42 protein-coding genes are annotated in these 44,346 nt (G+C 39.7%); 16 read left to right on the top strand and 26 right to left on the bottom strand.

Annotation, left to right across the window (positions count from 1 at the left end; all coding sequences use genetic code 11):
• Positions 1-31 precede the first annotated feature (31 nt).
• The 4 genes from DTK66_RS06580 to DTK66_RS06565 form a co-directional block, all read right to left on the bottom strand.
• On the bottom strand, positions 32-949 hold the full coding sequence (locus DTK66_RS06580) for a DMT family transporter (RefSeq protein WP_153931419.1): 918 nt from the start codon (positions 947-949) through the stop codon (positions 32-34).
• Positions 950-974: 25 nt separating this feature from the next.
• On the bottom strand, positions 975-1,682 hold the full coding sequence (locus DTK66_RS06575; RefSeq protein WP_191668153.1) for a DnaD domain-containing protein: 708 nt from the start codon (positions 1,680-1,682) through the stop codon (positions 975-977).
• 134 nt (positions 1,683-1,816) lie between these two features.
• A complete protein-coding gene (locus DTK66_RS06570; RefSeq protein WP_153931417.1) occupies positions 1,817-2,335 on the bottom strand; it encodes a cell wall elongation regulator TseB-like domain-containing protein in 519 nt (172 codons plus the stop codon).
• Between the two features lie 91 nt (positions 2,336-2,426).
• Complete coding sequence (locus DTK66_RS06565; protein WP_191668152.1) at positions 2,427-5,291, bottom strand: helicase C-terminal domain-containing protein; 2,865 nt, start codon at positions 5,289-5,291, stop codon at positions 2,427-2,429.
• A gap of 214 nt (positions 5,292-5,505) precedes the next feature.
• Between DTK66_RS06565 and mvk the strand changes: the two genes are divergently transcribed.
• Genes mvk through DTK66_RS06540 form a run of 5 tightly spaced genes read left to right on the top strand, consistent with a single transcriptional unit; the run spans position 5,506 to position 10,189 of the window.
• On the top strand, positions 5,506-6,456 hold the full coding sequence (gene mvk, locus DTK66_RS06560; protein ID WP_153931416.1) for a mevalonate kinase: 951 nt from the start codon (positions 5,506-5,508) through the stop codon (positions 6,454-6,456).
• The gene (gene mvaD, locus DTK66_RS06555; RefSeq protein WP_191668151.1) at positions 6,456-7,427 is read left to right on the top strand and encodes a diphosphomevalonate decarboxylase; all 972 of its coding nucleotides are present in this window, start codon (positions 6,456-6,458) and stop codon (positions 7,425-7,427) included. Before mvk ends, mvaD begins: the two co-directional genes overlap by 1 nt.
• Positions 7,428-7,456: 29 nt before the next feature.
• Entirely contained in the window at positions 7,457-8,581 is a 1,125-nt protein-coding gene (locus tag DTK66_RS06550) for a phosphomevalonate kinase (RefSeq protein ID WP_153931414.1), read from the top strand.
• Between the two features lie 16 nt (positions 8,582-8,597).
• Positions 8,598-9,641 carry a type 2 isopentenyl-diphosphate Delta-isomerase gene (gene fni / locus DTK66_RS06545; RefSeq protein ID WP_191668154.1) on the top strand — a complete coding sequence of 348 codons (1,044 nt, stop codon included), beginning with the start codon at positions 8,598-8,600 and terminating at the stop codon, positions 9,639-9,641.
• A 59-nt stretch (positions 9,642-9,700) separates the two neighbouring features.
• Positions 9,701-10,189: a DUF1440 domain-containing protein gene (locus DTK66_RS06540; RefSeq protein WP_153931412.1), complete on the top strand. Its 489-nt coding sequence runs from the start codon at positions 9,701-9,703 to the stop codon at positions 10,187-10,189.
• Between the two features lie 53 nt (positions 10,190-10,242).
• Here DTK66_RS06540 and DTK66_RS06535 read toward each other — a convergent pair whose 3' ends face one another.
• Positions 10,243-12,432: an alpha-galactosidase gene (locus DTK66_RS06535; protein WP_191668150.1), complete on the bottom strand. Its 2,190-nt coding sequence runs from the start codon at positions 12,430-12,432 to the stop codon at positions 10,243-10,245.
• Positions 12,433-12,596: 164 nt separating this feature from the next.
• Between DTK66_RS06535 and DTK66_RS06530 the strand changes: the two genes are divergently transcribed.
• Together DTK66_RS06530 and scrK are read left to right on the top strand one after the other, a co-directional pair.
• Positions 12,597-13,619, top strand: a complete 1,023-nt coding sequence (locus DTK66_RS06530) for a LacI family DNA-binding transcriptional regulator (RefSeq protein ID WP_191668149.1) — start codon at positions 12,597-12,599, stop codon at positions 13,617-13,619.
• A 118-nt stretch (positions 13,620-13,737) separates the two neighbouring features.
• Positions 13,738-14,616 (top strand): fructokinase ScrK, encoded by an 879-nt coding sequence (gene scrK / locus DTK66_RS06525; protein ID WP_153930256.1) that lies wholly within the window; start codon positions 13,738-13,740, stop codon positions 14,614-14,616.
• 52 nt (positions 14,617-14,668) lie between these two features.
• Here the strand turns inward: scrK and DTK66_RS06520 are convergent, their stop codons facing one another.
• The 7 genes from DTK66_RS06520 to DTK66_RS06490 form a co-directional block, all read right to left on the bottom strand.
• Entirely contained in the window at positions 14,669-15,643 is a 975-nt protein-coding gene (locus DTK66_RS06520; protein ID WP_191668148.1) for an L-lactate dehydrogenase, read from the bottom strand.
• Between the two features lie 23 nt (positions 15,644-15,666).
• Positions 15,667-16,407, bottom strand: a complete 741-nt coding sequence (locus DTK66_RS06515; RefSeq protein WP_191668147.1) for an LrgB family protein — start codon at positions 16,405-16,407, stop codon at positions 15,667-15,669.
• A gap of 2 nt (positions 16,408-16,409) precedes the next feature.
• Positions 16,410-16,820 carry a CidA/LrgA family protein gene (locus tag DTK66_RS06510; protein WP_153930259.1) on the bottom strand — a complete coding sequence of 137 codons (411 nt, stop codon included), beginning with the start codon at positions 16,818-16,820 and terminating at the stop codon, positions 16,410-16,412.
• A gap of 200 nt (positions 16,821-17,020) precedes the next feature.
• The gene (locus DTK66_RS06505; RefSeq protein WP_191668146.1) at positions 17,021-17,749 is read right to left on the bottom strand and encodes a LytR/AlgR family response regulator transcription factor; all 729 of its coding nucleotides are present in this window, start codon (positions 17,747-17,749) and stop codon (positions 17,021-17,023) included.
• Entirely contained in the window at positions 17,730-19,496 is a 1,767-nt protein-coding gene (locus DTK66_RS06500; RefSeq protein ID WP_153930261.1) for a sensor histidine kinase, read from the bottom strand. Before DTK66_RS06500 ends, DTK66_RS06505 begins: the two co-directional genes overlap by 20 nt.
• Before the next feature lies 1 nt (position 19,497).
• Positions 19,498-20,364, bottom strand: a complete 867-nt coding sequence (locus DTK66_RS06495) for an SPFH domain-containing protein (protein ID WP_153930262.1) — start codon at positions 20,362-20,364, stop codon at positions 19,498-19,500.
• Between the two features lie 19 nt (positions 20,365-20,383).
• Positions 20,384-21,760: an RsmB/NOP family class I SAM-dependent RNA methyltransferase gene (locus DTK66_RS06490; protein WP_191668145.1), complete on the bottom strand. Its 1,377-nt coding sequence runs from the start codon at positions 21,758-21,760 to the stop codon at positions 20,384-20,386.
• Between the two features lie 145 nt (positions 21,761-21,905).
• Here DTK66_RS06490 and DTK66_RS06485 point away from each other — a divergent pair, with 145 nt between their 5' ends.
• Positions 21,906-22,718 carry a Cof-type HAD-IIB family hydrolase gene (locus tag DTK66_RS06485; protein WP_153930263.1) on the top strand — a complete coding sequence of 271 codons (813 nt, stop codon included), beginning with the start codon at positions 21,906-21,908 and terminating at the stop codon, positions 22,716-22,718.
• Between the two features lie 51 nt (positions 22,719-22,769).
• On the opposite strand, the gene DTK66_RS06480 is transcribed toward DTK66_RS06485, so the two are convergent.
• The gene (locus tag DTK66_RS06480) at positions 22,770-23,006 is read right to left on the bottom strand and encodes a cytochrome b5 domain-containing protein (RefSeq protein WP_153930264.1); all 237 of its coding nucleotides are present in this window, start codon (positions 23,004-23,006) and stop codon (positions 22,770-22,772) included.
• A gap of 614 nt (positions 23,007-23,620) precedes the next feature.
• Between DTK66_RS06480 and DTK66_RS06475 the strand changes: the two genes are divergently transcribed.
• Positions 23,621-24,274, top strand: coding sequence for a response regulator transcription factor (locus DTK66_RS06475; RefSeq protein WP_172971251.1), 654 nt, complete (start codon positions 23,621-23,623; stop codon positions 24,272-24,274).
• A gap of 59 nt (positions 24,275-24,333) precedes the next feature.
• Here the strand turns inward: DTK66_RS06475 and DTK66_RS06470 are convergent, their stop codons facing one another.
• The 7 genes from DTK66_RS06470 to sufC all read right to left on the bottom strand — a co-directional run bounded on the left by DTK66_RS06470 (position 24,334) and on the right by sufC (position 30,806).
• Positions 24,334-25,224, bottom strand: a complete 891-nt coding sequence (locus DTK66_RS06470) for a helix-turn-helix domain-containing protein (RefSeq protein ID WP_153930266.1) — start codon at positions 25,222-25,224, stop codon at positions 24,334-24,336.
• A gap of 17 nt (positions 25,225-25,241) precedes the next feature.
• Complete coding sequence (locus tag DTK66_RS06465; protein ID WP_153930267.1) at positions 25,242-25,574, bottom strand: metal-sulfur cluster assembly factor; 333 nt, start codon at positions 25,572-25,574, stop codon at positions 25,242-25,244.
• 64 nt (positions 25,575-25,638) lie between these two features.
• Positions 25,639-27,048: a Fe-S cluster assembly protein SufB gene (gene sufB / locus DTK66_RS06460; protein ID WP_153930268.1), complete on the bottom strand. Its 1,410-nt coding sequence runs from the start codon at positions 27,046-27,048 to the stop codon at positions 25,639-25,641.
• Positions 27,041-27,502 carry a Fe-S cluster assembly sulfur transfer protein SufU gene (gene sufU / locus DTK66_RS06455; protein WP_153930269.1) on the bottom strand — a complete coding sequence of 154 codons (462 nt, stop codon included), beginning with the start codon at positions 27,500-27,502 and terminating at the stop codon, positions 27,041-27,043. The genes sufB and sufU overlap by 8 nt, the downstream gene beginning before the upstream one ends.
• Complete coding sequence (locus DTK66_RS06450; RefSeq protein WP_191668144.1) at positions 27,489-28,727, bottom strand: aminotransferase class V-fold PLP-dependent enzyme; 1,239 nt, start codon at positions 28,725-28,727, stop codon at positions 27,489-27,491. Before DTK66_RS06450 ends, sufU begins: the two co-directional genes overlap by 14 nt.
• Positions 28,708-29,997 (bottom strand): Fe-S cluster assembly protein SufD, encoded by a 1,290-nt coding sequence (gene sufD, locus DTK66_RS06445; protein WP_191668143.1) that lies wholly within the window; start codon positions 29,995-29,997, stop codon positions 28,708-28,710. Before sufD ends, DTK66_RS06450 begins: the two co-directional genes overlap by 20 nt.
• Before the next feature lie 11 nt (positions 29,998-30,008).
• Positions 30,009-30,806 carry a Fe-S cluster assembly ATPase SufC gene (gene sufC / locus DTK66_RS06440; RefSeq protein WP_153930272.1) on the bottom strand — a complete coding sequence of 266 codons (798 nt, stop codon included), beginning with the start codon at positions 30,804-30,806 and terminating at the stop codon, positions 30,009-30,011.
• A 224-nt stretch (positions 30,807-31,030) separates the two neighbouring features.
• On the opposite strand from sufC, the gene DTK66_RS06435 reads away from it, so the two are divergent.
• From DTK66_RS06435 to DTK66_RS06425, 3 genes are read left to right on the top strand one after another with little or no spacing between them, the layout of a single operon-like run.
• Positions 31,031-31,243 (top strand): FeoA family protein, encoded by a 213-nt coding sequence (locus DTK66_RS06435; RefSeq protein WP_191668142.1) that lies wholly within the window; start codon positions 31,031-31,033, stop codon positions 31,241-31,243.
• The gene (feoB, locus tag DTK66_RS06430) at positions 31,240-33,231 is read left to right on the top strand and encodes a ferrous iron transport protein B (protein ID WP_191668141.1); all 1,992 of its coding nucleotides are present in this window, start codon (positions 31,240-31,242) and stop codon (positions 33,229-33,231) included. Before DTK66_RS06435 ends, feoB begins: the two co-directional genes overlap by 4 nt.
• A 6-nt stretch (positions 33,232-33,237) precedes the next feature.
• On the top strand, positions 33,238-33,387 hold the full coding sequence (locus tag DTK66_RS06425) for a FeoB-associated Cys-rich membrane protein (protein WP_191668140.1): 150 nt from the start codon (positions 33,238-33,240) through the stop codon (positions 33,385-33,387).
• A 132-nt stretch (positions 33,388-33,519) separates the two neighbouring features.
• Here DTK66_RS06425 and DTK66_RS06420 read toward each other — a convergent pair whose 3' ends face one another.
• Together DTK66_RS06420 and menB are read right to left on the bottom strand one after the other, a co-directional pair.
• Complete coding sequence (locus tag DTK66_RS06420; protein WP_191668139.1) at positions 33,520-34,941, bottom strand: o-succinylbenzoate--CoA ligase; 1,422 nt, start codon at positions 34,939-34,941, stop codon at positions 33,520-33,522.
• A gap of 11 nt (positions 34,942-34,952) precedes the next feature.
• Positions 34,953-35,774, bottom strand: a complete 822-nt coding sequence (gene menB, locus DTK66_RS06415) for a 1,4-dihydroxy-2-naphthoyl-CoA synthase (RefSeq protein ID WP_153930276.1) — start codon at positions 35,772-35,774, stop codon at positions 34,953-34,955.
• Positions 35,775-35,809: 35 nt separating this feature from the next.
• Between menB and DTK66_RS06410 the strand changes: the two genes are divergently transcribed.
• The 4 genes from DTK66_RS06410 to DTK66_RS06395 all read left to right on the top strand — a co-directional run bounded on the left by DTK66_RS06410 (position 35,810) and on the right by DTK66_RS06395 (position 40,927).
• Positions 35,810-36,184, top strand: coding sequence for a PaaI family thioesterase (locus DTK66_RS06410; RefSeq protein WP_153930277.1), 375 nt, complete (start codon positions 35,810-35,812; stop codon positions 36,182-36,184).
• 368 nt (positions 36,185-36,552) lie between these two features.
• Complete coding sequence (locus tag DTK66_RS06405; RefSeq protein ID WP_191668138.1) at positions 36,553-37,131, top strand: RNA polymerase sigma factor; 579 nt, start codon at positions 36,553-36,555, stop codon at positions 37,129-37,131.
• 106 nt (positions 37,132-37,237) lie between these two features.
• The gene (locus DTK66_RS06400) at positions 37,238-40,126 is read left to right on the top strand and encodes a YfhO family protein (protein WP_191668137.1); all 2,889 of its coding nucleotides are present in this window, start codon (positions 37,238-37,240) and stop codon (positions 40,124-40,126) included.
• A 75-nt stretch (positions 40,127-40,201) separates the two neighbouring features.
• On the top strand, positions 40,202-40,927 hold the full coding sequence (locus DTK66_RS06395) for a potassium channel family protein (protein WP_191668136.1): 726 nt from the start codon (positions 40,202-40,204) through the stop codon (positions 40,925-40,927).
• Positions 40,928-40,972: 45 nt separating this feature from the next.
• Here the strand turns inward: DTK66_RS06395 and ribH are convergent, their stop codons facing one another.
• The 4 genes from ribH to ribD are packed head-to-tail and all read right to left on the bottom strand — an operon-like array spanning position 40,973 to position 44,268.
• Positions 40,973-41,431 (bottom strand): 6,7-dimethyl-8-ribityllumazine synthase, encoded by a 459-nt coding sequence (ribH, locus tag DTK66_RS06390; protein WP_153930280.1) that lies wholly within the window; start codon positions 41,429-41,431, stop codon positions 40,973-40,975.
• A 2-nt stretch (positions 41,432-41,433) separates the two neighbouring features.
• A complete protein-coding gene (ribA, locus tag DTK66_RS06385) occupies positions 41,434-42,615 on the bottom strand; it encodes a GTP cyclohydrolase II (RefSeq protein WP_191668135.1) in 1,182 nt (393 codons plus the stop codon).
• On the bottom strand, positions 42,615-43,217 hold the full coding sequence (locus DTK66_RS06380) for a riboflavin synthase (RefSeq protein WP_191668134.1): 603 nt from the start codon (positions 43,215-43,217) through the stop codon (positions 42,615-42,617). Before DTK66_RS06380 ends, ribA begins: the two co-directional genes overlap by 1 nt.
• On the bottom strand, positions 43,210-44,268 hold the full coding sequence (gene ribD / locus DTK66_RS06375) for a bifunctional diaminohydroxyphosphoribosylaminopyrimidine deaminase/5-amino-6-(5-phosphoribosylamino)uracil reductase RibD (protein WP_191668133.1): 1,059 nt from the start codon (positions 44,266-44,268) through the stop codon (positions 43,210-43,212). The genes DTK66_RS06380 and ribD overlap by 8 nt, the downstream gene beginning before the upstream one ends.
• Between the last annotated feature and the right edge of the window lie 78 nt (positions 44,269-44,346).

Below are 44,346 nucleotides of genomic sequence, written 5' to 3'. Positions count from 1 at the left end.
ACTTCTTGACGAAGAGCCGTTTTTTCTGTAATTAATAATGAATTGTATGTTTTCGTCGTCCATTTTGCAAAATGTAAACGGCAATTATTACGAGGATAATCCCGGCAATTTCTGCCCAGTTTAAATTCAAATGGAAAAAAATAACACTTAAAATCGAAGTTGTAATGGGTTGAACAGCATCCATGATACTAACAACATCTGATGGAGCATACCTTGTTGCATGAAGCAAAATCCCAAAGGGTAAAATCGTACCAAATAAAACAACTGTAGCGACTGATGCAACTAAGGTCGTTGATATATGAGGCGGATTAACCCAAAACGGTCGATACAGGTTAAATAGGATTCCAGCGATCATTGTTCCCCAACCTAATACAACAATTGGCGGATTCTCATCAGCAGCCCGTTGTGGTAAAACAACATAAAATGCTGCTGTAACACCTGATCCTAAGCCCCATAACAAAGAGACAAGCGGTAAAGCTAGCTGAGTAAAATTACCACGTGTAATACATAGCGCTACCCCGACTAAAGCAACTATAAAGGCAATAATATCACTGCGAAATGGTTTCCTATGCTTGAACATAATTCCACCTAAAACAATAAATAATGGCGAAAGATATTGTAAAATAGTCGCCGCAGATGCATTCCCTGTCTGAATTGCGTAGTAGAAAGTTAACAAGTTGGCCATCAATCCCAAGATAGCATAACTAATAACTGAAATTGCAGTCGCCCTTGTCTTAAATACATTAAAAATTTTTTTACCATATAAAAATACACTAATAACTAATAAAATAACTCCCGCAGCGAATGTTCGCATTGATAGCATCCACGTTGCAGGAATTGCTAAATTCTGTGAAATCAGTTGAAGTACTGTTCCCGAAATTCCCCACATGGCCGATGCTATCGCAGCCCAAACAATTCCCTTCATCACTAAATGAGAAGATTTTTCCATATCAATCACCCTTAAATTTTATTTTTTATTCACCTAGTTTATAAATTGGAATTTTCGACTTAGTCAACGTTTTTTTGATTGGTTTCTGTGACTCACTAATCTTACGTTGTTCAAAGTGACGTTCATTTTCATTAATATCTTTTTCCGTCCGCAAGCCTTTACGATCCCAGTTCTGCAAGATCCGATCCATATATTGCAGATTTAGCGCACTATTCATTACTGCTTGCCGTAATGCTAGTTTTATCATTATCGCTGAATAGTTATCCTTATCTAACCAATCATTAACAATCTGTAGTTCCATTGATGAAAGCGGTCGGCCAAACTCAGCTTCAAGATGATTAAATGTGTCTTCACGCGCATTTGTATTATCAATCTTGATTGTATTCGCCCTGTCTGTTTCATTTAAGAGCGCTAATTTATTTATCAGTAATGAAAAATCATAGATTGCATCCTCTTTACCATCATCAAGTTTTCGCATTTTTTGATCTACCAAGTGATTCGTCATCATTTGGTGCAACTGGGTAAAAACTTGTCGTTCATTAGTACCTAAGTTCTTAGCAATTGTCCGGATATCCGGGTTCATTATTCCGCGATCATGATACGATTTAAATTGGAGATAAAGGACAAACTGCGAAGTCGTCATTCCTAATTCTTTATAATGGTGAAGCAAAAGATTACTAATAGTTGTCTCACCGGCTTGAAGATAATGCTGTAAAATTTCTGCATCCGCCATTTAACCACTCCTTTACGTAAAACTAAGCGGGAGTGAAAAAGCAACCAACTCTCTCACTCCCACAAGGTATTTTTGCAAAACTAAAGAGACTGAGTTACCCCCAGCCCCGTTTAAACTAACCATCTTGCATTATATTAAAGGTTGTTAATATTTTGAACATATTGGCCAGTTTTAAAATTAATCAAATCATAGCATAAATTTCCCTTTTGGTTGCGATACGTAACTTCCCAAACCGTCTTATCATTAAATATTCCGGGAGCAACCTTTAGTATTTCTCGTGGATTACGGTTTTCTTTTGTCATTGCTCGTGCCCGCGCTGCAGTAATACCGCTTGATTGCTTTAAGACCCTAATCTTACCGCCATGTTGGGGAACAATAACAAGAATAGATTGATTTTGCTGATTTTTTCCACTAATTGCATAATAAGTACTCTCCCGATTATAAATATAAAACTGTCCAGGAGAATGCAAATGTGCATACTTTTCCGCAAGCGAAATTGTTTGCTTACGTGCAGAATTGCGCGGCTGATTACTAACCGCAAAAACACTCCATACAATTAGCAAGATAAGTAAAATCGCAATTAGCAAGTTACGAATTGTCCGTATTGAAGAGCCACGACTTTGTTCACGCTGAACTTCGCGCCGACTTTGCATATACTTTCCCTTCTTACTCTCTTCACTTTCTTAAGGATTAATGTTAATCGTTATGATTATACCAGAAATATTAAAGAAAAGCTGATAAAGTTTATTTAACTTTTCCTAGCGTGCTTTCTGATAAGAATTTTTTTGTTACAGAAATTAAGTTATCCGTTTTAAGGGCCTTTACAGGTAAATTAGCTGGCAAACTATGCAGAATCGTTTTACCGTACCGCCGAGTCTGCAATCTGGGATCAAGGACAATTGCCACGCCACGATCATCCTCTGTTCGTAATAGGCGCCCAATTCCTTGGCGCAATCTCATTGTTGCTTTAGGAAGCTCCGAATGATAAAACGGATTTTTCCCTTGTTGCTGCAAGAAATTATTATGGGCTCGGTTCATAATTTCATCTGGTGAATCAAATGGCAATCTGGTAATTATTAACAACTCCAGTGCCGATTTAGGGAGATCAATCCCTTCCCAGAAACTAGATGCTCCTAATAAAATTGAATTTGTCCCACTACTAAACTGTTTTAAAATTTTATCCCGATTACCAGTTATCCCTTGTGCCAATATATCCCGCTGGTCAAATAAATCAGTTTCACGGAGCTGACTATAAACTTGTTCGATCATTACTAGCGAATTAAATAAGATCATCGTCTGATAATCCGCATTTTTCGTTAAGCGATAGATTGTATCACTAAGATAATTAATGTATTCACTATTATTTTGGGCACTGGGGACCGGTGCGTCTTCAGCAATTAGGAGCTTAGCATTATGTTGATAATCAAATGGTGATGAAAAACGTTTTGTTAAGGTATTTTCTCGTTCTAAATCTAATTGATTGTATAAGTATTGAGATCGGGTTGAGGTAAAAAGCGTGGCACCCACAAATAACGGTTGAGCAAAATAAGGATATACATTTTTAGTTAAGTAATGGGTAGCCTCAAGCAACCCACCACTAAGCTGTAGAGTGCTTTGCTCAGCCGATTGCCGAATTGTTACCCAAAACGCTGCTGCATCTCCCTGTTGTTGAAGCGTTTCGCCAAATTTATTTAGGGTCTGGTCTGCTTCGGTTAATTTTGCTAATTGACTTTGAAATTGACTCATCAAGTATCGATCACTTAACAGCCAACGGTCGGGTTGGCTGTTGAATAAATGATTCAACGCCGAAAAATGCAGTTGAACACTGCTTAATGCTTGTTCCAATTTCATCATTATTGGACCGCTAATATCTAAAACCTTCACAACTTGATCATTCTTTAGCGGCTGCTCAATTAATTCATTGTCAGGGTTACCGGTGGAAGCCGCCATAAATTGCCGATATAAAGCCTGCTGGAAAAGATCAACTGCTTCTTCAACCGCATTTAAATCGCCCCTAAGCAATTCAACATTATAGCTTCCCAGCGCTTGATCAGCAAAAATATCTGTTAGATTCCGATCATTGCCATTATTAACTAATCCAGCCATTATATGGACAGCAGTTCTTAATTGTTGAAAATTAAATTTTCTTCGTGAACGTTTTAAAATGCTCTCACTCAAATGCTGTGCCTCGTCAATCACCAGATATGGTCGGCGCGTTCCATCACCGAGTTCTTGCGCATGAGCAACTAAATAAGCATGATTAGTAATAATAATATCTGCTTGGTGAAGTCGTTTTTCGCGTCGAATCAAAAAATCATCATGGTAGTAAGCATTTGACGGATTCAAACTCCTGATACCTTGATGTCGAATCTCAGTAAAATAAGGAGATTGTTGGGAATTGAGGTTAAGTTCATCCAAATCGCCGCTCTGTGTTGATAGTAGCCACACCAATATCTTTGCCTTTAGGAGTTGAACGAGTTTTGAATCTTCGATAATACTAAGGGAGTGAACAAATTTTGCAAGATCGAGATAGTGATGATTACCCTTAATAACCACACTATTCATCTTAAACGGCAAAACTTTATTTAATTTATCAACCGCCGTATCAATAATTTGTTGTTGAAGAACATTAGTCGCGGTACTAACAACGATTTTTTTATTTGGATAAGCAACATAACTTAAAGGAAAAAGATAACCAAGTGTTTTTCCTACCCCTGTTCCCGCTTCGATAATCATCGGTTTGGGTTCATCGTGCGTATAGTTATTATAGACACTGTTCATCAATTTGGCCTGGACAGGGCGGAATTTCAAAACATCCCGATATAGTTTTTCTTTAGCTCTCTTAGTTGCTGGATACTTATACTTTTCCCGTGCCCCGACGGCAGTTAATGGGCGTGATTTATGAAGGACGATTCCATGCGAAACATATAGTTCTTCACTTAATGGGTGAGGATTATTGCGTCGTTGCTGCAATTCAGCATCAAAAACACTTGCTGTTTGTTGCGGTAAATTAAGTTTTAATTGCACAATCTTTTCAAGGGTTAAGGTCGGTAATTCCTTAATTCGCTTTAACAAATCATTTAGCAAGTCCGCCGTTGCCTCTGCATCGGACACTGCACTATGAGGATGATTATGTTCAATATGTAATGAGCTCGTTAAATCGCGCAAACGAAAACTTTTTGCAGTTGGAAAAAGGATCTGACTAAGGGTTACCGTATCAATGGCCGGAATCGATAGCGCAGGATAACCTGCCCTTTCCAGTTCTGCATTTAAAAAAGGAAAATCAAAGTTTACGTTATGCGCTACAAAAGTTGTATTGGCAAGCAAGCTATAAACTGTTCCTGCAACATCTTCAAATAAGGGTGCTGATCGGACATCTTTATCCTCAATACCTGTTAATTGCACAATCGAGCGCGGGATTCGCTCACGTGGGTTTAGTTTTGTCTCAAAATGATTGATAATCTTACCATCTTGAACGAGGACACAACCGATTTGAATAATTCGATCACCATGATTGACATTTGTACCGGTTGTTTCCAAATCAACAACTGAGTAGATTGGCGCTTTTTTATCACGCTTTTTTATGCGCTGACTACTACGCTGTGCCACAATATCACCATATTTCTCCGAAGTTATAATAAAAAGTAACTAATATACTAAGTTAAATGATACACCATTCTACTATAAATTTCTTATTTTTACCCGAATCCCACGATTTCATCACAAAATATTTAGATTTGGTAATGTCCGTAATGGTTTTTAGCTAGATGCGCGGTTTTATGCTATGATTAGATTTGAATTTTTAAGTAGAAAGTAGGTTACGATGGTGAAACAACAAGGGATTGGTACTAGCCATGCGAAAATCATTTTAATGGGAGAACATAGCGTAGTATACGGTCAACCAGCGATTGCCCTGCCATTACCTAACGTCCGCCTAGACGTTACACTAACGGGCCGCCAAGATAACCAGCAAATTATCAAAAGCCGTTACTACAATGGTAGTTTAATCGACCTTCCTGCCTCCATGGTGGGAATAAAGAAATTAATTAATGAATTAATAAAAAGGTTTAACGGTCAAAATGACGGTTGGGATTTAGCGATTCAAAGTCAATTACCCGCTGAACGTGGGATGGGATCATCAGCAGCAAGTGCAATTGCAATTATCCGTGCATTTTTTAACTATTATCATAAGCCGCTTGATCGGTCCCTCCTCCTCCAACTTGCAGATATTGAAGAACAGGTTACCCACCGTAGTCCATCAGGCTTAGATGCTGCTACTGTCAGCTCAGATAAGCCGCTTTTTTACGTTAAAGGGCGCATTGGCGTGCCGATTGAAATGAATCTTGAGGCAACGCTTGTGATTGCTGATACGGGAATTAAAGGAGCGACCAAAGAGGCCATTGTTGCTGTTCAAAATGAACTTGCAACCGATAACGCCCGTGCACAAAAGCACATTAATCACCTTGGACAATTAGTCCAACAAACTAAAGACTATTTAGCTCATAATAACGTTGAAAGTCTTGGCGATGCGCTTAATTTTGCACAAACTGATCTCGCGGCCCTTGATGTATCAGACCCGTCATTAGATAATCTTATTCATGTCGCACGCGACAATGGAGCCCTTGGAGCAAAACTTACTGGTGGCGGACGGGGCGGATGCATGATTGCCTTAATGAAAACAGCAATGGGCGCCCGGCGACTTGCAAGTATTTTAAAAGATAGCGGCGCCCGGCAGACTTGGCTTCAACCACTTGATAAGCGAGGTAATAACTAATGGCTACTGCGAAGGCACATACAAATATCGCCCTTGTTAAATATTGGGGAAAAAAAGATCCAAAACTGATTCTTCCGCAAACCGACAGTCTATCATTGACGCTTAATGAATTTTACACTACTACAACCGTTAACTTTAAGTCAGAACTCGACGCTGACCATGTTAGCATTGACGGTCAGCTTATTGATAAGGCTGACGCTAAAAAAGTTATTCATGTACTAGAGCTTGTGCGTTCGATGAGCGGGATTAATTCATTTGCGGAAGTCACTTCAACAAATCACGTTCCTACAGCAGCGGGATTAGCTTCATCAGCATCTGCATTTGCTGCATTAGCTGGAGCTGCTAGTGTTGCGGCAGGCTTGCATTTATCACGGCGCGATTTATCCAAACTTGCTCGGCGCGGCTCTGGTTCAGCCACAAGGTCAATCTATGGCGGACTAGTTGAATGGCAAAAAGGTGTTGATGATGCCTCGTCATTTGCAAAGCCGATTGCTGAAGATGTTGCTTTTCCTATTGAGATGCTCGCTGTCTTAATCAATACAAAAAAGAAAAAAGTTTCTAGTCGTTCAGGAATGCAGCTAAGCGTTTCTACTTCACCATATTACGAAGCATGGAAAAAAGTGGTTGCCCGTGATATGACTGCCATTAAAGCAGCAATTAAAGCAAAAGACATCGACAAAATCGGTCATATTGCTGAAGAAAATGCCCTGCGTATGCATGCATTGACCCTGTCAGCTGATCCAGGATTTACTTACTTTAATGGTGAAACTCTAGCAATCATTAAAACAGTAGAAGACTTGCGCAGCCATGGGATAAACTGCTATTATACGATGGATGCTGGTCCAAATGTAAAAGTCATTTACGATCGGGCTAATCGTGATAAAATAGTGGCCAGACTTGCTGATATTATTGGTTATGACCGGTTGGTGGTTTCACAACCGGGACCAGGTATAAAAATTTGGAATGAATAAAAATTTATTGAGTAAGGGGACTTTAAATTTTGATTACTGAAAAAGCTCCCGGCAAATTATATATTGCCGGTGAATACGCTGTTGTTGAGAATGGTTATCCTGCAATTTTAGTTGCATTAGATCAATTTGTAACCTGTACTATTGAGGAAAGCACGGCAGAAGTCGGCCAGATCATTAGTCGACAATATAATAATGACCAACTTTCTTGGCGAAGATTAGGAGATCAAATGGTGGTCGACAAGCGTGATAATCCTTTCTCCTATATTCTTTCTGCCATTAAAGTAACAGAAGAATACGCACGGACATTTAGTCGGGATTTACGAATTTTTAACATTCATATTGATAGTCAACTAGATAGTGCAAATGGGCGAAAATATGGATTAGGTTCATCTGCTGCAGTGACTGTCGCCACCGTTAAAGCCTTATGCCATTTTTATAATTTGCCTGTTGATAAGGATCAAATTTTTAAATTAGCGGCAATTGCGCATTTTGAAGTTCAAGGAAATGGTTCTTTAGGAGATGTAGCCGCATCTGTGTACGGCGGTTGGATTTCATATCATTCATTTGATCGTCAATGGCTTGCTCAACAACGAAAGTATCTTGATTTAAAGACCATTATTGACTTGCCATGGCCTGATCTCAATATTGAATCACTAAAAGCACCACAAAATCTTGAACTATTAATTGGTTGGACAGGCAAACCAGCCTCAACATCCCAGTTAGTGGATAAAATTTCTCTTTTTAAGGCACGGCGACAAAATGAATATCACCTTTTCCTCGAAAAAAGTAAGGCCTGTATCCAACGGATGGTTGATGGTTTTCACCGTCAAGACCTTGAAACGATTAAAAATGAGATTCGTTACAATCGTAACCTATTAAAGCAACTTGGCACCAATTCTGGCGTTAACATTGAAACGACTGCCCTTGAAAAGCTTTGTCAAATTGCCGAATCATTTGGCGGCGCAGCTAAAACTTCTGGTGCTGGCGGCGGTGATTGTGGAATCGTTGCGATTGATAGTAATACAAATTTCGGGAATGTTCTAAAAAGTTGGGCAAAAAATCATATTGAACAACTTCCCTTATCTGTTCATTTTATTGATAGCGCAAAAAGCTTAAAGTCATCGGTTAAAAACCACCTTACCTATCTTAAATAAATCAGAAGGAGGCTCTATAATGGAATCACGTCATGCACAACGCAAAAATGAGCATCTTTCTTTAGCCGCTAAATACTATGATCAAGTTCACCGTCATTATTTTGATCAGGTGCGGCTAATTCACGACAGTCTACCTGAAATGTCTACTGATGATGTTGATCTTCATGTTCAGCTAGCTGATAACCTCAAAATTGAAAATCCTTTTTACATTGAAGCAATGACTGGCGGGAGTGAGCAAGCATTAAAAGTCAATCGCCAACTTGCCCAATTAGCTCATAAACACCATCTTGCAATGGCAACTGGTTCTTTAAGTATTATTAGCAAAGATCCGCAAGCATATGCTTCTTTTGATGTTATTCGGGAAGAAAATCCAGATGGCATAATTTTTGCTAATTTAAGCGCTAATGCAACTCTTGACCAAGCTCAAGAAGCTATTTCCCTGTTGCACGCCGATGCCCTAGAATTACATATCAACGCTGCACAAGAACTAATTATGCCAGAAGGTGACCGTGATTTTAATTGGCTTGATAATATTCAATATCTAGTCAGCGAACTAGATATACCAGTTATCGTTAAAGAAGTTGGTTTTGGTATGAGTAAAACAACAATTGCTAAACTTCAAACTCACGATGTTCACTTAATTAATGTTAGCGGTCGTGGCGGCACTAATTTTGCGGCAATTGAAAACCGTCGTAATCATGATATTGATTTTGCGAGTCTTCTTGATTGGGGTCAAACAACTCCTGAAGCTTTATTAGAAGCCCATTCTAGCAGGCGGGGAAAAACCGAGATAATTGCATCGGGAGGAATCATTTCACCGCTTGATGTTATTAAGGCAGGTGTTTTAGGGGCCCGAGCTGTTGGAGTTGCCGGATATTTCTTAAATGTTTTACAACGCGACGGCTATGAGCGATTAGACCAAATACTTAGTGAATGGATAGTTATTGTAAAACGCCTACTCGCCCTCCTCGGCTGTGCTTCATTTACCGATCTCTCTCGGGTTGATTATGTTTTAGGCACTGATTTATTATCATATGCGCGTCAACGGCATCTTCGCTAGCCTAATCAATTGAATTTATTGTTAAGATTGATACAATTAACTTAACTACTGTATTTTGGATGGTGATTAAAGTGAACAAGATTAATTGGGGCAAATCAATTAAAGTCGGCATTACTGCTGGCTTAGTAGCGGGATTAGTAAAACTTGGCTGGGAAAACATCCTTCCCCCGCGTACACCAGAACGAAATCAAACAAATCCGCCACAAAGATTATTAGAACAATTTGGTGTTCCCGCATCAATCACCCATGCTACCTACACCTATTCAGGACAACAACTGCCATGGGTAAGCTACCTTGTCCACTTCAGCTTTTCTGCTGGTTTCGGTGTTATTTATAGTGTTGGTGGTCAATTAGCACCGTGGATTAAGAAAGGAAATGGAGTGCCATTTGGGATTGCCGTGTGGGACTTTTTCCATCTTAAATTAATGCCGATGATGGGAACTGTTCCGCCAGCACGTGAACAACCAATGGAAGAACATATTTCTGAGTTTCTTGGTCATGCTATCTGGATGTGGACAATTGATGCAATAATTAAAGCTAAGAAATAACAAAAAAGAGTTGAAAAAGTATTTAGATTAATGCTTTTTCAGCTCTTTTTCGATTATTTACCTTTGAAATAGTGAACTTCAGATAAGAAATCTCCAGTATGTGTTGGGTCACGGAATAGACCAACATTCATCAACTCATCACCGCCATATGTTTGATCTGTCATCTCATCATGGTAATCAATCGTTGGATCAAGTCCCGCCATTATGGTGTTATTAATTTCAAAACGGTTCGTATGCAGTTGCTTAAACATGAATAGCAACGCTTCAGATTTATCAGGACTAACAAATTCCCATGCAACCGTATTACTGTCAAATGGACTTTCAAGGCGAATGAAGTCTCCATATTGGATTAAATGACGATGAGCCTTATAGAACTTTATCTGCTCCTTAACCATTTGCCGGTCTTCTTCAGTAAGCTCGGCTAAATCTAACTCATAGCCAAAAACCCCACTCATCGCAACATCCCCACGCATCTTAAAACTCGTTGACCGACCCGTTTGTTGGTTTGGTGAGACAGAGACATGAGCAGTCATTGATGAAATTGGATAGACTAATGATGTCCCATATTGAATCTTAAGCCGTTCAACCGCATCAGTATCGTCTGATGGCCAACTTTGCGGCATATAGTACAAGATACCGGCATCAAAGCGCCCGCCGCCACCAGAGCAGCCCTCAAAGAGAATATTAGGATAACGTGTTACAAGCCTTTCCATCAAGTCATATAAGCCTAAAATGTAACGATGGCTAACTTCCCCTTGATGTTCTGCATCTGCAGTACTTGAAAAGACTTCCGTTAAATTACGATTAAAGTCCCATTTAATGTAATCAAGCGGTACTTCATCCAGGATTTTGCACATTTGGTTAAAAATATTATCAACAACTTCTTTTCGACTAAAATCAAGAACGAGTTGATTTCTTGAAAGTGTCATTCCCCTATTTGGTTCATGAAGCGCATAATCCGGGTGTTCTTGATATAGTTTGGAATCGATCGAAATCATCTCCGGTTCAAACCATAATCCAAATTTAAGGCCATTTTCATGGGTGCGATCAGCAACTCGCTTAAGGCCTCCAGTAAGTTTTTGCTTGTTAACAAACCAGTCACCAAGCGATGAATTATCATCATTACGGTGACCAAACCAACCATCATCAAGAACAAACATTTCGATACCTAAAGGTTTTGCCTCATTAATAATTTGGTCGAGCTTGTCATCGTCAAAATCAAAGAATGTTGCTTCCCAGTTATTAATAACAATTGGCCGATCAGCATATTGATATTTTCCACGTGCTACACGATCACGGAGCAGGTTATGGAAGACTTGTGACATTCCATTTAATCCTGCTTGACTAAAGCCCATAATTGCTTCTGGCGTTTGAAAGTTTTCTCCTGGTTCAAGTACCCAATCAAAGTCATAATCATTAATTCCGGTTAATAAACGGATTTGATCAATTTGATCTTTTTCCAAAGTAAATTGGTGGTTACCAGAGTAAACTAATAATACGCCAAGTGCATTCCCTTGAAATTCATCAGTATCTTTATCTACTAAAGCCACAAACGGATTCATGTGGTGAGAACTTGAATTCCGCCGACTTGAAAATTCAGTAATTCCCCGTCGTAATTCTTGCCGTTCTGGTTGCCGTTCTAATGCATATTGCCCTGGTACTGAAATCACATCATAATCATGCTTTGTTAAGTCTAACTGCATCGAGGCAATTTTTTCAACATGGATCTTTTGGTTGCTGGTGTTAATCAAACGTGCATTGCGCGTAATAACCGGTCGTTCATTATAAATCGTATAAGTTAAAACTAATTGAACATCTAACGTTTTATCTACTAAAGTAACTTCGAGGGTCTCTGCTTCTTCGTCACTCTTAACATAAGAAGCTGGGAGACCTGGCAACTTTGGCTTCCCTGCTAAGATTTTATACGATTGGTAGCGAAAGTCGGTCAAACGGGAACCATTTTCAGCCCGAATAACAATTGCTGGTACTCGATAGTCACCCGTGTTGTTACCAGAATACTCTTGAAGTAAGTCATCTTTAGAGTATGTCCGATCCATTGATTCTGGAAGATTTCCTGAAAATCCTCGATCAACGCGTGGATAGCAACGTTCCCCATGGTAATTTCTAATCGCTGGACCAAAGTATAAGTGGCTTAATATATCCCCTTCCTCGATTGAAAAAAGGTAGGAAATTTTTTTATTTTTTAAGTGAAATACTCGCTGTTGTTCATCAAATTTAATCATGACTAGCAACCCCTTTCGTAATATCGATTATATGATAAACGTTTATCTCACTGCGGTCAAGCGCTTACATAGATACTATAGCTACCTTTTACCGTTATCAAGCCTTACTAAACGTTTACTAAAATATGGTATGATATTAACAAGTTTAACGGGAGGTTATCAACATGGTCGGGATTAGAAAAATTGCTAAAGAAGCTGGTGTCTCACCAGCAACAGTATCACGCGTATTAAATAATGACTTGTCATTTTCTGTTAGTAAACAAACTAAACAGCGCATTAAAGCGGTAGCTAACAAATATCACTACATCCCCCAAGCGAATAAACGGGTTTCTTATCCTCAAAAACAGCTCTCATTACTCGTAATTACTACCCATTCCCTTGATGCCGAATCACATGATCCCTATTTTGCCCAAGTCCATGATGGGATTGTCCAGGAAGCTTCAAAACGAGGGATGCAAATTAAAGATTTTCTCCGTTTTCCTAATAAACAGTTTCAAATCACTGACGCTCAAAAATATGACGGCATTATAATCGCTGGAGTATTTGCAAAAGAGTTCTACGCTGATTTACATACTGTTAATTCTAATATTGTTTTAATTGATGAATATCGTTACTTACCTGCCTATGACATAATTCGTAATTCATATTTTGATGAAACACAATTAGTATTATCTAAATTATTAGCTAACGGGATTAGTAATATTAGCTTTATTGGCGGAAAAATCAAACCAATGAAAATAACAGGTGCAAGTACGGATACTTACCAAGATATTCGTACTAAAGCTTATTTAATGTGGATGAAAGACCATAACCTTACTCCCCAGCTAGCCCTTAACGGTTGGGCACCTAAGGATGGCTTTCAAGCAATGCAAGCCTTGTTACCACAGGCCCCCCAAGCAGTTCTTATTGCAAGCGACCAATTAGCAATCGGAGCATACCGAGCAATTAACCAGTGTGGCAAGTCGATTCCAAATGACTTACAAATTATCAGCTACAACGATTCTAATATTGCGGCATACCTGGTTCCTTCCCTGTCATCAATCAATCCCCACAGTTCAATGATGGGCCGAATCGCAGTTCAACGATTAGTCAATCGCATTTATCACCCTCACGAATTGCCAATTCATCTTAATTTACCTGCTGGCATTACATGGCGAGAAAGTTCAGTAATTAATTTGTCAAAGTGAAACGTTTTATATCTAAAAATCGCCAAATTCGGGTTGTGATACCGCTTACTAAGGTTTATACTCAAACATGGTTATCAGATTGATAAACGTTTAATTTAATTGAATGAGGTTTTTAATTATGCAATTAGGAAGTATTGAAGCCGGCGGTACTAAATTCGTTTGTGCCGTTGGTGATGAACATTTTAATGAAATTGACAAGAAGATTATTCCCACAACTACCCCCGATGAGACTCTCAGTGCATGTATTGCCTTCTTCAAGCAATACCCAGACTTAGCTGCCCTTTCAATCGCCAGCTTCGGCCCGATTGATACGAATCCGGCTAGTGAAACGTATGGTTATATCACTGATACGCCGAAAGCGAAGTGGCAAAATTGTAATTTTGTCGGAATAATGACCAATGCCCTAAATATTCCAATTTATTGGACTACTGACGTTAATGGGTCGGTGTACGGTGAATATGTAAACTTAAAGGATAAGTACGATGACCCCGCCCTTGTTTATTATACGATTGGGACTGGTGTTGGTGCAGGCGCAATCCAAAATGGACGCTTTATCGGTGGCATCAGCACCCCGGAAATGGGGCATGTTCGTTTACAACGCCACCCAGCCGATATGAACTTTACTGGTATTTGTCCATATCACCACGACTGCCTAGAAGGATTAGTATCCGGTCCTACTTTTAAAGCACGGTTAGGAATGAGTGGTCAAGATGTTCCTGATAATCATCCGGTTTGGGATGTTTTAGCTTATTACGTTGCCCAAGCTGCTGTTCAGGTTACTGCTATTCTACGGCCCCAAAAAATTATCTTCGGTGGAAGCGTTTCGCGTCCTGCTTTCTTAAAGCGGGTTCGCAAGCAATTTACTATGCTCTGGAATGACTACCTTCCAGTTGGTACAGTTGATGAATACATCATTAATCCCTCCGTGCCAGGAAACGGTTCCGCAACACTTGGCAACTTCGCATTAGCTAAAAAACTCCTTGAAGCAAATAATTAATAAAAATCGCAGGACAACATTGCACCTATAAAATATGCGTCCTGCGATTTTTTTATTTCCATAAATAATTTACTAGGCCAGCTTTAGCCATGCCATTAGCAGTCGTTTCTTGCAAAACCTTTGCCGAATTTGCTAATGACACTTGTTCCCTAGCATTAAGCGGTAGTTCAATTACCTTACGTATCCCCTGCCGATTAATCACTGCTGGTGTCCCCAGATAAATATCTTTTTGACCATATTCGCCATTCAAATAGACACTTACCGGTAAAACAGCGTTTTGATCATCCATGATTGCTTTTGTTATCCGCGCTAATGATGTTGCTACCCCATAATAGGTTGCACCCTTACGGTTAATAATATCGTAAGCCTTATTTCGAATCTGATCTTCAATTCTTTGTAACCGTTGGATTGAAATGCCCATTGTTGCCGCATAATCCAATAGTGGAATTCCGCCAATCGTTGCGCAAGAGTAAGCTGCAAATTCGGAATCACCATGTTCTGCTAGCATATCAACGCGAACATCACGTGGATCAACCTTAAACTCTTTGCCTAAAGCTACTCGTAACCGTGCCGAGTCCAACGAGGTTCCTGACCCGATTACTTTATTTGCTGGAAAGTCAGAAATTTTTTGGACAGCATACGTTAAGATATCAACTGGATTAGCCGCAACTAGGAAGATTCCCTTAAAACCAGTATTTACAACTTCTTGAACAATTTCTTTCATGATTTTAAGGTTCTTTTCTACTAACTGTAGACGCGTTTCACCAGGCTTTTGTGCTGCGCCAGCACAAATAACAACAATATCAGCATCCTGGCAATCCTTGTATCCGCCTGCACTTACACTCACTGGGGCGGTAAATGGTGTCGCATCTTCTAAATCAAGCGCATCCCCCATACTTCGATCAGGCTTTTTATTAATAATCACTAATTCATTTGCTAATCCTTGCTGAACCACACTAAAAGCATAAGCCGATCCCACTAAACCGTCGCCAATTAAAACTATTTTCCGTTTTTGCTTTGTTATCATTCTCAAACTCTCCCCATTTTACCCTACATAAAAAGGTGTGCATAGATTGGAACTAAAACATCCATGGCCAGTGAAACAATTACAACCGCCACGGCCGCCATTGCTCCTTGAATTGAACCAAGTTGAACAGCCTTTGCTGACCCCACGGTATGACCTGCTGATCCGAGACCAAGACCCGTTCCAACTTTTGAAATTTTCTTTAATCGGAACACCTTAATCAAGAATTCAGCTAACGCGTAAATAATAACTGCGTTAAGGATACATGCCATGGCTGTTACGGCTGGATCACCACCGATTCCTTTGGCAATTGGCATTGCAACAGCCGTAGTAGCAGCTTGTGGTAACATGGCAGCCGTTGAAACACGCGAAAGAGCAAAGATCTTAGCAGTTCCCTGGATTAAGAAAAGCGAAATAAAGCCCCCCACAAATAAAGTTAAAATCACATCAAGCCAGTATTTCTTAAAAATATCATTTCGTCGATAAAGAGGAATCGCAAATGCCATCGTTGCTGGATTTAAGAACCAAAAAATCAAATTTCCACCCGGAAGGTAAAATTTTTTGTAAACTGCTGCTGTAGTCGATCCAATACACTTAGCCCAAATTGCCAGAATAATAATTCCTAATACCATTCCAACAAGCAACGGTGTAAAAAGGAAGAAACCATTACTAATCTTAAAAAGCCACATTCCAATTAAATAGACAAGTAATGAAATAAAAATTCCAGTAAATGGTAACGTAAGGTTGGTAATAAACACGTTTGCCATGATCAATTCTCCTCCTTCTGCTTCTTAAATAATTTATGATGAACACCAATAAAGAAAGCCCCAACATAAGCAATAACTGCTAATAAGATAATAGTTGAAATAATAATTACAATAACATCCTGTAAGCCTTCTTTTCGCATTAAACCTAAGCTTCCGGCAAGTTGAATTCCTGATGGAACAAATAGGAAAGCAATTAAGCCAATCATAAAATCGCCAAATTTCTCAACTTGTTCCAGCTTAACAACATGACACGCTAATAAAATATAAAGCAAAATCATCCCAATTAATGGTGTTGGTACAACAAAACTTTTCGGAAATAAATTAGAAATTAATTGTGAAACAAATAAAATTGCAGCGAAGATTCCCATTTGAACTAAAATGGGAGCATCCTTCTTCTTTTTGTTGTTATCCATAGTTAATCCTCCTCAAATAAAAATTGCTCAGAAATTAACGTTAACCTCATTTACAGTTATATTTTAGTGGCTATTTATCTTTTTGTGTCCGCTTTCAGGTTCAAATAACCCAAATTCATTCTGAGATGCCCTCGTTCTCTCGTGAAATACCCCACAAAAAAATCCGTCTAATAAACTCTCATTAAACGGATTTTGATTGATTAAAGCCCTAAAGCTCTTTTTGTTGTTGCTACATAAGACCGACTAACAGGAATTTTACTCCCCTCACTCAGGGTCAGTTCATATGTATGATTGAAACTTGGTTGCAACTCAGTAACCACATCTAAATTTACGACAAAGCTACGATGAACTTGAAGAAAATGGCGAGGATCCAATTGCTGTAAGACATTAGCTAATGTTTGCTTACTGGTAATTTTATGATGGTCAATAGTCCATATATCCAACGTTCCTTGCGATGCTTGAATAAATAACACACGTTTCTTTTGCAGGACAATTGTCCGTTCATCATTAGGAATTAATAAGCGTGGACTGTAGGACCGTTCCACATTTGCTGAGGTTTTACTAAGCGGTTTCAATTTAGCCACGCGTTCAATCGCTTCGTTAATCCTTTCCGCCCGAAATGGCTTAAGGATATAATCAACCGCATCCGCCTCAAACGCTTTAATTGCATACTGATCATAGGCAGTCGCAAAAACAATATGAGGCCGACTGTTAGTAGCTTTCTTTATCCGCTCAGCAAAGGCAATTCCATTACCATCTGCCAATTGAATATCTAAAAACACCATATCTGGCTGATTATTCTTTATTTGCTCCTCGGCATCTTGAATCCCCTCCGCCTCAATAATTTCTGTTACTTTATTATTTTCTTGCACAAGATAGTGTAATTCTTCTCTTGCTAACGGTTCATCATCAACAAGCAAAACTTTCATTTTTCTTGAACTCCTTAGTGTGATACGGTAGCGAAATCTTAACAACAGTCCCTGCATCATCGCTATTAATTTGCAATGCGCTATCTTGATCGTATAATCCGATCAACCGTTGATTTAAATTATAAAGCGCATTTCCATTTCCCTTTTGTGATATAACCGGCTCAGTACCGATTTTTTTAATCAAAGAAGGCCTTATTCCGGTACCATTATCCGTGACTTGAATTTGTAGTCGTCCTTCTTCTTTTTTTATTATTATTTCGACAACATTATCCTTTTTGCGCGAACCGAATGCATGCTTAATTGTATTTTCAACCAATACTTGAATGGTGAACGGCGGGAGGTAGGCATCATCAGGAACGCTTTGTTTAATCGTTACCCGATACTTATTTGGAAACCTGGTTTGTTCTAACTCAAGATAAGCATCCACTTGGTTTAGCTCCTGCTTTAATGAAATCTCGGTTGCCCGCGCTCCAATCAGATTTGCACGGAAATAAGTGCTTAATTGGAGTAATAACTCCCGAGCTTTTTGCCGATCATGACGGAGAATCGCCGTAATGGTATTGATTGCATTGAAGAAAAAGTGCGGATTTACCTGTGCTTGTAGTGACTTGATTTCGGCATCACGGACTAACTGTGCTTGTACTTCTGCCTGGCCTAATGCGATCTGATTAGTAAAAATTTCGCATAAACCTGTCGCCAGTTGAATTTCCACGGGAGTTAAGTGCCAACGATCTACATAATACATTTTTAGCGTACCAATTACCGTCTCATCAACACGTAAAGGGGCAACAATCGCTGCTTCAAGCGGACAATTCGGTTCTTTACAGCCGATTAGTTTACTGTGATCAGCAATTTCAATCTGGCCGGTTTTAATCACTTTCATTGATAAAGTTGTTTCAAGCGAATTTCCTGGAATATGGTGATCGCTACCTGCCCCGACATGGGCCAAAATATGTTCGCGATCCGTAATGCTTACTGCATCAAAATTTGTATATTTTTTAATTATTTTCACAATGTTTTGGGCAGACGATTTACTTAAACCTTGACGAAAGTACGGCAAGGTTTCATTCGTTAACTGTAAGACAGAATGCGTTTGTGTCGCCCGTAACTCTTCTTCTTGGTGCAAGTACATTGAAATGATTGAAAGAAAGATTGATGTTCCTAATGAGTTAACAAGAATCATCGGTAACGCAATATACTGAACTAGAGACCATCCCGTTGGACTAAAGAAGAGAATAAACGCCATTTGAATACTCTCCATCAATAAGCCAACAATAAAACCATGCCATGGCGTCATTACCTTAAAGTAGCTTTGCCGATCATGGTATAAAAAGCCCGAAAGAAAACCAATTAAAACTGAACTCGGAATATAAAACCAGCTTTGGAATGCGATCCCTGCTTGAATAATCCGGTGCATTCCTGCAACAATTCCAACTAAGCCACCAACCCACGGACCACCAATGATTCCTGCAACAGAAACTGCAAGGATTCGCGCGTTAACAATTGAGTCGTTTGCCGAAATGGCTGTCAGAATAATTTTATCATGCAGCTGATTACTAGCATCAATCTCAATCCCTGTCATATTTGCCATAATGGCAAATATTGAAAACAAAAGAACTAATTGGATCTTGGCGTGAATAGTTTGATTAAACAGCAATTGCCGAAAAAAGGGCACACTAACTAAGAGAAATGCCAAAATAATAATCAGACCGACACGCTCAGCCATTAAAATTGTCAAATACATCATCTTAATTTTGGGTCCCCGTATTAATAACTGGTTGCGTTCCACGTTCACTAATAATTGCGACCATAATATTATTAATTATTTGAAGACGCTGGTCATCAGTCAAGTTAAGACCAGCTTCTTTATTTAGACGGTCAATAGCATCTTCGGTAATTGAGACCGCCCCTTCAACGATTATTTTTCGAGCCGATAAAATTGCAGAAGACTGCTGCTTTTGTAACATCGCACTAGCAATCTCAGTAGCATATGCTAGATGGGTGAGTCTCGTCTCAATAATCTTTACCCCGGCGACATCCAATCTTTCCTGCAATTCCGCTGTTAGACGTTCAGAGACCTCGGTGGGATTACCGCGTAATGTAATAGCATCTTGATCTTCAAAACTGTCGTAAGGATATTCGCTTGCTACGTGCCGAACTGCAGACTCACTTTGAATTTGAACAAATTGTTCATAATCATCAACCGAAAAAAGCGCTTTGGCAGTATCGACCACTTTATAGACAATAACAGCTGCGATCTCAACCGGGTTTCCCTTTGAATCATTAACTTTTAAGATCTGGCTATTAAAGTTACAAACCCGCAATGAGACAGTTTCCTTATTCGTAAATGGAATCGTCATAAATAAACCAGCATCACGAATTGTCCCGATATAATTACCAAAAAAGGTTAACACTTTGGCTTCATTCGGCTGGATAATCGTCAAAGATGTACTAAATAACACTACAATTACCAAAAGAATACCGCCAAGGGTTAGAAAGAAAGGCATCTTACCATTAATACCAATAAAAATTAACCACAAACTAAGCAAACCGATAATAATCGCACAAAGCAATCCAAGATAACCATTAACGTGTACTGCTGTCTTTTCTTTCATTTGTCATTTCCCCCTTGCCTTAAAACCGAAGTCCTTTGGGATAAAAATTTTTCACCGTCTTATCAACCACCTTGCCAAAACCGCAAGTATGGTGCTCACACACTAACAAATACCAACCGTTGGGAACAACATTATTAATTCCGATGACATCTCCATGAACATACTGTTGCCATTGTTCTTTACTAATTTCAATCACTCGCTGACTACTACTTGGTAAACTAGCAAGCGCCCATGCCAATGCAGGTTCAAAGCGGTTTTTCTTAAATGTCCCCAGATGGAGGCCCGGACGTAATACATTTAATCCATCCAAATAGTCAGTATCCATTTCTGATGGCAAATCGTACAACTGGTCACCAAATAAAATTAATTGCTGCGACTGGTAATCAGGAAAAACAAGGACCCTAAACTTTTCAAATAACCCTAATTGGTCTTTATCTGGTCGTACTACTGATGATTTTTTTCGTTTATTTTTCTTTTTTCGTTTTTTTATTGTAAGGTCTTGGGGAGAACCGTTAACCAATTTAGCAATGAAATGTCCTTCTCCTTTAATATGATGAGGAAATAGACGAACAGCATTTACTAAGTCAGCATTCCCATCAGCCCATTCCGGACGACCGTCGTCCATTCCCATTGACTTTTCAATAGGAACAAGTTTTAGCGTAGGATAATTTTTAAGCAGCCAGGCAATGTTCTGTTCATCTTCTTCTGGAGCAAAGGTACAAGTTGAATATACCAAGGTCCCACCCGGTTTTAACATTTTCATTGCCGAATCAAGAATCTTTTGCTGGCGATTAGCACATTCCCGCGGATAGTCCGTTGACCAATACTCTATTCCGGCAGGTTCTTTTCTAAACATTCCTTCTCCAGAACAAGGGGCATCGACTAAGATTCGGTCAAAATAGTGAGGAAACTGCTTTTCAAGGTCAGCAGGACTTTCACTGGTTACAACTGCATTCTTTGCTCCCCACCGTTCAAGGTTCTCTGCAAGGATTTTAGCGCGCTTAGGAAAGATCTCATTTGCAACTAATAAACCCTTATTGGCCATTTTAGCAACGAGGTGGGTCGTTTTACCACCGGGAGCAGCACAGAGATCTAATACTCGTTCTCCAGCCTGGGGAGCGACTACTTCCCCGACAAACATTGCTGACGGCTCTTGACTGTATACCCACCCCGTAACATGATCAAGTGATTTACCATTTATCTGCCCATAATAACCAGTAGGGACATATGGTACTTTGCCAGTAGCCCTAGCAATTGTTGCGGTTGGTTGACCATTCTTTAACGGGTTTTCCCGAAAACCGCCATAACTCGGCTGTGCTAACGCGGACAGAAATTCATCGGCTTCTGCCCCCATTAGTTTTTTGTATTTTGTAACAAATTCATTCGGTAGTTGCACGTTATTACGCTCCTCTATAAAGTAATGTCTTTATTGTAACTTATTTTATTAATTTATGAGACAAAATGCTTGGCAAAGGCTTAACTTTTTGTTAAAAATGTTATAATTGTATTTTATAACTGACATAGAAAGAAGAGATATGGTAATGAACAAACATCTAATTGCGCTTGATCTTGATGGCACAACATTAAATAACCAATCAAAATTAACCAATGAAACAATTGCGACTCTTCGGGCACTGGCACGTGAAGGTCATATTGTTAGTATCATTACCGGGCGACCATATCGGATTGCCCAACATATTTATGATCAAATTGGCATTAAAACTCCAATGGTAAATTTTAACGGTGCCCTTACTCATATTCCTCATGAGCACTGGGACAAAGAATACGAGGTCGAATTAACTCGCGAACTTGCTCTTGACCTTCTTGCTAATCGTGAGGCCCTTGGAATTAACACGATTACCGTTGAAAACAAGCACCATGTATGGGCAAATAAAGCAAGCAATGACTTACCAGAGTTTCTCCCTAACAAACTAAGCAAAGATCAATTGCTTACCCCCGCTAATTTAATTGAAAAGCCAATTGCCTTAACGATCCAATACCAGCCTGAACACCAAGCCGATATCATCAAGGCCGTTAATGAAAAGTATGGAGATTTTGTTGAACCTCGAGTATGGGGTGGTCCATACAACATTTTAGAATTGATTCATCGTGGTACGCATAAGGAATCAGGAATGTTCTATATTGCCAAACAATATCAGATTGACCGCCAAGACATTATTGCATTTGGCGATGAGCATAACGATTTTGAAATGTTAGATGCTGCTGGCCGAGGCGTTGCAATGAATAATGCCATTCCTGAACTCAAGAGCATTGCTAATGATGTTACTCCGATTGATAATGACCATAATGGTTTAGCGAAATACTTACGTGATTATTTTAAAATTGCAATTTAAAAAGCTAGGGACAGATAGCGGTGCTACCTACCCTAGCTTTTTGTAGTTATTCTAGTCAACTAATTTACCGACTACAGGGATGTCTTTTAACACTGTTTCCATATGAATAGAACGAGGCATCGCAGAAGTCAAGTCGTGACCAGCAAGGTTTCCATGGTGTTTACCATCCTTCCATACAGGTACGTTCGAAACATCATAAACAATACCTTTAACAGCAACGTATGCAGGATGTCCATCTCGACCATCGAACTTAGCAAGTTCGGTTGTTGTAAATGTTTTTTCTGCCATTAAAACTTCACCTTTCTATGATTCAAGAATAGCTAGTAATTCTATTTTAATTCAAAAACTATTCAAATGCATTAATTATTAGACCTTTATTATTATCAAAGTATTAATTTTTTAATTAAGTATTACACAAATAATTTACTTTTCTTTAGGAAAATGGCAAGGACCTTATGATATAAGTAGATTAAAGTTATTTTTAAATATTTTGTGAACTATACTGGTAATTAGTAAGTCTGAGAAAATCATGAGAATGAAAATTTTTCACTTCCAAACCACCTTTTTGTCAAGCCCAAACTCTCCTCCATAAAATAATTTATAACTAAAATGAGAATATTAATTACATTAGTTTCAAAAATTGTTATAATAAAAGGCGAAGGTGATTCTGCAATCACTTTCGCCAACATACTTCTACTGTGGATCATTGATGTTGTCATGTCATCAATGATCCTCTTTTATTTTACAGCATTCGTATTTTTCTGCAATAAATTTTCAAAATTATTCCAGCCGTTTACTAAAACTATTTCAAACAGCTTCGGTCTAGTGGTAATTTAATTGCGATAACTTTATAATAATCAATGTAGTCAGTAGGAATCATTATACTGAAAGCGGGTCTAACAATGTATAAAGTACTTGTTGCAGATGATCACCCGATTGTTAGGATGGGCGTTAAAACCCTCGTAGATCAGCAAGAAGGTTTCAGCGTAGTAAGTGAAGAAGCAAATGGCATTGATGTTGCAATGCGTGTTGAACAAGGCGATATCGACATCATCATTATGGATTTGTGTATGCCCCCAGGAGAGAATGGGTTAGTGACAATAAAAAGAATCCATGAACACCTTCCCAATATCAAAATCATGGTTTTTTCAATGCATAGTGAATCTGAATTTATCAATCATGCAATCTATAACGGCGCAATGGGTTATATTTTAAAAAGTTCAGCCACCAGTGAACTTATTCATGGCTTGAAGCAAGTAGCTGACGGTGAGAAATATCTTGATAATAACATCATGGTTACTAAAGAAGATCTTCTAACAATCAAAAGCGGTCCCACTCACCTTGATATTGACGAGTATCTTGCTCTTTCAGGGCGTGAGCGAGAACTATTGCCCTTAATAGTTCTGGGCTATACTAATAAAGAGATTGCGGCAAAGCTGTTTATCTCTACCAAAACTGTTGAGGCTCACAAAGCCAACATCATGCATAAACTTCATCTTAAATCACATGCCCAATTAATTCGCTATGCTTTCCATCATCATTTAATTAATATATAAAAGCGGGATTAACCGTCGTGACAGACTCTATCGCCTGTTAACAAACGGCTACTTCCCGCTTATTTGTTACTAATTGTTTTATCGAAATTATTTAATAAGGCTGCAACCTGTACCTCAACTACATTATTTGAATTAAAGCGGGCAAACACTTCCGCTTCGGTCAACAAGCGGCGAACTGTTGCAGAATCTTTGCCAAGTTCGATCGCGTTATTTGCTTCTAATAGCTTAATCCGGGGCAAAAAATATGTGACATGATTACTTGCACAAATCTTTGTAGTCGTCTCAAGAACACGATTACTTACAACTAACCGTTTATTAAGGGCATGATATTCGGCCGCATAATACATCATGGTAATAATACGCAAATAATAGTTCCGTGAAGCACCTTCTAAGTCTTCATCCGCCTTTGAACGCAGAAATGAAATAACTTTAGAAAAGAAAAAGTCAGCATGTTCCATTGAATTTTGCCGTGCATATAATATTCCAGAACCAAGATAAGCCAATGGTGAATAGATTGTCCGATGTTGTTCATCTAATTCGTCTAGGATCTTCGTGAAGTTAAACAAACTTGTTGAAGCATTATTGTTAGTAAGAGTATAAATCATCCCTTTTAAATAATAATACTGCATCTTATCTTGTGGTGACTTCAAATCAGCAAGATGAATCTTCTTGAGCTTGCTAACTGCTTGTGGAAAATGCTCAATCATTAGCGACAATTCAATTTCATCAAGAAGATTGCGAATGTAGCGGATAGATGAAGTGTTATTTTTATTAAGATCATCAATCGTTAAACCTAAACGATCACAAAGCTGTTCGAGAATTGATAGTGAAGGCACCTGCCCGTTATTTTCAAACTTACTTAAAGTTGATTGAGTGCAAATCCCCTTACTTAAAGCAACTTGTGAATAGCCAAGCCGTTTTCGTTGGTGAACAAAGCGCTTAATATCCATGTCTGCCCCCTATTGTTTTAGCCGTGAATTCCTAATGCAATTTTAGCAAACCTACTCATCCGTGACAAATCCCAAACCGGCTCCCATACGAGGTTAATATTACACTTATCAACACCATCAACTGAAGTTACTGCTTTTGTTATATCGCGATTTAAAATATCACCTAATGGGCAGCCCATTGTCGTTAATGTCATTGTTACGGTACATTCACCATTATCTTCAACTTTAACATCATAAATTAAACCAAGGTTAACAAGATCAATCCCTAATTCTGGGTCAATAACCTCTTCAAGGGCATCCATGACTTTATTTTCAAGTGGTGAGAAAGGTACATCTTTTTCATCAGCCATTTAAATTCCTCCAAACTTATATTTAACTAGGTTACTGCTTATTGCCCGCTAGTTAAAAGTGCTTTTAACCAATCGAACCTTCCATTTCAAAACTAATTAGGCGGTTTAATTCAACTGCATATTCCATTGGCAGTTGTTTAGTAAATGGTTCAACAAACCCCATGATAATCATTTCAGTCGCCTTGGCTTCTGGAATCCCGCGACTCATCAAATAATAAAGCTGTTCTTCAGAAATCTTAGAAACTTTAGCTTCATGTTCCATTGCTACATGGGCATTATCAATTTCATTGTATGGAATTGTATCAGATGAAGATTGGTCGTCCATAATGATCGTATCACATTCAACGTGTGCTTTGGAGCCATCGGAATGTTTACCAAACCGTACTGTTCCACGATAATCAGTTGAGCCGCCCGTTTTGGCAATTGACTTCGAGACAATCGAGCTTGAAGTATTTTTAGCGTTATGAATCATTCGTGCCCCAGAGTCTTGGTGAATTCCGTTACTGGCAACGGCAATGGAAAGCATGGTACCGCGAGCACCCTCACCATTGAGGTAGACGCTAGGATATTTCATGGTTACCTTTGAGCCAAGATTACCATCAACCCATTCCATTGTTGCATTCTCAGCAGCAGCGGCCCGCTTAGTTTCCAAACTATACACATTATCGGACCAATTTTGAATTGTCGTATAACGACAATAGGCATCTTTACATACATTTACTTCTACGACAGCAGCGTGCAGACTATCCGAAGAGTAATTAGGAGCGGTACATCCTTCAACATAATCAACACTTGCCCCTTCATCGACAATAATTAACGTCCGTTCAAATTGTCCTGAATTTTCAGCATTAAGACGGAAATAAGATTGAATCGGCGTCTTAGTCTTTACACCTTTTGGCACATAGATAAATGACCCGCCTGACCAAACAGCTGCGTTTAAAGCCGCAAATTTATTGTCAGTTGGTTGTACTAGTTTGCCAAACCATTTCTTAAATAGTTCTGGATACTCTTTTAAGGCAGTATCGGTATCAGTGAAAATGATGCCGAGCTTTTCAAACTCGTTTTTCATGTTGTGATAGACAACTTCAGACTCATACTGCGCTGATGACCCCGCCAAGTACTTTCTTTCCGCTTCAGGAACGCCTAACCGGTCAAAGGTCCGTTTAAGGTCTTCCGGTACATCTTCCCAGTCACGGAACTTTTTATCTGTCATCTTCTGATAGTAAAGCATGTTTTTTAAATCTAGTTCAGATAGGTCAGGGCCAAATTTGGGCATCGGTAATTCTTGATAGATTTTGTATGCCTTAAGTCGATAGTCAAGCATCCACTTTGGTTCGTGCTTAGCTGCCGAAATTTGCCGCACAGTTGCTTCTGTGAGCCCCCGCCCTGTCGAATACTCAGGTTTCACATCATCATGGAAACCGTATTCATATTGATCATCGTTGTTTATAATACTGGCCGCGTCATTACTCATTCTTTTCTTCCTCCTCACTATCCTTTAGCAGTGCTCGCTGTAATGCCCACCAAGATAGGGTGGCGCATTTTATCCGAGCTGGAAATTCCATAATACTTGTAAGGATCTGGGCATCTCCTAATTGTTTCAAATCAGCATCTGAATGTTTCTTGCCAATAGCCAAATCTGAAAAAGTTTTCGCCATCGCTAATGCTTCATCGACGGTTTTGCCCTTTACAACATCAGTCATCATACTTGCGGAAGCCTGACTAATCGTACAGCCATCGCCTGTATAAGCAATATTATTAATTTTATTATCCTTAACCTCGACTTGTAAATTAATCGTATCGCCACAAGTCGGATTGTGCAGGGTCATTGTATTTGTAGTCGTTGATAATGCACCCTTGTTATGCGGATGATTTGCGTAATCGAGGATAACTTCACGGTATAACCCATTTAACTTAGATAGTCCCAATGTTAAAGAACTCCTTTGTTTCGTTGATCGCCTTAATTAATTGATCAGCGTCTTCTTTCGTATTATAAAAATAAAAACTAGCACGAGCAGTCGCTGTAACCCCAAGTTCTTCCATTAATGGCTGAGCGCAGTGATGTCCCGCCCGCACGGCAACCCCGTCCATATCAAGCGCAGTGGCAACATCATGGGGATGCAGACCCTTGATATTAAATGAAATTACCCCGGTATGCTTTTGCGGTAATTGCGGTCCATAAACCTGAACATCGGGAATTGCAATCAACCGGGGTAAAACATAATTTACGAGTGATTGTTCTTTACGTTGAATATTTTTCATCCCAACATGCGATAAATAATCAACGGCAGCACCAAGACCAACTGCTCCCGCAATATTTTGCGTCCCTGCTTCAAACTTAAATGGAATGTCCGCCCAAGTACTTTGATCGCGATGAACATCATTAATCATCTCACCACCATACTGATATGGGGGCATGGCGCGTAACAGGTCAGCTTTGCCGTATAAGACACCAATTCCCATCGGACTCATCATTTTATGTCCCGAAAATGCATAGAAATCAACATCCAAATCCTGAACATTAACAGGCATATGGGGAACAGCTTGGGCGCCATCACCAACAATAACTGCCCCATGCTGATGGGCAATCGCTGCGAGCTCTTTGAGGGGCGTTACCGTTCCCATAACGTTACTTGCATGAGTAACCGCGACTATTTTAGTCTTATCAGTAATTTTGTGCTTAGCATCCGCAAGATCAAGCTCACCGTCTGCAGTAAGCTCAATATATTTAAGAACGGCCTGCTTTTTCTTAGCAAGCTGTTGCCATGGAATCAAGTTACTATGGTGCTCCATGATTGAGATAACAATTTCATCGCCAGGCTTAATATTTTGTTCGCCGTAAGTTGCCGCAATGAGATTCAAACTATCTGTACAACCCTTCGTAAAAATGACATCATGAGCGGCTGGTGCATTTATAAACGCCTGTACCTTTTGCCGGGCATCCTCATAATCCTTTGTTGCCCGTTCTGCAAGGGTATGTACTCCTCGATGAACATTTGCGTTATCTTGTTCATAAAAATCCGTCAACGCTTTAATCACTTGTCGTGGGCGCTGGGCGGTCGCAGCATTATCAAGGTATACAAGCCGTTCATCGTTTACTTGCTGATCTAACACTGGGAAATCGCCACTAAAATCATTGATATTGTTGTCCATCAGCCAGCTTCCTTTCTAGAATTGTGATTAACTTATTACGAACTTCGGTTGATGGGATTGCACTTAATACTGCTCCGAGGAATCCACGAATAACCATTCGTTCAGCCTGTGCACGGGGAATCCCCCGACTCATCAGGTAATACATCTGATGCGGGTCGACTGGGCCAACGCTGGCAGCATGCCCAGCTTCAACATCATTTTCATCAATTAATAAGATAGGATTAGCATCTCCGCGGGCCTGATCAGACATAATCAATACACGGTTCTGTTGGTCGGCTTTTGCGCCGTGAGCGCCGTGGATAATTTGTCCAATCCCGTTGAAAATCAATTCAGAGTCCTCCAGAATAACCCCTCGCTGGTTGATTAGTCCTGTCGTGTGTTTACCATGATTAGTAACCCGGTTATTCACCCCTACTTCTTGCTCACGGGTCGTTACCGCAATCATCTTAGAATTTGCGTAACCACCATCACCAAGCAGTTCAGAATCCATATCACCCACGGTATTGCCATCGTTCATTAAACCTACAGCCCATTCAACATGCGCATCACGGCCGATATCTGCTCGCCGCTTAAAGTAAGTATGAGTATGAGGACCAAACTCATCTAATGAAGAAAAGTCGATTTCACTATTTTCCTGTGCCATTAGCTCAATCATCATATTCGCACTGTTTTCATGATCGCCAATTGTTGCCAGATGTTGAATAAATTTTACCCGACTGCCACGGTCGGCAATTACTAAAATATGAGAAATTAATGGTTCTGCCTTTGTACTATCTTGAATTATTTCAGCTTCAATCGGCTTTTTAATTTCAACATTTTTTGGTACATAAAGAAATAAACCGGCATTGAGGTATGCTAAGTGGTATGCCGTTAACAAGTTTTCTTCTGGTTTGATTGCGGTCATAAAAAACTTATTAAATAATTCCGGATACTCGCGAGCCGCCGTAAAAATATCTGTCAGAATAATTCCTTGCTCTTGTAATGTTTGTGGAAGATTAACATGAAGCATTGTCTGTCCTAACTGGGTCACTTTTATTACTTCATCATCGGATGTATCAACTTTTACAAGGCTTGGATCTGATTTAACCCACTTTAAAGGATGCTCCTTCACTAATGGCCATGTTTGAAATTTAAACCGCTGCATCCGGGGCAAACGCAATTTTTCCATCAATTCTCGTGCATTAAGGCGACGCGTCAGTAATTGCTGAGGCTCATTGTTTAGTTGGCTGGCAGCAATTATTTGCTCCTTTGCTGAATTTAATTCTGTCATCAGGACGCCTCCTAATCTTCATCATCGACAAGTTTAATATCTAAGCCTAGTTCGTCACGCAAGCCAGCATAACCTTCAGCTTCAAGTTTCTTAGCTAAATCAGGGCCACCTGTCTTTACGATTCGACCACCCATCATCACGTGAACCGTATCAGGGACAATATAGTTTAATAGCCGTTGGTAGTGGGTAATAATCAACGAGCCAAAATTGGCGCCCCGCATTGAGTTAACACCCTTTGAAACCACTTTCAACGCATCAATGTCAAGTCCAGAGTCAATTTCATCAAGAATTGCGAAACTTGGTTCAATCATTAACAATTGCAGAATTTCATTGCGTTTCTTTTCACCACCAGAAAATCCTTCGTTAAGGTAACGTTCAGTCATCGACTGCTTCATATCGAGTAATTCGAGATTCTTATCAAGTTTTTTAATAAAATCCATTACCGAAATCTGATCATCTTCAGGACGACGTGCATTAATAGCTGCTCGAAGGAATTCAGCATTGGTGACTCCTTGAATTTCAGCTGGATACTGCATCGCAAGGAACAGTCCCTTTCGCGCCCGCTCATCAACAGGCATGTTAATAATGCTTTCTCCATTCAAGAGGATGTCTCCTTGCGTCACATGGTAACTGGGCTGACCCATGATCGTCTGCGATAATGTTGACTTACCGGTACCATTAGGACCCATGATCGCATGGATTTCTCCAGTTTGCATCTTTAAGTTAACGCCCTTAAGGATTTCCCTTTCTGTTTTACTTTCTTCATCTTTTACTGAAACATGTAGGTCTTTTACTTCTAGTGTTGCCATATAATTCATCCTCCTGGCCATCAATATTCCAAAATATTCTTAGTAAATATTATTTGAAATATCTGTATTCCTTTACATTCTTATTATATCCGAATATTAAAAAAATAAAACTAGGCATTTAATTTTATTTCAAGCGCTTTCTTAAAAAGTAAGATGAGTGTATAATTAAGTTGTAATATTGTCGTTATATATAATTGGAATATTTAGTGAGGTGGATAGTGATAATGGCGCAGCATAATTATATTCTTCACTCATTTGATTGTTTAAATGTATCAACCGCCACCCGTCTTCATGACATGGGCCTTTGTGAGGGCTGTCCGATTAAAGTTATTCAAAGATATCCCTTTCACGGACCTGTAATAATCGAAAATGATCATCAACGAATCGGGTTACGGTACCAAGTCTTTGCATCGCTAACGGGGGTCAATGATAAATGACAACAGTTGCACTGATTGGAAATCCAAATACAGGCAAAACGACCCTTTTTAATTCTTTAACCGATAAGTACGCTTATGTTGGAAATTGGACCGGTGTGACCGTTGAGAAAAAGCAGGGTAATCTCAAGGGAACTGATATCACAATTATCGACCTCCCCGGTGTTTACTCGCTTGACCCGTTGACGAAAGACGAAGCAGTGGTAACAAACTATTTGTTGCATAACCATCCTAGTATGATCTTGAATGTGACAAACGCAAGCCAGTTAAAACGCAACCTCTTATTAACAATTGAAGTACTTGAGCTTGGGTACCCAGTGGTTTTAATTCTTAATATGATTGATGATCTTCGCCGTTCAGGGTATGAGTATGATTTAAAATCGCTAGAACAGGCACTAGGCTGTAAAGTAACTACTACTAATGCCCGTGGCCATCAAGGGATTGATAGGGTGCGCGAGAAAACTCTTCAGCATAAGTCTCTTCCACCCACACGATTATCTTTGCAATATCCACCGATGATTCAGCAGGCAATTAGACAAGCTGGGACTGCTCTTAATAAAGACTTTGGGTATTCACCACAAGTTGCCCGTTGGCTTACAATTCAATATATGGGAAATAATAAGGTTATCCGGGAGGTAGCCAAAAAAGAAAAACTAACCCCGCTTCTTAACCAAACGAAATACTACGATGCACAGAAATTTGCCGATAAGATCTTTAACACGCGCTTGCAATTCATTGAAAAAACACTAAATAACGCGCGGCAATCAATAGCTGGCAACAACCATGTAGAACTAACCAACCGAATTGACAAAATAGTTACTAATCCTATTTTAGGTTTACCAATTTTTGCGTTAATCTTCTTTGTGATGTTCAAACTCTCTTTTGACTGGGTGGGAACACCATTATCTGATATGCTAGATCGATTTATTTCTGGTCCCGTTTCTTCTACAGCTAATCAATTACTAATAAATCTTGGCGCAATTCCCGCTTTACGTTCGTTGATTATAAACGGAATTATTGCCGGGGTTGGTGGTGTGCTGGCTTTTATTCCCCAAATATTTATGCTCTTCGCTTGTATCTCGCTTTTAGAAGACTCGGGATATATGGCACGAGCAGCGTTAGTTACGGACCGAATAATGCAAATGATCGGGTTAAATGGAAAATCTTTTATTCCGTTAATTATCGGATTCGGGTGCAATGTGACTGGGATAATGGCTGCACGGACAGTAGAACAGCCTAAAGAACGGCTGATCACGACTTTGATCATGCCATTTATGAGTTGTTCGGCGCGACTACCAATTTACAGTTTATTTGTTGCGGCTTTCTTTCCGCGCCATCAGGCAGTAATTGTGCTCTCAATCTACTTTCTTGGAATCATCATTGCCCTAGGGATGGCAAAGTTTTATCAAATGGTTTTCCATGTTCAAGAGAGTTCTGTTTTTGTCGTTGAACTACCCCACTACCACCTTCCGCGTCTTGATATAATTTGGCAAGGAACTTGGGATAAGGGGAAAGGATTTATCAAAAAAGCCGGTACTATTATCTTTGCGGGAACTGTTCTTATTTGGGTATTATCGAGCTTTGGCACTAGTGGTTTTGTCACTAATTCGGCAAATAGTTTTGCGGCTGACCTAGGACGAATTCTTGTTCCAGTATTTAAACCAATCGGCTTGGTTCAATGGCAAGCAATCAGTGCTTTATTTACTGGTATTCTAGCTAAGGAAGTAATCACTTCTAGCATGATGGTGATGTTTCATACAAGTAGTAAGGCCTTTTTAATTGCATCATTAGGTCAATTTATGTCACCGCTGACGGCCTATGCGCTATTAATTTTTATTTTGTTGTATGCACCCTGTTTTGCAACCTTAGCAACGATCAAGCAAGAAACCGGATCAACTAAGTGGATGATTTATTCTGTTATTTCTAGTTTAGCGATTGCTTATAGCATCGCCTTTATCGTCTTCCAAGTTGGCCGAATCTTTTGGGGGTAATTAAGATTGAAATTATTTATTAACATTATCATTGCGATTATTGCATTGGCTATTTTTACTCTTATTAAGACATTTCAACGCGAAAAGCAAGGTAAGTGCGCGGCGTGCGATTATGATTGCGAAATCAAAAAGCAATTAGTTAAAGCTAAAAAGTAACCCTCGTTAAGTTATAATACAAATACAGTAAGTAAATAGGCTCCAAAGCTCGGAAAAACCGAACTCTGGAGCCTTCTTTATGCTTCCTATAAGCTAACCACGTGTCGACGAAGCGTAAGCACGTTTCCTTTTTTATTTAGATAATGCCTGTTGCAAAATAAATCGACGAATTTTGCCACTAGCGTTTTTGGGTAACGATTGAACATAGAAGTAACGACGCGGAACCTTATAATGTGCCAAGTGCTGATATCCATAATCAATTAATTCTGTTCCTGAATATTGCTGGTCACTAACAAGAAACGCAACCGGAACTTGCCCCCATTCGGGATCGGCTTGTCCTACAACTGCCACCTCTTTAATGCCGGGATATCGTTGGTATACCTGTTCAATTTCTTGTGGAAAAATATTTTCCCCACCCGAAATTAGCATCTCATCAAGCCGTCCATCAACATAAAGGTAACCATCATCATCTACATGACCAATATCACCTGTCTTATACCAACCGTCAATCATTTTGGCCGGTAATTTTGCCGGTAAATTAAGATAACCAGGGGTCAGCGCTGGGGTTTTTAGGAGAATTTCGCCCTTATTGCTTAATTTCAATTGGGTTGTAAACAACGGCTGTCCAACTGAACCAATCTTTTTTAAAGCATCTTGGGCCCGTAAAGCAATAATCTGTGAACATGTTTCCGTCATTCCATAACATTGGACAACTGGAATTTTTGCTTGTAAACATTGTTCAAGAATGGAACGATTGATTGTTCCGCCACCAAGCAGCATGCAGCGAAAATCTTTATTGTAGCGCTGATGGCTCATTTTCTGCTGACTAACCAACTTCTTTAGCATAAAAGGAACAACAGACATAATTGTAACCGGTTCATTTACGAGAATTTGTTCAATCGTAGTAACCCTGAACTTATCTACCAGACGAACCGTCATTCCATATATTAGGCCTCGCATAATAATTGAGAATCCACTAATATGAAAAATTGGTGCTACGCATAACCATTCATCATGAGGGGACAAGCCAAGATTAAGGGCCGATGCTACAGCAGAATAAAAATGATTGCCAAACGTTTGTAAAACCCCTTTAGGCTTCCCAGTAGTACCCGAGGTATACATAATACTAGCGACCTGATCTAATTTAAAAGTTGCAACTAAAGACGATGATTTAACTATTGGCTGTTTTAAGAACGTACTATATTTCTTAAACGTCCTCCCCATCGTTGCTCGCCACAGTGAATCTTCAACTAAACATAGCAGAAGGTCGCTATCAGCAATTTGCCGGTGCAGTTCCTCATCAGCTAGCCGCCAATTCAACCATACAATCGATCGGCCACTGGAAATAATGGCAAGAGCAAGCTGATAGCTCATGAGACTATTTGTCGCAAGCAATCCCACCTTATCACCAGGATTAAGCTGATTAAGCTTTCCAACCAGTTTTTCAACCCGTACTTGGAGATCTGCAAATGTTAATTGTTCATGCCCGTCATCAACGGCAATATGGGCAGGTTGCGTTTCAGCCTGTTTTAATAACCAATTCTGCGTTTCCATACCTAGGCCTTCTATGGAAATTTAGGGAACTGGTCAAAATCTGGATCGCGCTTTTCATTAAAGGCATCGCGGCCTTCCTTACCTTCATCAGTAGTGTAGAAAAGCATAGTAGCGTCCCCGCCAAGTTGTTGCAAACCAGCAAGACCATCTGTGTCGGCGTTCATAGCAGCTTTAATGAAACGAAGCGCTGTTGGCGACTTCTTTAGAATTTCGTTACACCAATCAAGGGTTACCGATTCGACTTGATCTAAGGGAACAACCTTATTAATCCAGTTCATTTGGTATGCTTCGTCAGCACTGTAAAAGTGATTGAGGAACCAGACTTCCTTTGCTCGTTTATGACCGATTACGCGGGCAAGGTATCCTGAACCGTATCCAGCATCAAAACTCCCAACTTTGGGACCAGTCTGCCCAAATTTAGCATTATCAGCAGCAATCGTTAAATCACAAACTAATTGTAGAATGTTTCCGCCGCCAACGGACCATCCTTTTACCATTGCGATTACCGGCTTGGGAATAATCCGAATTAGGTGTTGCAAGTCAAGAACATTTAACCGAGCAATTTTATCTGGGCCAACATATCCGCCATTACCACGAACACCTTGATCACCACCAGATGAGAAGGCTTTGTCTCCGGCACCCGTTAGGATAATCACACCAATTGTGCTATCATCACGACAGATGGTAAAAGCATCAATCATTTCTTGAATTGTTACCGGGGTGAATGCGTTCATCTTTTCTGGCCGGTTCATTGTAATTTTTGCAATCTTTCCGGCACGTTCAAAAATAATTTCAGAATAATCTTTTACCGGTTGCCAATTAACTGTTGTCATGTATAATCTACTCCTTTTAAGTGAGGTTAATAATAATGAACCTATTAGAAAATTTAGATATCCAAACTCAATTAGTCACAGCTAGCAAGTGTATCATTACCGTCAAAGTCAGTGATAAACTTAAACAGCCCTACGGCATTGTCCATGGTGGCATCAACGCAGTTCTTGCAGAAACCGCTGCTTCGCTTGGCGCCAATCAATGGTTAGCTGATCATCATCAAGATCAAATAGCTCTCGGAGTTAATCTTACCACAGAGCATTTGATTGCGGTATCATCTGGATATTTGAAGGCTGTTGCAACACCGATCAAATGCGGTCGGCAAATCCAAACCTGGCAAACTAATATATACTGCAATCAGCAACAAACAAGTACCAGTATTATTACCTTAATCAATCGTCCTCATCCTTAGAAATGAAGCTTTCCAAAAATCCCTAATCATTATTTTAACTAAATTATTATCAATGCAATTATTGTCAATATAAAAAGTAGTTATGTACCTTAAATTATATAATTAATCCTCTTAACGTTCGATTGACCGTTCATAATCCAACAAATTCTTCGTTGTCGCACAATAGGACATTTGATAAATTATTACCAGCGCGAGGCGAACTGAGTGATAAAAATTTAAACCGTTTTATCTTGCCTAAAATGAGGAATGAGCGCCTGGTTTTAGGTCGTCAGTTTACCTATTTGGGGAGAAAAAGTAAATAGGAAAAACGCTATGATGGGAAGCATATCGCGTAATATAATAGTTTTATAAAGGAGAGCATTTTTAGTATGCGCTTCAGAGAAGATGAAGAAAAATATCTTGACTTAATTGAAAAGAGCCGCCTAGGGAGTAGCGAAGACTTCCAACAATTATATCGGCGTTATTGGCCACTAGTACGACGTTTATGGCAACGTTATAATATTGCTGGATTAGAACTTGCTGATTGGGAACAAGAAGCTCAGGTGGTCATGCTGGAAGTTATTCGGCTTTATAATAATCAAGGTCCACGAATGTTTAGCTGTTTTCTTAAAGAATGCCTTACAAATCGAATCAGGGACTTGCAACGGCAATCACAAGCAGGAAAACGAATTCCAACCGAACGTCTTTACGCCCTGACTGACGAGTACGCAGAAGTAATAATTGATTTCTGGCATCATTCACCAGATGAGATTATTTATTGCCGACAGAGTATTAAAAAACTCCTCCATAATTGTTCCCAGTTTGAGCGTAAGGTGCTTAATTATTTGCACAATGGCTACTCCATCGAAGAAATAGCCATTTCCCTTAAATGTCCCAAACGCAGTATTCAAAGTGCGCTTCACCGTTGTCACCTTAAATTAATCCAAGTTTTGAGCAAAGAAAAATAACAAATATAACTATGACCAATGCACTTCTTATAATTAGAAGAAGCATCGTCATAGTTTTTTTGCTAGAATGGTGAAGATATCCTAAAGTTAATACAAGGAGTAGTTTATGGATTTCTCATTTAAAAAACGGCATGTTAAAAGATTATATTGCGAATATACAATTCTATTCGTCTTTTTAGCAGCCTGTATCTTTGGTACCTACCTAGTAACTGGCCATACATTTATTCTTAGTAAAGATGCGTTGAACCAGCACTTACCGTTATTAGCCAATTATCGTGAAGCCCTTATTAATTTTTTTCACCACCCCCATTTAAACTTTTGGTCGTGGCAGATGGGCCTAGGCAGCGATACTTTTCAAGTATATTCCTATTATACGATTGGTGACGTCTTTGCTTATCTTGCGCTGTTGTTTCCAGCTGCGAAGATGACATTAGCTTACCAAGTTATCAATATTATTCGGATGTATTGTGTCGGCCTAGCATTTGTATACTTTGCTCAGCATTTTAAATTTCGAAATAGTGTTATTCTGATTGGAACAACAGCTTATCTCGTTAACTCATTCTTGTTATATGCGTGCGTTGCTCAACCGTTCTTTACTACACCCTTTATCATTTTTCCACTGATTATTGTGCAAATTGAGCGCGTCCTCCAGGGAGGGTCTGCATGGCCGCTTGCGGGCGCATTTACCTGGATGCTTATTAGTAATTATTACCTTGCATATGTCTTAGGAATTGGTTCTGTCCTTTACCTTATCTTGCGCGTGGCTACTCATTATCGTCAGACGCTTGATTATGGACGAACCTTGCTTAAACTTGCCTTTGCAACAATCACTAGCATCCTTTTATCAGCAATTTTATTAGTTCCAGAGATTATTGCGGTAACAAATTCAACGCGGACCGGTTCTTTATTTGCAAACGGGCTAAAGACTTATCCGCTTTATTACTACCTTTTCCTGCCAAAATCCTTAATTAATGGTGGACAGTGGTATTTTATGTTTTGGTCGGCGTTGGGAATTGTTTCAATCGGGTTTATCGCCCTTGTATACATTTATTCGCGTCCCCGCAAATATCCTTTGATTTCGATTAGTCTTGGTCTTGCCCTAATCATGCTCTTGATTCCGGCAGTCGGTGCCTTTTTTAACGGAATGATGTCAGCCTCAAATCGGTGGACCTTATTAATCTACTTACCATTAGCAATGGCAATTTGTATCCTAGCAGAAAATATCCCAACACTTGACCACCATACCTTAGCAATTCTAAGTTGGGCCACAGGAATATACCTCGTTATCCTTATTGCCACTTTCTTCTTTGAAAATGAGGACGACATCTTTATGCCGGTTATTTTCTTAATTGGCTCATTAATGGCAATTTGGATGATTCACTTTCATAAGGTTAATCATCCCTACCGCTGGCTACTGGGGATCGTAATGCTTAATGCGGGCTTTAACGCAATCTATGCCGCCTTCCCTTACAATGGCGACTTTTCTAGCAGGATGCTCAGCCGTGGTGAATACCAAGCAATTGCTGCTAACCGTTATGGAAGCCTTGATAAGGACCTTGCCAAAAGCCCATTTTATCGGGTATCAACAATTAGTCAGAACAAAATCATCGATGGTCCCAACCTTGATAACGACTTAACTTCCGGACTTCACAATATCGACTCTTATTATTCTTTACAAAATAAATATCTCGGTTTATTTAATACCAGTCTGCAAAATAATCAATATCAAGCAAATATTCCTATTCGGCAAGCTGATGACCGAACAGTAATGGATAATTTCTTGGGGGTAAAATATCTCTTTGTTCAAAGTGACGGTGATAATGCCACTAAGATTCCGGCAGGATATTTCTTAGATAAGGCTACAGACCCTGTTATTAATTACGACAAAAATCAACCAAGCAATCCAAAAAGCAAGGATGATTTTGTCCCTACGCAGACAATGCGTTATAAGACTGATTACGCCTTCCCCCTACTTTACTGGCAAGATAGCTATATTAGCAAACACACTTACCACAGCTTATCGCCAACCGAAAAAGAACGGGCCCTTGCTACTGGCGTTTTAGTAAACAGTAAAAAAGAGCTTAAGGGAATTAAGGCAGCTAAACTCAATCTGCAAGTTTATCCGCTTAAAAGCGAGTTAATCTCAAACCGGCTAAATAAAGTTAATCCGGCAAAACTCAAATACACGGACAGCGAAGAAACTTACCAGCTTCAATTACCAGAATTACAAAGCAAAAAAATGCAAAAAAAACTAGAAGGCAGCGAGTTACACATTGAATTTGCTAAAATTAAGTACACCCCCTTTTCAATGGATGATCAAATCAAGTATGAAGAAGCGCACTTAAAGGAAACATCTACTAACCCGGGAAGTGTAATTAACCAACGCTACACTCATTATCGCTATTGGCGTTACCACGTCTTAAACGGGTCGCCAGACATTAGCTTTAAGCTTAATGTTAATAGCAAATTTGGAACGTCAACAATTGAGCAAGCGCGCCAAAGTACCCTCTCACTCTTTAAACACGTCACAAACTCAACCTTGAATATTGGATACTACGATGGCAAGTTGTCAAGTGCATTAACCTTCCAACCATCCAAACTCGGAACATACCAATTAAAATACCGTGTAGTTGCTGAAAAGCTTGATAATAACTACTATCATGAAGTCAAGGCACTGCAACAACACCAGCTAAGGGATGTAAAGTTTAAGCGTAATCAGGTTAGCGGACAAATCACAACTAGCCGAGCTGGTGTTCTTACTTCTTCAATCCCTTACTCCAGTGGTTGGACAGTTAAAGTAAACCGCAAACCGGCTTCAACCCTCCGCACAAATCAAGCCTTTTTGGGTGTCTACTTACCAGCAGGTACTCACCATATCACGTTCTCTTACCAACTACCTGGTCTTAAAACAGGAGCAATTATTAGTTTAATCGGTCTTGCATGGACGTTGGCTGCCGCAGTTATTACAAGTATTTGGATAAAAAAGATAAAATAAAATTACTGAAATCTTGCATCCCGGCTAAGAGACGCTTAAGATAAAAATAGATTTTTAATAGCTAGGAGAAAGATTGTGCATAATAAGTTTACGTATATCATATATCAAATCATTATGGCCTTACTGGCAGTTGTGTCAATAGTGATGTTGATTGCTTATTATGCTAATCGGATCAACATTGATGCCTATCCTTACAATATGATTGATAATGGTATTTGGTTCATCTTTTTTGCTGATTATTTTATCCGACTCATTCTAGCGCCAAATAAGCGTGAATTTATTCGTAATAACGTTTTCGACCTCCTATCAATTATTCCAGCTAGCAGTCTGTTCTTCTTTTTCCGCATCGCACAAGTCGGCCGAACATTTCGCCTGCTAAAACTTATCCGTATTATGCGCCTAGTTGGTTTTACGGGGCGGTTAGGAGTGTTCTTCGAGCGAAATGAACTGCTTTATTACCTATATATCAGTATTGCAGTGATTATGGTAGCCGCGGCAATGTTTTGTATTTCAGAAAAAGTATCATATGAGACTGCATTATGGTGGGCAATTACAACTGCCACCACGATCGGCTACGGGGATGTAATTCCCAAAACAGGAATTGGTCGCGCCGCAGCAATTGTTTTAATGCTGTTAGGGATTGGCTTTATTGGGATGCTAACCAGTACCATCAATGAGTTCTTTGCTAAAAAAGACGAACGGAAGATTTCCGCCCAGTTAGTCAAAATCCAACATGAAAATCGCCAACTAAAGGCTGAGTTAGACGAAATCAAGCGTTTGATTCAGAAAAATAAACGTTAGCAAATAACCTCCATTCAAGGTTTTATCCAAGAATGGAGGTTATTTTTAATTTATTTGTCGACTTAACGAGATCATCTCTAGTAAGCTTTGTGCAGTGATCGCTCCTTCATTACCCACTTTGAGTCCCGCTCGTTGCATTGCTTGTTCAATGTTATCGGTAGTAAGGATGCCAAATGTAATTGGAATATTGCTCGTTAAGTTAAGATTCATTACGCCGCTAGCAACATTTTGACAAATTAAATCGTAGTGATCTGTTTCACCTTTGATAACAGCGCCTAACGTCAAAATGCCGTCATATTCCTTTTTTGCCAATAATTGTTTCGTCATAAACGGAATTTCAAATGCTCCCGGCACATGGTATACATCAACGTTTTCAAGGTCAAACTTAGCTAACATTTCGGTAGCTCCCTGCACTAATTGTTTAGTGACAGTTTCGTTAAAATCAGCAACAACAATCCCGATTTCTGCACTTTGAACATTAAATTTCCCAGTAAATTCTTTCATGATTAAGCCTCCAGATTCAGTAAGTGATGAAATTTATTTTTCTTTGTGATTAAATAATTCTCGTCATAGTTATTAGGTGCGATTTCTAATGGTATCCGTTCATTGATTTCAATATCGCCAAGTTGTAATTGCGCAATTTTATCGGGATTATTAGTAAGTAGGTTAATCTTGGTTATCCCTAATTGATGTAAAATCGCAATTGCTTGGTCATACTGCCGTTCATCAGGCGCAAAACCTAATTTTTCATTGGCCTCGACAGTATCATAGCCGTGTTCTTGCAAATGATAGGCTCGCAACTTGTTTGCTAAACCAATTCCTCGTCCTTCTTGACGCAAATAAATAATAATCCCGCTGCCGTTTTTCTCAATTCGGCGCATTGCTTCATGAAGTTGAGGACCACAATCACAGCGAAGGGAACCAAGAACATCGCCAGTAAAGCATTCTGAATGCATGCGAACCATTACAGGAGTAGTTGGATCAATATCTCCTTTTATCAGCGCTAGATTATTGTCATCAAACCATCGTAAGCGAAAGTCACCATACTGAGACGGGAGATGCACCTCTTCTACTGGTTTGCTCGCTAAACTTTGCCGGTATTCCTGAAGTTCTTTGATCGTAATGATGGGTAAGCCAAATTCGGCTGCTTTCTCATGAAGTTCCACTGATCGCGCCATTTCACCATTGTCTTTTAAAATCTCACAGATATAAGCAACTGGTTCCACTCCAGCCAAGCACGCAAGATCAACCGCAGCTTCAGTATGACCATCGCGTTCTAATACCCCATTTTTCTTGGCGACCAAGGGAAAGATATGGCCTGGCTTGTAGAAATCTTCGTTCTTAGCAGTTGGCGCGGCAAGATGAGTAATGGTGCGCCAACGATCAAAGGCTGAAATTCCCGTTGTTGTCGAATGATGGTCAACGCTGATCGTAAAAGCCGTACCAAAAGGATCCGAATTATCAGTAGTCATCTGAGGTAATTTCAGTCGTTCAGCTACTTCCGGTGCCATGGGAACACACATCAATCCACGAGCATACTTAGTCATAAAGTTAACTTTTTCAGGGGTAGCTTCACTAGCAAGCCCCACCAAATCGCCTTCTGCTTCGCGGTCTGCATCATCCATGACAATTGCTAAACCACCTTCTTGCAAATGCTTAATCGTTGCTTGAATTTTCTTTACATCCATTATTTTCGGCCTCCTAGTAAATTTGCGACTACATATTTGCCTAAAATATCGGTTTCTAGATTAACTTCATTCCCTACTTTAAGCGTATCTAAGTTAGTCACGAGTTGAGTGTGTGGAATCAGCCCAACCGTAAACCAGCCATTACCAGTTTCCATCACTGTTAAACTTACGCCATTAATTGCGACACTTCCTTGCGCTACCACTTGACCATGCAGGCGTTGTGGAAGACTAAATTGCACTTCAATAGCATTTTCATTGACAGTCCGCTTTAAAACTCGTGATAGTTCGGCAACATGCCCCGTTACAATATGACCTTCTAGCCGGGCGCCAACTTGCAATGAACGTTCAAGATTTACAAGGGACCCTTTTCCCAAGTTTTTGAACGTTGTCTTTTCAAAAGTTTGCGGCATTAAGGTTGTCGTAAATTGATTATTTTTAATACCTACTACCGTTAAACAAGTGCCATTTACCGCGATTGAATCTCCCAGTTGGACCGTAGTTAAAAAGTCATCAATTCGCGGAGTAACCACTAGTTCAATTGTTTCTCCTTGCAGGTTGATTTTTGTTATCCGACCAACTCCTGCTACTAAACCACTAAACATATTCCATCTTCCTTCCCGCAATCCTAATATTATTTTCTAAAACTTTAATTTCCTGATGGGCTAAATGTAATTGATGAGGTGACTCCATCCCTGGTACGCCTTTTTCGCCAAGCATCTGGGGAGCTAAATAAGTAATAAGTTCTTCAAACAACCCTTCCCATAAAAAGGCTTGATGGACAGTCGGACCCCCTTCCACATAAACAGATTGAATTTCTCGACAACCAAGTTCATGCAAGATGTCGTTAATTGACCACGTCCGGCGATAAAATACCCGAATGCCTTTAGCAAACTGATCTTGTAGCGAACTATTTTCCGTAAAAATCCAAGTAGGTGCCTGCCCGTCAGTCAACAAGTGTAAGGTTGGATTATCTTTTAAACGTCCCCGGCGGTCAAGAACAATCCTTACTGGCGGAAACTTTGTCGGACTAGTCGTTAATAAAGTTGGATTATCGATAATTGCGGTTTGGCTTCCAATCAAGATTCCTTGAAAATTGCCACGCTCGGTATGAACCATTTTTGCCACAGCAGAATTAGTAATCGCCGTTCGTTGACCTTTTTCTGCGGACACGCGATAGTCAAGACTCACTGCTTGTTTTAAAGTTACCCATGGTCGTCGGTACCGATAGAAAAAATCGTAATGCGGATTTAAGGCCTGTGCTGCTTCTTTAAGGACGCCCGTTTTGACAATAATATTTTGCTGTTGAAGCGTAGCAATCCCTTTCCCGGTGACAAGCTGGTGCGGGTCTGTTTCCGCAATCACAACCCTCCTGATACCCGCGTCAATAATCGCCTGACTACATGGTGGTTGTTTCCCATAGTGATTGCAGGGTTCCAACGTGACATAAAGAGTTGCTCCCTGTAACTGTTTCGGCGTAAGTTTACCTATTGCATCCCGTTCAGCGTGAATTCCACCGTATTCGTGAGTATGACCTCGCACTAAAACTTGACCATTTTTCACAACAACTGCCCCAACGCGAGGATTTTTCCAGGTTTCATTGCCAGCCTTTGCTGCTTCAGCGATTGCCATTTGCATGAAATAAGCATCTTCCACTCTAACCATCCTTTCCAAAATAAAAACGCCCTAAGATTTCTCTCGGGACGTTAAATAGTGGGTATACACTTTCTGGTA

The sequence above is a fragment of the Limosilactobacillus walteri genome, assembly GCF_014830205.1.
Classification (GTDB): domain Bacteria; phylum Bacillota; class Bacilli; order Lactobacillales; family Lactobacillaceae; genus Limosilactobacillus; species Limosilactobacillus walteri.
The sequence above is the reverse complement of the archived record's forward strand: the minus strand, read 5'-3'. Positions and strand labels throughout refer to the sequence as shown.

Coding starts and splice junctions, on each gene's coding strand:
- DTK66_RS06580 (WP_153931419.1), bottom strand. CDS start 949: ATGGAAAAATCTTCTCATTTAGTGATGAAGGGAATTGTTTGGGCTGCG.
- DTK66_RS06575 (WP_191668153.1), bottom strand. CDS start 1,682: ATGGCGGATGCAGAAATTTTACAGCATTATCTTCAAGCCGGTGAGACA.
- DTK66_RS06570 (WP_153931417.1), bottom strand. CDS start 2,335: ATGCAAAGTCGGCGCGAAGTTCAGCGTGAACAAAGTCGTGGCTCTTCA.
- mvk (WP_153931416.1), top strand. CDS start 5,506: ATGGTGAAACAACAAGGGATTGGTACTAGCCATGCGAAAATCATTTTA.
- mvaD (WP_191668151.1), top strand. CDS start 6,456: ATGGCTACTGCGAAGGCACATACAAATATCGCCCTTGTTAAATATTGG.
- DTK66_RS06540 (WP_153931412.1), top strand. CDS start 9,701: ATGGTGATTAAAGTGAACAAGATTAATTGGGGCAAATCAATTAAAGTC.
- DTK66_RS06535 (WP_191668150.1), bottom strand. CDS start 12,432: ATGATTAAATTTGATGAACAACAGCGAGTATTTCACTTAAAAAATAAA.
- DTK66_RS06530 (WP_191668149.1), top strand. CDS start 12,597: ATGGTCGGGATTAGAAAAATTGCTAAAGAAGCTGGTGTCTCACCAGCA.
- scrK (WP_153930256.1), top strand. CDS start 13,738: ATGCAATTAGGAAGTATTGAAGCCGGCGGTACTAAATTCGTTTGTGCC.
- DTK66_RS06520 (WP_191668148.1), bottom strand. CDS start 15,643: ATGATAACAAAGCAAAAACGGAAAATAGTTTTAATTGGCGACGGTTTA.
- DTK66_RS06515 (WP_191668147.1), bottom strand. CDS start 16,407: ATGGCAAACGTGTTTATTACCAACCTTACGTTACCATTTACTGGAATT.
- DTK66_RS06510 (WP_153930259.1), bottom strand. CDS start 16,820: ATGGATAACAACAAAAAGAAGAAGGATGCTCCCATTTTAGTTCAAATG.
- DTK66_RS06505 (WP_191668146.1), bottom strand. CDS start 17,749: ATGAAAGTTTTGCTTGTTGATGATGAACCGTTAGCAAGAGAAGAATTA.
- DTK66_RS06500 (WP_153930261.1), bottom strand. CDS start 19,496: ATGATGTATTTGACAATTTTAATGGCTGAGCGTGTCGGTCTGATTATT.
- DTK66_RS06495 (WP_153930262.1), bottom strand. CDS start 20,364: ATGAAAGAAAAGACAGCAGTACACGTTAATGGTTATCTTGGATTGCTT.
- DTK66_RS06485 (WP_153930263.1), top strand. CDS start 21,906: ATGAACAAACATCTAATTGCGCTTGATCTTGATGGCACAACATTAAAT.
- DTK66_RS06480 (WP_153930264.1), bottom strand. CDS start 23,006: ATGGCAGAAAAAACATTTACAACAACCGAACTTGCTAAGTTCGATGGT.
- DTK66_RS06475 (WP_172971251.1), top strand. CDS start 23,621: ATGTATAAAGTACTTGTTGCAGATGATCACCCGATTGTTAGGATGGGC.
- DTK66_RS06470 (WP_153930266.1), bottom strand. CDS start 25,224: ATGGATATTAAGCGCTTTGTTCACCAACGAAAACGGCTTGGCTATTCA.
- DTK66_RS06465 (WP_153930267.1), bottom strand. CDS start 25,574: ATGGCTGATGAAAAAGATGTACCTTTCTCACCACTTGAAAATAAAGTC.
- sufB (WP_153930268.1), bottom strand. CDS start 27,048: ATGAGTAATGACGCGGCCAGTATTATAAACAACGATGATCAATATGAA.
- DTK66_RS06450 (WP_191668144.1), bottom strand. CDS start 28,727: ATGGACAACAATATCAATGATTTTAGTGGCGATTTCCCAGTGTTAGAT.
- sufD (WP_191668143.1), bottom strand. CDS start 29,997: ATGACAGAATTAAATTCAGCAAAGGAGCAAATAATTGCTGCCAGCCAA.
- sufC (WP_153930272.1), bottom strand. CDS start 30,806: ATGGCAACACTAGAAGTAAAAGACCTACATGTTTCAGTAAAAGATGAA.
- DTK66_RS06435 (WP_191668142.1), top strand. CDS start 31,031: ATGGCGCAGCATAATTATATTCTTCACTCATTTGATTGTTTAAATGTA.
- feoB (WP_191668141.1), top strand. CDS start 31,240: ATGACAACAGTTGCACTGATTGGAAATCCAAATACAGGCAAAACGACC.
- DTK66_RS06420 (WP_191668139.1), bottom strand. CDS start 34,941: ATGGAAACGCAGAATTGGTTATTAAAACAGGCTGAAACGCAACCTGCC.
- menB (WP_153930276.1), bottom strand. CDS start 35,774: ATGACAACAGTTAATTGGCAACCGGTAAAAGATTATTCTGAAATTATT.
- DTK66_RS06410 (WP_153930277.1), top strand. CDS start 35,810: ATGAACCTATTAGAAAATTTAGATATCCAAACTCAATTAGTCACAGCT.
- DTK66_RS06405 (WP_191668138.1), top strand. CDS start 36,553: ATGCGCTTCAGAGAAGATGAAGAAAAATATCTTGACTTAATTGAAAAG.
- DTK66_RS06400 (WP_191668137.1), top strand. CDS start 37,238: ATGGATTTCTCATTTAAAAAACGGCATGTTAAAAGATTATATTGCGAA.
- ribH (WP_153930280.1), bottom strand. CDS start 41,431: ATGAAAGAATTTACTGGGAAATTTAATGTTCAAAGTGCAGAAATCGGG.
- ribA (WP_191668135.1), bottom strand. CDS start 42,615: ATGGATGTAAAGAAAATTCAAGCAACGATTAAGCATTTGCAAGAAGGT.
- DTK66_RS06380 (WP_191668134.1), bottom strand. CDS start 43,217: ATGTTTAGTGGTTTAGTAGCAGGAGTTGGTCGGATAACAAAAATCAAC.